This is a genomic window from Chloroflexota bacterium (genome assembly GCA_013152435.1).
GTDB lineage: Bacteria > Chloroflexota > Anaerolineae > DUEN01 > DUEN01 > DUEN01.
The window spans coordinates 1-57,671 of record JAADGJ010000119.1; the positions used below are offsets into that span (position 1 = coordinate 1).

Here is a 57,671-nt window from a genome sequence, read left to right on the forward strand (position 1 = left end):
GACATCCCCGTATTCTGCCTCCAAAACGGGGTGCGAAACGAGGAGCTGGCCGCGGAGCACTTCCCGCGCGTGTACGGGGTGATGGTCCGTGTGGGAGGCGTCTACCTGACCGATGGCGAGGTGATCGCCCGCCGCGACCCGCCGGGGTGGCTCATCATCGGACGATACCCCTCCGGCATCGATGAGATCGCGGAGCGCGTGGCCCTGAGCCTGCGATCGGCCGGGTTCTTCACGATGCTCACCCCCGACGTCATGCCCTACAAATGGGGCAAGCTCATGGGCAACCTGGCCAACGCGATCGGCGCCATCACCAACGCACACAGCCCCACGAACCAGCAGATCGCCGAGGCGGCGCGAGCGGAGGCCCGAGAGCTCCTGGCCCAGGCGGGCATCCGCTGGATCCCCCATGAGGAGCTGGAGCGAGAGTGGCCGGAGATCACTCTGCCCCCGCGCCATCGGCTGGACGTCGAGGCGCAGAGCTCGACCTGGCAGAGCCTGGCCCGACGTCAGGGCTCCGTCGAGACCGACTTTCTGAACGGCGAGATCGTGCGCCTGGCGAAGCGCCTGGGGCGCCAGGCCCCCATCAACGAGGCGCTTCTACGCATCACCCAGGAGATGGCGGCCCACCAGGAACCGCCGGGCAAGTACAGTCCCGACGAGCTCCGCTCGCTCCTGGGGCTAGAGGGGGATCCGGAGGGATCAAGACCGTGGAAAGCCTGACCGTCACCACTCACACCCGAGAGGAGCTTCTGGATATCACCGAGGATGTCCAGGACGTCCTCAGCCGCAGCGACGTTCGCGAGGGGATCTGCTACCTCTTCATCCCCCACACCACCGCGGGGATCACGTTGAACGAGAACTGGGATCCGGACGTACGGGGCGATATCCTGATCTCGCTGGCCGATATGGTGCCGCCCAATCCCCGACATCGCCACGCGGAGGGGAACTCGCCCGCCCACGTGAAAGCCAGCCTATGCGGGTCCAGCGCCGTCGTCTTCATCCGCGATGGCCGCCTCCAGCTGGGCTCCTGGCAGGGCATCTATCTGGCCGAGTTCGATGGTCCTCGCCGCCGTCAGGTGTGGATACAGATCATCCCGGCGTAGCCCACCGTCACACAACCCGCGGCCGATCCCGGCACCTGTTGCTGGTCCTTTACGATCTGCATGCTCCGGATTCCTGGCGGGGCACCGAAGAGGCCCCACAGAGCGCGTCTGAGAAATGCCGTTGCCTCTGCTATGGGGAGGCCCGGAGGGGCTCCGCCCCACCGGAAAAAGCCTTTCTCCCACCTTCGACCTGCCCGGCCTCGGCCCAAACCCCTACGGAAAGGGCCGAGAAAGGCAGGTGCAGGCCGGAAAAGTGGGATTTCCGTGGAGGGGATCTCCCCTCCACACCTCCTCCTGTGGAGCTGGTAGCTGAGGGAGACCCTCAGACACCTTACCGGTAAATTTTCAGATACGCTCTCAGGAGCGCACGAAGGCGGTCCCCCCGCCAGGAGCCATCCTCCGGCCACCGCCAGGGAGATGAGACGATGCCCGAGATCCGCCAGAACATGGCCACAAAGGAATGGGTCATCATCGCGACGGAGCGAGCGCACCGACCTCACGAGTTCACCCAGCAGGAGCGGGAGCTGACGGAATCCCGCCCCGAATGGGATCCCAACTGCCCGTTCTGTCCGGGGAACGAAGAACCCGAACCTATGGAACAGATGCGCATCCCGGCAGAGGGCCCCTGGCAGCTGCGCGTCGTGCTGAACAAGTACCCCGCGCTCAGCCTGGAAGGCGAGCGCGTGCGAAGCTTCGACGGGATCTATCGCAGGCTGACGGGCGTGGGCCGCCATGAGGTGCTCATCGAAACTCCCCGACACAACACCTGCCCCGCGCTGGAAAGCCCCGAGGAGGTCGCCCGCACCATCTGGGCGTTTCAGGCGCGCGGCCTGGACTTCGCCCAGGACCCTCGCATCGAGCACATCGTCTATTTCAAGAATCATGGCCCCCGGGCAGGCACCTCACTGGCCCACCCGCACACGCAGATCGTCGGCCTGCCCATGGTGCCCTACTACATCCGTTGCCGCGCCGAGGAGGCCCGCCGCTACTTCGACGACACCGGCAACTGCGTCTTCTGCGAGATCTGGCGGGAGGAGCTGGACGCGGGCGAGCGCATCATCACCCAGAACGAGCACTTCATCGCCTTCATCCCGTATGCGGCCTTCTCGCCATTCCACACCTGGATCTTCCCCCGACGCCATAATCCCAATTTCCTCGACGCCACCGGGGAGGAGGTCGAGGCGCTGGGGCATATCCTGCGCGATGTGTTGCGACGGCTCTACATCGGGCTGCACGATCCCGACTACAACTACGTGATCCGATCGGCTCCGTTGTACGACATCGGCCGGGAGTACCTGCACTGGTACGTCACGATCATCCCCCGGGTAACCCAGACGGCCGGCTTTGAGATGGGGAGCGGCATGTTCATCAACACCGCCCTGCCCGAGGAGAGCGCTGCCTTCCTGCGCGAGGTGGATCCCGAGGGCGCCACCGCTGTGCAGGACCGCCAGAGATCCTGAGAATGTGTCTGCAAAACACACCACGAAGCCATAAAGACACCAAGAAGAGCATAAAAAGGAATATATCGAGGCTGCTTTTTACACTCGTGGGCTCTCCATAGTGCACTTCCGCCTTCTCTATCTTAGTGCCTTAGTGGTTCCCATCGTACTTTTCAGGCACACTCTGAAGGCGCATCTGAACAGGCGTCCGAGGGCCTCCCTCAGCTACATGTCCCGCAGGGGAGGCGTGGAGGGGATCCCCCTCCAGCGGCGATGTGGAAACCGTCGCGGGTAGAGCATGGGGGCTCCACCCGATCGGAGGAATGCATCATTTGCCTGTTGATCGAACAAATGTACAATATGGGAAAGAAAGCGGGACATCATCCGATCCTCTATCCCCGATCATCACAGGGAGGCGCAGGACCATGCAAAAAACCCTAGGCGTCGTCACGGATGGCGCGTTCAACGCAACGCTCACGGTGCGATTGAACCCAGGGGTGTCCACAGAGGGGTTGCGCATCGGCGATTTCGTCATCATCGAGGGGAGGGATCATCTCTTCTTCAGCACCATCGCCGATATCCAGCTGCGCGCCACGAACAATGGCGTCCTCAGCCAGCCTCCCGGGGGCACCTCCTCCTTCATCGCCCGGGCGCTGACCGGCACGACGACCTACGCGGCCGTCCAGGTCAAACCCATGCTCATGATCGACAAGCCCAAAGAGGGCGAGTTCGTCGACACCACGGTCCGTCCGCAGCCGGTCCGCACCATCCCCATGCACTTCGCCATCTTGCGTGAGGCCGGGGAGTCAGACTTCCGCGACGTGTTCGGCGAGGACCACGGCCGCTTCTTCGCCATGGGCTACCCGCTCACCATGGACATCCCCGTCTGCCTGGATCTACGCCGATTGATGGAGCGCTCCAACGGCGTGTTCGGCCAGTCCGGCACGGGGAAGTCCTTCCTGGTGCGATTGCTCCTGTGCGGCATCATCGACCGCAGGGTGGGCGTCAACCTGATCTTCGACATGCACGATGAGTACGCGTTCGGCAAGCAATCGGAGGATGGCCAGTGGGTGCGCGGCCTCAAGGACCTGTTCGGGAGCCGCGTGCTCGTCTACTCGCTGGACGACCGGGCCGCCCGCCGCCAGGGCCGTCAGGTGGACGTCGTCCTCCGGATCGGGCTGAACCAGATCGAGCCCGAGGATGTGCTGCTCCTGGCGGAGGAGCTGAACCTCCGCGGCACGGCGGAGGCCACCATCGGCCTGCTGGAGGATCGCTACGGAAGCGAGTGGTTCCCCAGGCTGCTGGAGATGTCGCCGGAGGATCTGAACGGCTTCTGCGAGGAGAGCGGCGCGCACCCGGCCTCGCTGGCCGCGCTGCAACGCCAGCTCCGGCTGATCGGGCGCCGCCCCTACATCGTGCCCGAGGCGCAGTACGCGGCCATCGACGATATGGTGAACGCGCTGGATCGCCAGCGACACGTGATCCTGCACTTCGGCCCCAACAGCACCGTGCTCGACCACATGCTGGTGGCCAACATCGTCACGCGCCGGGTCCGCCACCTCTACCAGCAGAAGGTGGAGCGCTACGAGGAATCCCGCAACGAGGCCGATCGCCCCCATCCCCTCATGATCACCATCGAGGAGGCGCACAAGTTCCTCAACCCGGCCATCGCCCGCCAGACGATCTTCGGCACCATCGCCCGGGAACTGCGCAAGTATTATGTCACGTTGATGGTGGTGGATCAGCGGCCGTCGGGCATCGACGCCGAGGTGCTCTCCCAGCTGGGGACCCGGATCACGGGCAAGCTGACCGAGGAACGCGACATCGACGCCGTGCTCACCGGCGTCGGCAACCGGTCCGTCCTGCGCGGCGCGCTGGAGAGCCTGGACACCCGGCAGCAGATCCTGATGATGGGGCACGCGGTCCCCATGCCCATCGTCCTGCGCACCCGGCGGTACGACGAGGAGTTCTATCGGTCGCTGGGGGTGGAGGCGGAGCCGGAAGACCCGGTCGCACGGGCGGCCGCCGCCCGGTCCCGGGTGGAGCAGGACATCGCGGATCTCTTCGGCGAGGAGCAATGATCGCTACGACGCACGTCTCCCCACCACGGCTGTGGGATATCTTCTTCTCTTGGGCCAGCGTGGGAGTCCAATCCTTCGGAGGCGGGGCGTCCACGCTCTACCTGATCCACCGGATGTGCATCGCCCGCGGCTGGTTGAGCGAGGCCGAGTTCGCCCGGGCATGGGCGCTCGTGCGGGTGGCCCCGGGGATCAACCTGATCAAACTGACGATCCTGATCGGCCATCAACTCCGCGGGGCGGCCGGCATCCTGGCGGCGGTGGCAGGGTTGCTGCTTCCCAGCGCCTCCATCACCGTGCTCATGACGGCGGGGTTCGCCGTCGTGCGCGAATGGCCGCTTGTGCGGACGGCATTACGCGGCGTGATGCCCGCGACCGTGGGGTTGAGCCTGGCGCTAGGCGTGGAGATGGCGCGCCCGCTTCTGGGGCACGCCCATCGAGAGGGACGGACCAGCCTCCTGATCCATATGGGGATTTTGATCGGGGCAACTCTGGCGCTGGCCGTGGGGCAGCTATCCCCGATCGTGGTTCTCGTGCTCTCCGGGGCGCTGGGCGCATGGCTGCTCAGAAGCCCATCCGCCCACGTCCCCCCCGCATCGGACCGCACACAACGATGAACCCGGCCGTCTACTTCTGGCTGTTCCTCAAGGCGTCCCTGTTCTCAACCAGTGGGCTGGGAAACCTGCCCATCTTGCACCAGGACCTGCTGGCCCGCGGGTGGGCCACGGAGGCCGATTTCGTTCAGGCCATCGCGGTGGGACGGCTCAGCCCGGGCCCGTCCGGGTTGTGGGCGATCAGCCTGGGTTATCTGACCTACGGGTGGCCGGGAGCCCTCCTCGCGCTGATGGCCATCACGTTGCCCCCTCTGCTGATCCTGGGCGTGGCCGCGCTACATCGCCGATTCGAAGAGAAGCCGGTCGTGCAACACTTCACCCAGGGGCTGGGGATGGGCGTGGTGGGCCTGATCCTGGCCGTCACCTGGACGCTCCTCAACACCACCGTATCCGACTGGCGCGGCCTGGCCATCGTCGCAGGGGCCTTTGGGCTGACGCTCAGTCGGCGCGTCCCGGTGATCGTGCTATTGGGCATAGCCGCCCTGGCCGGTTGGCTCCTGTACGGCCTGCCCGGCTAAGAGCGCGTCTGAGAAATGCCACGGCATTCGCTATGGGGAGGCCCGGAGGGGTTCCGCTCCCCAGCAAAAGCCCTTCTCCCGCCTTCGACCTGCGCGGCCTCGGCCCGGATCCTTCGGGAGGGGCCGAGAAAGGCAGGTACAGGCCGGAAAAGTGGGATCTCCGTGGAGGGGAGACCCCCTCCACACCTCCCCCTGTGGAGCCGGTAGCTGAGGGAGATCCCCAGACACCTTACCGGCAAATTCCCAAACACGCTCTAAGTTATCCCTGTCCCCGCTGCCGAGACTCCAGCATCTCGCGCAGCATGGCGATGTCCTGCTCCAAACGACGCTGGCGCTGCACCAGCGAGAGGAGATATGCAAACGTCAACAGCCAGGCGACAGCGAATGCGCCAGCCAGATATGCCATGGATGATTCCTCCCCTGAGGTACGCTCTCGTGTATGCCCCTGCCAGGCAGCGGGCGATGCATCGCTTCACAGGCCAGGCTCACCGGGCGTCGCCCCAGGAGATCCGGGCAACCGGTGAGCGTAGGGCCGATAGCGCCTAAACCAGCTGCTCCTTCAACTGCTCCACCTCTTCCGCATCCTGCTCCAGCCGCACCCGGTGCGCCAGGAAGGCCGTGTAGACGATGGCGAAGGCGATCATGGAGATGAACATGGCCAGGCGGATACGCGGGCTCAAAGCGAAGGCGCCCTGCCCTCCCGTCTCCCCCCCGCCGATGACCGTCGGGTGGATGGTGCGCCACCAGCGAATGGACATGAAGGTGAGCGGGACGCTGAGGAAGGCGAAGATCCCATACACGGCCGAGAAGCGAGCCCGCCGGGCGGGATCCTCCAGCGCCCCACGGAGCATCAGGTAAGCGATATAGATCAGCCAGACGAGGGCCGCCGTCGTCAGGCGGGGATCCCAGGTCCACCACGTGTTCCACGTCGGCCTCGCCCAAAGCGATCCCGTCATCAGAACCGCCGTCCCGAAGACCACACCCAGCTCCACCGAGGAAACGGCCACCATATCCCAGAAACGCCGTCGGGTGAGAAGGTAGAGGATGCTGGCCAGAAAGGTCACCAGGAAGCCCAGGCCGGAGCCGATGTTCATCCCCATATGGAGATAGAAGATGCGCTGCGCCGTCCGCTCAACCGGCGTGACCAGATTCGCCGCCTCTGGAGCCCAGATCAAGGAGACATAGATCATCACGAGCACGGCCAGAAGGGCGACCACATCCAGCACCATGATCCCGATATCACGCGCTTTCACTCTCTCATCCTCCCCAGGTAGCTGCGAGCAAGAACCGAGGGTCCTCACTCCTCCACGACGTAGTCGAAGGTCATCAAAGCCACAGCTAGAAAGATGACGTCGAACCCGACGAGCAACTGAGCCCAGTTGCGCATCTCACTCAACGGCGTGCCGTCCAGGAAGCCAGCAGTCATGCGCACGCCAGCGATGAGCACGGGGACGACGATGGGGAACAGCAAAATGGGCAACATGACCTCCCGGGCCCGGGTGTTCACCGCCATCGCGGAGAGGAGCGTGCCCACCGCTGAGAACCCCAGCGTGCCCAGGACGATCACCGCCAGGATCCCGGGATGCCACAAAGGCAGGTTGAACAGGATCATGAAGACGGGCAGCACCGCCGCCTCCATGACCACCATGAAGATGACGTTGCCCAGCATCTTCCCGAAGTAGATCGCGCTGCGATCCACGGGGGTCAGGAGAAGCCCCTCCAGACACCCCTTGTCGCTTTCCAGCACAAAGGAGCGATTCAGGCCGAGAACGCCCGAGAAGGCGATGGTGACCCACAGCACACCGGGGGCGACCACCCGCACATTGTCCACCCGCAGGTCGAACGCGAACTGGAAGATCAGGATCGCCAGCAGGGCGAACACGAACATGGAGCTGAAGATGTCCCGGGTCCGAAGCTCACCGACGATGTCCTTCCAGACGATGGCCCACACCTTGCCCAGGTAACCACCTGCCGCGGCCATCCAGCCGACCTCAGCGCTCGCTGGCCGAGAGGGCACCGCCACATCCGTCTTGCCTTCCAGTGGCGTGGTCACAGCGCAACCCCCTCCACCTGCTCATGATAGACATCCCGAAGCTCGTCCGCCGTGATGGCGGCGCGAGGCATATCCAACGTGATACGCCCACCGATGAGCAGCGCCACCCGATCCGCCCACTCCACTCCCCGCTCCAGGTTGTGCGTGGTGAAGATCACCGTGCGCTGCTCCCCGCCCAGCTGACGGATCAGGCGATGTAACATCTCCGCGGCCTGCTGGTCCAGGCCCGTATCCGGCTCGTCCAACAGCAAGACCGGGGGGTCATGCAAGATCGCCCGGGCGATCGCCAGGCGCTGCACCATCCCACGGGAGTACGTGCGCACCGGATCGTGCCGCCGATGCACCAGCCCAACCCGCTCCAGGACGTGCCTGATGCGCCGATCGGCGTCGCCCAAATCATACATCCGGGCGAAGAAGCGCAGATTCTCCTCCCCCGTCAGGCTGTCATACACCAATGGGGCGTGGGAAACCAGCCCGATGTACCGACGCAGCTCGGAGCCAGCGCGGCTGAGCTCGACCCCGCCAATGCATACCTCGCCGGCGGTGGCCTTGCTCAACGTCGCCAGGATGCGAATGAACGTGGTCTTGCCCGCACCGTTGGGCCCGAACAGCGCCAGCGTCTGCCCGGCTGGCATATCCAGATCGATGCCGCGCAGGACCACCTTGCGTCCGAAGGATTTGACCAGCCCCCGCACCTGGATCATCGGCCGGTCCCCTGTACCGTTCATGCCCCGCCCAACTCCTCGATCTCCTGGATCACCTGCAACAGCTGAGCCTTCCGCCGGGCGCGCTCCTGCTGATATACGTCCTCGGCGATATTGCCGGCTTCGTACTCATCGTCCAGGCGAGCGATGAGCATGATCAGACGCTCCCGCTCCGTCTCCAGATCCGAGACATCCTTGCGGCGGCGCTTGCGTCGTGGCCTGGGCGGCCGCGGCGCGGCGGGCTGCTCACGCTGCCGGCCCGGGTAGAAGAAGAGGAGGAACACGCCGGCCAGGATCACCACCACCACGCTCACCACCACCGGCACGGTCAGAGCGGAAGAGGAAGCGCCCGCCCCCTCCCCGCCGAGAGGCAATTTCTTGAAGGAGAGCGTGATCATCTCCCCGGCGGCCAGGTTGCTGCCGACGAAGTTGAGGTACTGCTGCCCGGACATGCCCTGTCGATCCTGAAAGACGACCTGCGGGCTGGACACCTCAACGCCGATATCGCTGATCAACACGTTGAGAAACACCGTCGGGTAGGCCAGGGTGTGCTGCAGATCCAGGCTCTTCTCCTGATAGGGGTAAACATAGCGGATCAGCACCTGGCGAATGGCCTCTCCGGGCGGGACCGGCAGCGTGTCCACCACGCTGCCCTCCACCTCGAAGAACCGCTGCCCCAACGGCCCGGGCTCGACGATCAGCCCATGATAGCCCGAGGGCAATGGGAAACGCAACGTCACCCGGCGGCCGGGCGCGACCTCCTCCCCGCCCACGTAGACCCGATCGCCGTCCATGCTGATGATGTACATTTCCCCCACGATCAGGTTCTGGCCCTCGAAGTCGATGAACCAGTGGGCCCGCTCGATGCGGATGCCGCTGCCGTCCTCCGTGGGCTCGTAAACCGGGACAGGGAGATCCAGCTCCGTCTCGCCCTCGGGGAATCCCTTGATCTCCGAGGCGTAGGGCACCCCCTTGTAATCCAGGGTGACCCGATATACCCAATCGCTGGAGGTGGAAAGCTCCTCGAAGCGGAAGACCCCCTGCTCGTCCGTGACGGACTCGAAGTCCCGTACATCATCGAACGTCTCAGCGTCAAACACGTGGAGCGTCACCGTGATGCCCGCGGGGATCTCACCGGAGGGGGTATTGTTGGACACCGTGCCCGTGATAACACCATCACCGGGCTCGAACGTGGGGGGTTGCATCGGGGCAAAGGAAAAGGAGCGCACATACTCCAGCACCGCCCAGCGCTGCTCCTCACTCAGCGTGTCCGCAAATCCCGGCATCGCATCCTGCCCGGCCGTCACCAGATCGAACCACTCGGCCAGGCTATGGTTCAACATCTCCGGGATGGTCAAGTCAGGCGTATCGGGCGGGGCCTCCGGGCCGTCTCCCTTGCCCGCATCGCCGTGGCACTCCGCACACGAGCTCTGGTAGATCTCCGCTCCCCGCTCCAGCTCCCCTTCCTCTAGGTGCAATGTCCAGGCGTAGGTCACCACATCCCAGATCTCCTGCTCGCTCAGCCGGGAACCCCAGGGCGGCATCATATGCTCCATGCGCCCATCTTTGGCCACCTGGAACCATTGGACCAGGGACGCCTGCCGGGCAACGGCCGCATCTGCGAACTGGACCGGTGGGACCTCCAGCCCCGCCGCGGACGGGCCCTCCCCCAAACCCTGATCCCCATGACAGGTGGCGCAATTCGCCTGGTAGATGATCCGCCCCCGTCGAGCGGAGGGCGGCTCCGGGGGGAGGGTGGAAGGCGACGAGCCTTGAGCCACGACGTCGACCTGCGCCACAACGGCCAGGCCCAACAGGAAGATGACCAGCACCGCCAAAGCCAACAGGGCCCGACGGTATCGCATCCGGACGAATAGATTCAGGTTCATGCGCGACCGCTCTCCAGATTCGACCTGTGGGACATGAAAACGGCCGCCCGTCGCCGCGGGCGACCGTCACGCAATCGCAGACGGGCCAAGGGTCAAGCGGATCATTCCACCGCCTGAACCTTGGTCTCCTCGGGCGCCTCCTCATATCGTGAAGGGCACTTCAGCAGAAGCGTTTTGGCCTCAAACACGCCATCCTCTCGCAGCTTGCCCTCCAGAATCGCCGTGGAGCCCGGACGGGTGAAGTTGTCGGGCATCACGCCGTGGAAGTGAACGGGCAGTGTGTCGCCCGTGCCCGTCTGATCCAAAATCGAGAAGGACAGGGAGAGGTTTGGGGCATCCCAATCCACCGACTCCTGAACGATTTCTCCGCTGATCCGGAGCTGTTTGCCTACCAGCTCCGCCTCGCGGCCGCGGACCTCGTGCACTTCCATATAGTACGCGCCCGTGGTCTGCACCGCATTCACGATCAGGTAAACGATGACGGCGAAGATCACCACTCCGCCGATGATGAACTTCAGTCGCTTGTTAGCCGTCGCCGACCGACCCACGGTTCGGGGAATCGCCGTTGATGAATCCATGCGTCAATCTCCTACGGATGCTACACCACTCTGTTTACTCCAGTAAGGAGGGGTCGCTCCTCCGCCGATTCATTACTTATGAAAGCGATGAGAGTATAACATTTCTCAGAAAGGCTGTCAACGGAATCGACTTACACTTTGCTTTCGTGAGCATTTTATCACATTTCCCTCTATCCACAAGTAGTACCTGGTAGCGATCCAAAATGGCGGGAATCCAGCGAGACGACCCACGACGCCCAGCGCAAGCCCTCAGGGACCGTACGGTTGGAAACGCGCTAGGGCCGCAACAGCCGCCAATACCCCTCCGAGGGTGGCAGGGGCAACCCCTTCATCACTGCATAGAACGGGTCCACCCCGTGAGCGATTGCATCCTCCCACGTGAAGCGATTCTCCGTCTGGCTGGGGTCCAGGACCTGACGCATCAACGGGTACCACTGCTGCCCATCACGGCGCTCGTAGTGCCAGTACTCGACCGCCTTGAAATTCGTACGCCAGTTGAACCCGTCCTCCTCATAGCTCCCGATGCGTCGCCAGCCGTATTCCCGCGCCAACGCGGTGAAGTCCACGAAATACTCGCCGTACAGCCTTCCCGGGAGCCCCCCTCGCCCCCAACCCTCGTTGGCCCTCGCCTCATAACTCAAGTCCCAGGTCCGATCCGTCAGGGGGCGCCCACATGAGCCATCCTGCTCCCTGCAACGAAGATACAACCGCCAAAACGTCTCGCCCCCCATGCTCTCCCGCACCCGCTCCAATACCCGCCGGCCGTCCTCATCGTAGAAATCGAGGAGCAGATCGACCGCCCGCCCCGTCTTGTGCCAGCTCAGATAATCCGAGGCCTCGCTATAGAACGATGGGGACCGCCAGGCCTCGCTGAGCTCGCCCAGGAAATCATACCCCACCTCCTCCCGGACGCGCTCCCGCAGGCGCAAAAAGCTATCCGCCACGCGGCTGGAGAGGGAGGCGGGCCCTCCCTGGACCTCCACCCCCGGCAGCTGGACGAATCGTGCCGCCCCCTCCGCCCCATCGGGTATGGGGGCGTCATCCAGCGCGGCAGCGGCCACCGCCTCGCCTACCGTCAGCGGCGCAGGATGAAAGGCCAATCGCCCCGTCAGCGGCGCCCTCCACACCGGATACAAGGGCAGTCCATCATCGTCGGGTAGCCACAAGAGCCCCTCGCCGTCCGCCCTGCGGTAGATGACGGCCAGACCATCCCCCGCCTCAACCGCCGCCTGCACCCGCGTGAGCCAGGTGCGTCGGCGGGGCCTCGCCCCAGGGTCTCCGAGATCCAGCGACCAGACCTCCCGGCGATCGTCCTCATCTCGGAAGAAGTAGATGGTGCGACCGTCGGCCGACCAGCCCGCCAGCTCCTCATCCGCCTCGTCGTGGGTGATCTGCCGGATCTCCCCGGTCTCTGGATGGAGGAGGAACACGTCCTTGTCGGCGAAGCGCCAGGATGTAAAGGCCAGCCAGCCGCGATAAGGCCCGTCCGGCGCCCAAGCGGGGCCGAAGTCGCCCGCGGGGCTGTCCTCCGTCAGATTGATCCTCTCCCCATCCGTGGAGGAAATCAGCCACACGTCCAGGTCGCCCGCCGCCATGGACTCATAGGCGATCCACCGGCCGTCCGGCGACCACGCGGGCGCGCCATCGTAGGCCGGGTCCGCCGTGACCTGCCGCTCCCGGCCCGTAGCCAGATCCAGCACATAGATGTCCCACTGCCGATCGCGCCGGGCGCTGTAGGCCAGCGATCGGCCGTCCGGCGACCACGCGGGGTCCTGCTCCCGGCCTGGATCCGAGGTGACGCGACGAAGCTCCCCGCTGCTCAGGTCAACGATGTAGATATCCCAGTTTCTGCCCTGTCGAGCGGAAAACGCCAAGGTCCCGGACGCCTCATCCTGAGCGAGCGCCGGGCGCGCGGGCCACAGGCCGGCGAGCAACAGGACGCAGGCGAGGAGCCAGGAGCCAAGCCTCACGGCTGCTCATCCTCCGCCTCGTCCAGGATGCGACGCGCCTGCTCGGCCAGCAGGGCCGGCACCAGCACGCGCACCTCGGCCAGGGCGCCCACGGCCAGGCCGAACACGGGGCCGGCCGCCTCGTAGCGCAGCATCACCGGGATGCCCTCGCTCTCCAGGCGTCCCTTGACCACCTGTGCCTCCATCTCGTTCGCGGCGCGATACACCTCAACCGGAGGCATGGGGACCCGCCGCCCTCCAGTGCGCGTGGCGACATGGGCGATCCCCCGACGCAGCGTCCCTAGCAGACCCAATACCAATGCGCTCATGATCCCTCACTTCGCGACGAGGCGTAAGCCCTCTCAACGGCCGCCGCCAGCCGGGCGTTGGCAGACCGCAAAGCGCTCTCCGCGTCCAGGCCATGCCGCCGCGCCCAATCCACCAACATCATCAGGACTTTCCCCAGCTGCTCCTCCGGGTCAGACGACTCCTCCAATTCCATAAGCGCCTCCCGGATAGCGGGCAGATCGGCCGGCTGCTCGATCCCCACCCGCTCTGAGCGATCCAGGTAAGCCCGGGCCTGGGTCAGGGCGGGCAGGCCCCGAGGCAGGCCGGCCAGCGGGCCGTTGTCGCCCGGCTTCCCCCGACGCTCCGCCTCCTTGATGGCCTCCCAGTTACGGATCACATCTCCCACCCCGCTGATGGCCACATCGCCGAAGACGTGCGGATGGCGTCGCCACAGCTTCGTCACGATCCCCCGGGCCACATCGGTCATGCGAAACTCGCCTTCCTCCGTCGCGATCTGGGTGTGGAAGACGATCTGCATCAACAGATCCCCCAGCTCCTCCCGCAGCTCCTCGATGTCCTCGCGATCCAACGCGTCCAGGACCTCGTAGGTCTCCTCCAGCAAGTTGGTGCGCAAACTCGCGTGCGTCTGCTGGCGGTCCCAGGGGCAGCCATCAGGGGCCCGCAGGCGGGCGATCACCTCCAACAGCTCGGTCACAGACCCGCCCGGGGCGACGGGCGGCACATACAACGTCGTCAGGTAATCGAAGCGCGAATCCCGATCAAGCTCCATCAGCGGGACCTCCCGAACGAAGGCCGCCTCGGTCCCCGCGCCGGAGAGCACGACCACGGGGTGATCGTCGGGATAGGCACTCAGCAGCGTCAGCTTCACATCACTGGCCACAAAGCGATTATAGCACTGGGCGATCAGCGCGGGCACGGCGGGGTCCAGGGGGGGATAATGCCTCTGGGCGACGATCATGGCGTCCACGATCTGCAATCCGGACTCCTCCAGGGGATCCAGACGCAGGAGATCGAACACCACCTCCAGGAAGCTCACGCCGGCCACCAGGCGCACCTCCACGCCGGCCTCGCCCGCCATCCTCTCAACGAGCGGCGTCGTCCGTTCGCCCACGCGGGGATGGCCGGGCACGGCGTAAACGACCCCCTCTGGGCGCTGTCCCAGCTCCACCACGCGCCGGGCGATCGCCTCGTAGACGGCCGCGAACTCCTCCTCGCGGGCGTATATCGCATCAAAGGAGCGCACTCGATCGGCCGGCAGCGCCTCCACGGTGGGATGCTCCCGGGTGCGCACGTAGATCTCGGGCGCCCGCTCCAGGACGTCCCAGGCCTCCCGGGTAAGATGACCCGGATCCCCCGGCCCCAACCCCACAATGACGATCGTCATCCCTCATCCCCTCTCCATAGAATCCCCGCTTTTCCAGCCTGCACCCGCCTTTCCCGGCCCTTTCGGGGGATCTGAGCCGAGGCCCGGCAGGTCGAAGGCGAAGGAATGGCAACTCCCAGCCCCTCCGAGTCTCCCCACAACAGGAGCAACGGCATCTCTCAGACACACTCTCAGACACGCGTCAAGGTCATGCGCGACCACTGGATTATACGACCGGGGGTCAGAAATACAAAAAGGGAGGCTGTACGCCTCCCTTGTGGGTTGTGGAGGGAGATAGCCCATATCCTCTGGTAACACGCCTTCTTCCACGTGCCACCGATTCAGATCACCGTCCGGCTATCTCGCTATCGCCCCAAAATCTATGCGGGAATTTCCCTTGTCCGCCCAGGTTTTACGCAGCCTGGCTTTCCCGCTCCCGATCGAGAACCTCTACCTCCCTATGCTCCGGGCGCTGCTCTGTCTCAAGCGGCAGCAGTTCGTCCCCGCTAACCGCTTCCGTCACCCGGCTCTCGTACTCGCTGACGCCGGACCGGAGGATCTGCCGAATCGTCTCGGCGCTGATGCTGTCCACGACGCCCGTCGCCATCACATACTTTCGCAAGCGCTGCAACGACCAACGCTTGAAAGGCAGACCAAGATCCTGGGGATTGGCCTGGGCCAGCTTGATGATCGCCAGGCGTTGCTCCTCCGTGAAGCGAGGCGGCCGTCCGGGGGATTTACCGGATTGAAGGCCGGACACTCCATGTGCGTTGAATCGGTGGATCCACTTGCGTACGTTGATCGGATGGAGTCCAACCCGGGCGCTGATCTGCGGCACCGTGTAGCCTTGTGCGGAGAGTAGGATAATGCGAGCACGCTTGCTCATATGAATGTCGTCACGACGCTGCGCCAACTCTCGCAAACGCTTCTGTTCGTTGTCTCGCAGAAGGCGTACATAGATGGCCATATTCTATCCCCTCCACGATATGCAGTGATGGTCTGAGCTTCCTGCTGTGGGCCCACTCCCGGCAAAGGGTTCTGTGATGAACCCGGCTTCCTCACCGGGATGGGGCACACTGCCCACTTGGTCTGTTTGGTAATGTAGACGTCGAAGCCCCCAAAAGGACGCGCTCAATTTTGGAAAAAACGCCAAAATCAGCGCTTCCTTGAACGGCCCGACGCTACACCCGGGCATGACGCATGCCTTCAGGAAGCGTCAGACATGAAATGCAATTAGCAGGGAAACGCTCGCTGCCGTGGTGGGGATGGGTAGCAGCGCGTGAGCGGATCAAGCTGTGCGGAGAAAAGCCAAGAAGCAGGTCAGAATCGTACGAGTGCTCCGTCGGCTGGGAAGCATGGACGCGATCAGCGATGTTCGTCCGTCCCTCGGCCCCAAGTGGGCACGAACCCCCTACTCGGAAGGTCGAGCCGCACCGGCTACATCAGGCTGATTTCCGGACCATCCCGCTGCCCGACGCACCAAAGCCTCAGCGCGTACCAAAAGCTCTCGCATGTTAAACGGCTCTACGACATATGCATCCGCTCCCTTATCCAGTCCCTGGACGATGTCCTTTCTGGCCGCATTGGATACAAGCAGCAGCAGAGGGATCCGAGAGCGGCGACGCAATTCCTCACACAGGGCATATCCTCCGGGACCAGGATGGGTGATCTCCATGATGACCAGATCATAGGCCTGTCTTTCCAATGAGGTTAATGATTCCTCACAGGGTGCCAGAATGGAGACATCCCATCCACGCTCACGAAAGGCAGGAACCACCCCTTCCGAGCCCGTGGTCTCGTTCCTGGAGAGGAAAAGCAATCGCCGTCGCATCCCTAGGGTGTCTCCCAAAGCCGCTGCTGTAGCCCTACGGCTTTCCGCATCATGCTCTATCCCCACCCTAGAGCAGACGTGTACATGCGGACTGACTGTCATCTGAGATCCACTTCCAACATATTACACCGCCCGAAAGTCCCTGCTTGTACGGATTCACATCCGCCGTCATTATACCCCTCGCCCCTCTGGGTTCCAATAGACAATGCTTACGAGAAGCTTACAATATTGTTACATCACTTACTGGATGGGAGCGGTGTGCAACCCGGCGTTTCCCCAGTCAGCAGACACGATTCCGCGCGGCGCTATCATATATATAGAAAACGATGGCGGACTGCGGAAAGATACGCCACACAGGCTGCATTCGGCCGGGCCTCCCCCCGCCTCAGCCACAATCTCCTTCTGCCGGTCGAGGCCCATCCTCCGCCCACATCCTCCCGGCCCTTTCATGCTATCGCGGAACCACCATTCCGCAATAGCGCCGCCGGACTATCGTCCGGCGCCCCGTCCCAGCCCTCATCGCCAACCACAGCAACCCAATCAAGAAACCGCCCAGCTTCAGTCCCTGACCTGCCCCGCCCAACCCCGCCCACCCGAATCAGGCCGGGAAGGGGTGGGGCCAGGATTGAAAAGGGGCTATTGGGACGAAGGGAGGCCCCTCCGTACCATCCCCTCGCTTTGTCATTTCCCCGCCCTTGCGTATAATGACAAGTGCGCCGACGAGGATCTCGCGCGGAGGTGAGGCAGATGCCGTTATATGAATATGAGTGTGAGGCCTGTGGAGTGCGATTCGAGCGAGTACAGCATTTCTCCGATCCCCCACTGAGCGTCTGCCCGGATTGCGGGGGCAAGGTGCACCGGGTGATCCATCCGGTGGGCATCATCTTCAAGGGATCAGGCTTCTATGTGACGGATAACCGAAGCAAGTCGCCTACGCTGAGCAGCAACGGGGGAGGGAAAGAGGAGAAGAAGAGCGAGGGATCGAAGGAGTCGTCTTCCACTGATAAGCAGTCCGACTGAGCGGAACTCGTATGAAGGTCTAGGGATGCAAAACCCCATGGTTTGACCATGGGGTTCTTGTTTCGCCGATCTTTGGCAGACGGCCTGCGATGATCCGTTATAATTGAAAGCCGCGGCCGGCCGGCACCACCTTCTGCTTGTAATTCGTCACGTACGTCATCAGCTTGGCGTGGAGCTCCTTCCACTCCTCGCTGGCCAGGATCTGGCGCATCGTCTCCAGATCCTCTGTGACGGCGCCCGTCAACATCTGGGGCCCATCGCCAAAGAGGGTGTACCATTGCTCTGTCGGCTGCAGTCCTAAGCGCATCAGGCCCGGGGCGAATTCTCGGACCACGAATTCGAAATAAGACTGTTCGCGGCCAGGTTTAATATCCCAGCTCATGAGCAACTTCATCATATGAAGTGCAACCTCCCATGGGCCTCGCTCTCATACATCTCCCGCACGCATTCCCAATATATCCACCCATTTGCAAAATCGCTTGTAATCCGTTATGAAGTCGCTGACAGGTCAATGACACACCACGAGATAGGATACCAGAAGCAACGCTTTTGTGCAAATGCTTAAAAGAGTCCCTTACCGATCCTTGGTCCTTTTCTGGCTGCTTTGCGCCCTTTTGGGGCTGTATCTGCCCATCCCGGCGCGGGCGCAATCCCCGCGCCCGGAAGGCGAGCTGACTATCATTCCGGCGGAGAGGTCCCCCGCGCAGCTGCGCACCCAGATCGTCGACGTCCGGATGGAGCAGACGGGAGCGGAGATCATCGCCTATGTGGACGTCCGCCTCACCCTCCAAAATCCGGAGAGGAGCCAGCTCTCCATCGGCCTCCTGATCCAGGGTTCAGATGCCATCCCGGCCGAGGCGATCCAACTGTTCGCGAACGACAGCCCCCTATCGTTGAAGCCGACGGAGCCCCCGGCGCGTTTCTTCTCCAGGGTGCTCCTGCCCCCCAACCGCCGGGTGGAGCTGAGCCTGCAATACGCCTACTCCCTGGGCACGGGCCCCCTGGTCTCCTTCTCCTATCCCCTGCACGCCGCCTGGCCCTCCCCGGACGGCAGCACCCGGGTCCGACTGCAACTGCCCCCGGGTACCCCGCGTGAGGCATGGGTATCCACCATCCCCGCCCCCACATCGTTCGATGGCCAAGCGATCGAGTGGCACTTTGAAGAGGCGGCACCGGACATCCGGCTGCAGATGCAATTCGTCCATCCCCACGCTTGGGCTCAGATCAGCCCGGCAGGCCAGGACGCGACGGATCTCCAGGACATGACCGCCCGGATGGAGACGCTGGTGGCCCTGGCCTCCGCGGACGCCCCCGACGGCCCCGCTTTCGAGCGCTTCTACCCGATGGCCCTGGCCCAGATCGACCGCTTGCTCCGAGCTGATCCGGATTACCCTCAGGCGCACCTGGCGTTGGCCCGGCTGTACGCGCTCCATCAGGACGAGAGCGGACAGCTCTCCCTCGCCTACGCGGCGCTGGTGGCCGCGGAGGCCCAGACGGCGGCTCAGGCCGGCGCCCCGGCCGAACAGGTCACCCCGCTGCTCCGGCGTGCCTACCAACGCCTGCTGGATGACGCCCGCGCGGCCGGCCGCTGGGAGGAGGCCCTCGCCTACCTCGACAAGCTGGCCTCCCTGGGCGACCGCACCGAGCCAGCGGACGAGACGAGGGAAAGATTGCTCATCGACGTGGCGCGCAAACACCTCCAGGACGGCAACTGGGCGGAGGCTGCCAGGATCGTACGCGACACCTGGGACATCCCCGAGGTCGATCGCATGGCGCCGCCCTGGCTGCAATCGATGGTCATCACGGTGGAGACGGATCCGATGCAACGGGTGATCACCGCCTGGTTCTTCCCCGCGCCCGGCCGCCAACAGGAGGCTGCTCCCCAGATACGCCGCGCCATGGAGTCCCTGCAGGCCATCACGGAGGCGCAGGCCACCGCCTCCACGACCGAGGAGCGGATCGAGCTACGACTCGTCATCCCGCGAGGAAACGATACCTACTTCGTGACACTGAACCGGGCGCTGGCGAACACCCTGCCCCCCTACCCGGAGTGGGCCTTCCTGGCCCAGCTCCTGCGCCCCGAGACGTTCCGCTGGCGGCAAACCGAGAATTGGTGGCGTCAGCGCGTCTCCTACGAGGAGGTCATCAACCTGCGCCCTCCCGGTGATGTGTGGCGCTCCTACGCCAGCCAGGTTGAGCAGACGGCGGAGCGCATCGCGGCGGAACAGCCAGAGCCCGTCGCCAACCTCATCCGGGAGATGGGACGGTTCAGCGCGTCCTCCTGGCGCGCCCTGAACCTCCACGCCCAGGCCCGCTATCAGGTTTACCTCGTTCCAGGGGACCACGCCGAGCCCCGGCAGTGGCTGCTGCTGCCCGACGAGCGGCGCCACCTGTCGGCATCGGCGGAGAGGCTCCTGCCCTGGCTGCCGCACAGGCTGCGGCCTTAGCCTCCGGTGGAGCACGGCAGCGCGCTACCCAACATAGGGTTGTACCTCACGAGAAGGCAATCTCTAAGCGGTCCTCATCCCCAGCCGTGCTCTCTACCCTCCGCCCATTCTGGCAAGGCAAGACATGCTTTGCCCCCACGGGCGTCACGTATGCCCATTATGAGCGTTGGACCTTGCAAACGCCCTGGAGGGGAGGCAAGGCTTTTCAAAGCTCAAACACCTGCCCCTGAAATCTTACTATAGGGGCGCCCCCCGTGGGCGCCTGAGGCAGCCACAAGGGCTGCCTCTACAAGATTCGTTAGAGTGTATCTGAAAAATGTCGTTGCTTCTGCTGTGGGGAGGCTCGGAGGAACGGAGCCACCCCGGAAAAAGCCCTTCTTTTGCCTTCGACCTGCCTGGCCTCGGCCTGAGTCCTTCGGGAAGGGCCGAGAAAGGCAGGTATAGGCCGGAAAAGTGGGATTTCCGTGGAGGGGAGGGTCCCTCCACACCTCCCCCTGTGGAGCTGGTCGTTGAGGGAGACCCGCACGCACATTGCCGATAAATTTTCAGACACATTCATAGAACGCTGAAAAGCCCGGGAGGGGAGGCGGGCTTACTTGACCCACAGGACCCCCGGCCGTACAATCCCCTTGGGACGATGACACCCGCTCCTGACCCCATGCCCATGGACGTGCGAGGTCAGGCCGACCAAGGACGTGAAAAATGACCAGCGAGCTGACGGAGAGGTGGAGGAGATACAGGATCTCATCGGCGGGGATCGCGCAAATCCAGGCCGAAGACGTGGGGGGATGGGCGACCGCGATCATCCTGAGCCTGCTGCTATTAAGCCTGGGGTGGTCCCTGAGCGCAGCTCGCTGGGCGGAGGGGCTGGACATCCTGCAGGTCATCATCTTGGGCGGCGTCACCGTGGGCATCCTCATGGCCCGCAGCCGATTCGATGGCCTGTTCCCCGTGCTCCACAGCCTGATCACCGGAAGCGCCTGGATATTCTATTGGGTCAGCACACTGATCGAGGGCGACTTCACGTCGCGAGAACGGGTGTACGAGCTGTTCATCCGATGGTACACCTGGTTCCAACAGGCCATCAGCGGCGGCTCCTCCAATGATAACCTGATCTTCATCCTGGAGCTGGCCTTCCTGGCATGGTGGCTCTCCTTTTTGGCCGGGTGGGCGGTCTTCCGTGAACAGCGGGTGTGGCGAGTCATCGTCCCCGTGGGCATCGCCCTGATCATCAACGCCTACTACGCCGGCGGGCTCACCGGATACCTGCTCTTCTACTTCCTCATGGCCCTGCTCCTGCTGATCCGCGTCAACCTCGGCCGGTACGAGGCATGGTGGCGTGCGGCGGACATCCGCTACGCCCCGGACGTTCACTTCGACTTCATGCGCAACGGGTTCATCTTCGCCGTCCTCGTCATCGCCCTGGCCTGGGGGCTGCCCAACGTCCACGCCAACCGATGGATCGAGCAACTGCTACGCCCGCTGGAAGGCCCCTGGAGCTCCGTACAGGAGGAGTGGCGCCGGCTGTTCACCTCCCTGAACTACCAGCCCACAACGGCGGTCGGGGGGTTCAGCAAGACGCTGACGCTCTCCGGATACCGCAACGTGGGGGATCGGGTCGTCATGGAGGTGCAGGCCCAGGGAGCCGACCGCTGGTACTGGCGAGGGATCGGCTATGACACCTACACCGGCCGGGGGTGGGTGAACACCGACGAGGAGCTCATCGTCCTGCCGCCATCCCGCCTGCCGGATCTCCCCTCATACGGGATGCGCCGGACCGTCACGCAGACGATCACCATCCTCGTGCCGGAGGGGAACATGCTGTTCGCCGCCCCGCTGCCCGCGGGGGCCTCCATCCCCGCCCGAGCCGAGGTGAGCCTGCTCCCACCCGAGACGTACAATCCCGGCCTCCCCCCGGAGGAGGTCCAGGGTGCGGAGAACGTGCGGCCGGTGGACATCTCCATCATGCTCAGCCGGGAGCCGCTATACGAGGGGGACAGCTACACCACGCGCTCCTACATCAGCGTGGTGGACATCGAGAGCCTGCGCAACGCGGGCGACGCGTACCCGACCTACATCGCGGAGCGCTACCTCCAGCTCCCGGATACGCTGCCCGAGCGCGTGCGGGCGCTGGCGGAGGAGATCACCGCCGGATACGACAACGCATACGACAAGGCGACCGCCCTGGAGTCCTACCTGCGGCAGATCGAGTACAACGACGATATCCCGCCCCCGCCCCCGGGCATGGATGGCGTGGACTACTTCCTGTTCGACATCCGGGCGGGGTACTGCGATTATTACGCCTCCGCTATGGCGGTCATGGCCCGAGCGGTGGGGATCCCGGCCCGGGTAGCCTCCGGCTACGCCCAGGGGGAATGGGACGAGGAGGCACAGGTCTATCGCGTGCGAGAGCTGGACGCGCACACGTGGGTGGAGGTCTACTTCCCGGGGTACGGCTGGATCGAGTTCGAGCCGACGGCATCACAGCCCCCGATCGAGCGACCGGAGCGCCCCCCGGAGGCGCCCTACGCGAACTACACGGCGCCGCCGGATAACTCAGTGGACCAGGAGCCGCCGCCCGACGACCTGGGGCTCCCACGAGACGAAAATCAGGGGCCCATCAACGCCCCCCTATCCTCGAGGATGGCTCCACCCTGGCTCGGCGCGATCCTCGCCGCGATCGTGCTCCTGGTGGCCGCGATCGCGGGCGTCGGGCTGCGCGCTCGATCGCAAGCCCGGGGGCCGCGCATGGCCGGTCGCCTGTACGCGAGCCTGCTGCGGTGGGCCGCACGGCTGGGCATCGCCTTATCGCCCGCATACACCCCCTACGAGCAGGCTTCCGTGATCGAGGCCTCGCTACCCGGAAGTCGCCCGCACGCCTCCCGCATCACCGACGCGTACGTGCGGGATCAGTTCAGCCCCCATCCGCTGCCGCCTGAGGAACAGCACGACGTGTGGCAGAGCTGGAAGACGCTGCGGCCACTGCTGTGGAAGCGCTGGATCAGACGACGGCTGGGGCTCCACCAGCCCGAGGCATAAACCTGTCAGCCCGGAAAACGAATCCCCCCGCAGCCCGATCCCTCACGGCTGATGGGGGGATTTCCATTTCGCTCCCGATCGGGAAGCACCCGTCCCATACCCTCGTTCTATGGAGGAAGGACCCTCACCGCTCCGATGGACGCTCCGCGATGATCCAGGAACGAAAGGCCTCATCCGCCTCATACCACGCCCGGACCCCCAATCCCGAGAAGAGGTCCACGAGGGCGGCGGGAGGCAGGAACCGGCTGCGCATGAGCATCAACCGCTCCGCCAGCGCGACGAGCTTCACCGGCCAGCGCCGGATGTCCGGCTCCTCGATGACCAGACGTCCCCCCGGGGCGAGCACGCGCACCAGCTCGCGGGCGGCGGCCTGCTGATCCCCCAGGTGATGGAAGGCATCCACCACCAGAACCCGGGCGAATGTCCCATCGGGAAAGGGCAGGCGCTCCACGTTCGTGTTCACCAGGGCCAGTCCCGGCTTCCCACGCGCCTGCCGCAACATCCCCCAGGACAGGTCTATGACCACGACTCCATCGGCGCCATCGCGCAACGCCTGGGCCACGCGGCCGGTTCCCCCCGCCGCGTCCAGAATCCACCCCGAGGTCGGCAACTGCAGGAGCTCTCGCAGCCGGGACGCCCCCTGTCCCTGGAACACCCGATCGTACAAAGGGGCAATGAGGTCGAAATGATCCAACGGCATCCCACCCTCTCCAGAAAGCACTGCGCCGGACCGCGCGGTCCGGCGCAAGAGATCACAAACTCTTGAAACCCCGACCGTACCCTATCGGGCACGAGCCCGACGACGACGGGGCACTCGCTTCCTGCGAACCGGGCTCAGGGCCAACCACGCGGCCAGGCCCGGCTGCCACACCAACCATAACAGCGCCGTCATGATGATCGCCGACGCCAGGCACCACACGCATGTGGCCCCGATGACGAAGGGCTCCAGAAAGGTCAGATAGATGGAGAACAGAACGCCCAACGCCGTGAAGGCCAGCAGGGCCACCCTCCCTCGCTCCGCCATCCGCCCTTGCCCCCAACGGCTCACCCCCCAGGCGGCAAGGATCGCCGCGTAGCCGGCCACCCCCAAAATCCCGATGGGGATCACGCCGAACAGATGGGCATAGGGGCTCTGCTGCACGGTGTTGCAGTTGCCGACGGGGCCGCAGACGGCGGATGCGTGGGCGATCTCCACATAGCTGAGGTAGAGGGCGATGGCCAGCCCGGCGATCGACAGAGCCGGCACCACCCACTCACGTTCGCCCGCGCTCGCCACAGGGTGCCACTGGCCCCGTCGTCCCCGACCAACCTGGACGCCCACCCACACGAAGACGAGCACCATGGCCACCAGGACCACGATGGCGATCGCGTTGGCGGGCATGTCCTGGCCGATCCGCTCCGCTAAGGAGACCTTCCCGCCCGACGAGCCCACGAACTTCTCAGGAACGAAGCCGGGGATATCCGGCCAATCGATCCCCCCAGCCGCCAGCCCCTCCTCGATGATCCGTGGGAACCGCTCCGGGATCTCCATGGACCCCACGAGCACCTGATCTCCCACGATCAGGGTGGGCACGCCGCGACGATTGGGAGGGATGCCGAAGCGGTGAATGGCGGCGTTGTACAGCTCCTGCCCCTCGCTCTCCAACACGTTCACCTCGGCGATCTGCAACTGATCGCCGAACCGCTCCTGCAGCGGCGGCAGATCCTCCGTCATCACCTTGTGGCAGTGTGGGCACGTCGGGGAGAAGAACAGCACCGCGCGCACCACCGGCTCCGCCGCAGCGCCGGGGATCACAGCCCACAGGCTCAACCATATCGCGAATACCAGACCCATCACCCGCATAACCGAGCGTCCCCTCCCTGGGCCGTTGAAAGGCCCGAGGGTTAAGATTCGCAGCATCCCCGTGCACACGCGCCGCCTCCCAGGCGGCCGTGATCTTCACCCTACTGAGCGCCCAGCTCCTGCAGCAGCTGCCTCGCCTTATCCATGGCCCGCTCGTCCTGCCCCGGGCCGATCTCCAGGAAATGCTGGAAGTTGGCGATGGCCTCCTCGCGCCGTCCCTCCAGCTTATCCACCATCCCCAGCCCAAAGTAGACCTCGGGCAGGTCGGGATCCAGGGCCTTGGCCTTTTCAAACGACGCCCGGGCCGACACCAGGTCCCCCTGTTGCACCTGGGCCGCCCCCAATAGATAGTGAAGCGCCGCATCCCCCGGAGCGATGGCCAAGCCCGCCTGGAACTGGGCGATCGCCTCGTCTATGCGTCCCAACTGGTAGTAGACCACCCCCAGGTTCGAGTGTGCGCCCACATCGTCCGGAGCCAACTCCAGGACCTTCCGGTACGCCGTCATCGCCTGTTCCAGCTTGCCCGCACGCGTGTACGCGTTGCCCAACAGGAAGTGGGCATCTCGATTATCGGGGGCGATCTCGACGGCCTTCTCCAACTGCTCGATCGCCTTGGCGACATCGCCCGTCTGCAACGCCTCACGGCCGGCCGTGATATACGCCTGGGGATCGCCAGCCGGGGCCGACTCCTCGTCGGAACATCCCACAGCGATCGCCAGGACCAGGAGCAGGCTCAGCCCCACCATCGCCAGGACAAAGGCCCCCCTCCACCGCATGCGGACGGGAGCGGCAGCCGGCGGAAGGCCTTCGCGATCATAGACTCCAGACATGGGATCCGCCTTTGCCAATAGCTCTTATTGCTTGTAATCCAAGAGGACCACCTGCGTCTCATCGGGGAGGCTGGAGGAGGAGATCTTGAGCACCTCCTGGGGCTCCACGCTGCTCACCCCCATCGCCCGCAGGAATTTGTCGATCTTGTCCAGATTCCGAGTGCAGGCAGGCGTCTTATAGTGCATGGGGATGACGATGCGCGGCTCCAGCTGGCTCACCACCTCGGCCGCCCGGCTGGCGTCCAGCGTGCGCCCGCCGCCGACGGGGATCAACAAGATCCCCACCTCGCCGATCGCCTCGGCCTGCTCCTCGGAAAGCAGGTGCCCCAGGTCGCCCAGATGACACACGCTGATGCCGTTGAAGTCGAACAGGAAGACCGTGTTCCGCTCATCGGGCTGCCCACGCTTGCGAGCATGCCAGGTGGGAATCCCGGTGATGAACACGCCACGGATCTCGTACTCGCCCGGACCGCTCAGCACCTTGGGATCGCCTTTGATGGCACGAACATGGGAGTGACCGGGCGCCGCGTGACTGCTCGTCACCACATCCGCCCGTAGCCGCGGGAGCGTATACCCCAGATCCTTATCATAAGGGTCCGTTACGATGGAAATTCCCCTCTCTCGCAGGCGGAAACAGGCATGCCCATACCAGGTGATCTCCAATGAAGCCTCCTTTCCACCATAATCGAGCGCATTATACTCGAAAGAAAAAGGCGGGGCAACCTTCTTCGCCCCGCTCCGGCATATATATCCTGCTCTGATCTTCCACAGCTTCCCACTATTATCCGCGCCCGCCTACCTCCTGCGAGCACCCGCAAGCGCTCGTCCGCGCTGCTTGCCGAAAAGTTCCACCCGCCAACGCAGCTCGGCATCTCGGGTCAGCTTGTACGCCTGTCCCCCGTCATGTCCCTCGGCTTCCAACAACCCCAGCAGCACCAGGTCATCCAACTCAGCACGCACAGCCTGAGGGCGATATCCCGTCTCGTGCGCGACCTCCGCCGCGGTCACCGGGATATCCATGCGCCGAGCGAAGAAGGCGATGATGTCTCGTCGGATCGGGTTGTTGGCGAAGTAGCGAATGAACGCCATCAAAGCCATATCCAGAGACGATCGGCCATCATCCTCGGCCGTTGGGAAGGAGGACCGTGACTGCAAAGCTGAAACTCCCAACATCTATGCCATCCCCTTTGCACAGAGTGATGCCGATTGGCAATGCCACCGAGAATACCTTAAGCCATGATACCGCCTCCGAACAATAGTACCCGCCAGCCAAGCCCCCTCTTCTACAACAGTACCTTGGTATGAGCGAACAGGGACGGGAAGCCCCCCGTGTGCCAGAACAGCACCCCTTCATCCCGATGGATCTCGCCGCGCCGCACCATATCCACCAGCGCGCTCATCACCCGAGCGGTGTAGACGGGATCCAGCAGTATCCCCTCCGTGCGGGCCACCAGCCGGATGGCCCGCACATCCTCCTCGGTCACAACGCCATATCCCTCCCCCAGATACTCGTCATGCACGACGAAGTCCTGGGATTGGAACGCATGGGGCACCCCCAGGCGCTGGAGGGCCTGGGTCGCGATCTCCGCCAGACACGGACGCAACGTGTTCGCCGAACGATCGTTGCTGATCCCGTGAATGACCCCATCAAAGCCGGTCAGGTACGCGCCGGCCATCAGACCCGCGTGCGTGCCTCCCGAGCTCGAGGAGACGAAGATATGCCGGATCGGCGCATCCAGGGCGCTGAGCTGGTCCTGCAACTCCCACATCGCCAGGGCATACCCCACCGCCCCCACCGCGTTCGATCCGCCGATGGGGATCACGTACGGACGATGTCCTTGCTCCCGTAGCTCCTCCGCGACATCCGCCATGACCTCCTCGCGCGAGCGGTCGCCCGCCCATCGGATCTGAGCCCCCAGCAGGTGATCCAACAGCAGATTGCCGGTCACCTCCGGCGGGGGGGATCCTCGCAGGACCAGCGTGCACTTGAGCCCGTTGCGAACGGCCGCGGCCGCCGTCTGCCGGCAGTGATTGGACTGCGCCGCGCCCGCCGTGATCAGCCAGTCCGCGCCCTGCTCCAGCGCCTCACCCACCAAGAACTCCAGTTTGCGGGCCTTGTTGCCACCACCCGCCAGCCCGGTCTGGTCATCCCGCTTCACCCACAACGATGGGCCGCCCAGCATCTGAGCGAGCCGGGGCATCTCCTCCAGCGGCGTCGGGAGATGCGCCAGATCCACGCGCGGTAACCGATCCCATCGATCCGTCGACATGCCAACCTCCTCATCCGTGGACATCCGCAGCAGCGATCCCAGCTCCCCCATCATAAGGCGCTTTGTCCTCCCAGACCATCCGGATCGAAAGCGTTCCGAATGCGGATCGACGCCTGATAGGCGACGGCATCCGGGCTCTCCCCCACCCGGGGGAGGCATCCATCGCGGCCCGTTTTCCCCACACAGAGGATATACAATCAAATGGCATAGCAATTTGACGTGCCACCGGGCCCCGTTTATACTGAGGTCGAGTCCTGATTCCCCTCTTTCGCAATACAAGTGTGAGCCGCGTCGATCTCGCAATCGGCCGAGCTGGCACGACTCTGGCAATTGGAGATCGGAAATACATGCGTGTACTGATCACCGGTGGCGCTGGATTTCTCGGCTCTGCACTGGCACGACGCCTGGTCGCCGATGGACATCAGGTGCGCGTGCTGGACGACCTCAGCGCCGGCGATTCGACTCGACTTCCCCCTGAGGTGCTCTTCACCCGCGGCGACGTCCGCGATCGCCCGAAGCTTTGGACCGTGCTCCAGGGTGTGCAATGCGTGTTCCATCTGGCCGCGCGGGTCTCCGTGGCGGAATCGGTCGCGTACCCCCGCGAGTACAACGACGTGAACGTGGGCGGGACCGTGGCCCTGATGGAGGCCATGCGTGACGTGGGAGTACGCCGGGTGGTCCTGGCCTCATCGGGGACCGTCTACGGCGATCAGCCCCGCCAGCCCGTAGACGAGGACATGCGCCCCAATCCGCTGGCGCCTTACGCGGTGAGCAAGATCGCGGCGGAATATTACGTGTTCACGCTGGGGGCGCTCTACGGGATCGAGACCGTCGCCCTGCGGATCTTCAACGCGTATGGCCCCGGCCAACCCCTGCCGCCGGTCCACGCCCCGGTCATCCCGCAGTTCCTCAAGCAAACCCTGAACGGGGGCTCCCTGGTGATCTTCGGGGATGGGATGCAGACGCGAGATTTCGTCTACGTGGACGACGTCGTGGAGGCGCTCGTGGCGGCGGCGACGGCCCCGGGTGTCGATCGGCAGATCATCAACGTGGGCTCCGGGGAAGAGGTGAGCATCAACACCCTGGTACGCACCATCGCGGAGATCACCCATCGCCGTCCATCGGTGTTATACAATGAGAAGCAGTCAGGGGGCGTGTCCCGACTGGTGGCCAGCCTGGAGAAGGCACGAGCCCTGTTGAACTACCGCCCGCGGGTCGATCTGCGCACCGGTCTACAGCGATTCCTGGCGGAGGACGATCGCCTTCGCGCCTACATGGTCGAGTCCACCCAGTGAGGCCTCCTCCACCGGAAGGATCCCGCTTGGACTTTCCCCCCGCATCATCCCTCCCACGCCCATACGGACGAAGAAGCGCCCGGTTGCCCCGGGCGCTCCCAATTTCCGGACGGTTTGACGTTCGCGTCTAGCGATGCACCACGACCGGCGTGCCCAACGGCGCCCACTCATAGAGCCATTTCGCCTCCGAGGTGCGCATGTTCACACATCCGTGGCTCATCGGCTGCCCGAAGTTGTTGTGCCAGTACGTCCCATGAAGCGCATAGCCCGCATAGAAGTACATCACATAAGGGACATTGGGCAGGTAATAGCCGGGGCCGGACATCGTCTGGGCCCGGAGCTTCTGACGGATCCGGAAGCGTCCCAGGACCGTGGGCGTTGCGGGCAGTCCCGTGCTCACCTGGGTGGAGAAGATGAGCCGATCCCCCTCATACGCGTTGAGCGTCTGGGTCGTCACGTTGACCTCGATCCATTTCCCCTCTATGGATGTCTCGAATCTACTATCCGGGGGATGCCGGTCGGTCCACTGCGAGGGCCGCATCGTGGGCACAGGCCTGGCCTCCGAAGGTGCCTGGCCGTTCGGTATGACCAGCCGCTGTCCGGCGTATAGGAGATTGGGGTTTCTCACCCGGTTGGCGGACAGGATCGCCTGAACCGTCACGCCGTACTTCTGAGCGATGCTGGCCAGGAACTCCCCCCTTTGCACCACATGCACAATCGGCGTGGGCGAGGCGGGTGGGGAGGCGGGCTCCGCCGTCGAGGACGCGATAGGCGCCGCCGTGGTAGGAGGAGGTGTTGGCGTCGCCGTGGGCGTGGGTGACGAGGTCGGCGTCGGAGGTATGGGCGTAGGGGTCGGCGTCGGAGGCACCTGCGTTGGGGGCGGCGCGGGGGTCGGCGGTGCGGGCGTCGACGTGGATGCCGCCATCGCCACAACCATGGTCTCCGACACCGGGGGCAGCAGCTCCGGGTGAATGGGGTCCGGCAGCATCAGAGGGGTCGGCGTAGGGGATGGGGTGACCTGCGTGGCCACACTCACCGAGCCGGGGATCACGAGCCGCTGTCCCACGTAGAGCACGTTGCCGTTCGCCAGCCGGTTCGCTCGCATCAAAGCCTGGACCGTCGTTCCATACCGCTGCGCGATCAGGGCTAGGTATTCCCCCCGGCGCACGATGTGGATCCGCCTGTCGCCAGGCGGCGCGACGGAGAGCCCCGCGGCGGCCGAGCGCCCCGCGGTCGTCGAGACCGGGATGCGCAGCCGCTGTCCCACATACACGAAATTCGGGTTCCGCAGTCCGTTATAAGCAGCGATCTGAGCGACCGTGGTATGATAGCGGGCCGCGATGGTAGCCAGCGTCTCCCCGCGACGCACCCGGTGGACCACCTCATCCGCGTGCGGGGCGGGCGCCGGCTGCGCCCACACGACGGCCGGGGACATGAAGATCAAGAGGGAGATGAAGGCCACACAAAACCTGTACAGGATCGATCGATACCTACCAGTCATCCTCTGCTCCTTGTGACCAAGCGATGTTCGGGGGTTCTTACGGGCGCCTGTGCGTTGCGAGTGATGGTGCAACACGCCCAGAACGCAAGGAGTACAGGGGGATTCGGAAGCCCTACATCAGGGACAGGACGACCATGGATCATCGACACCTCCATTGCAGGTTCGCCCCACCCGTCATGCAGGCCGCCCCCAAGAGGTGGCCTTCAGGAAAATCCGTATGAAATCGTGGTTAGTATAGCAAAAATTTCGGACAATGGCAATAGGCAATATTGGAAGCTGGCGAGAGGTGGCCCTCAGCCGTGGGGGGCATGTTGCAATCTACTATTCCTATCCCCCTTTTGTGAAGGGACCACTATATGTGCTATAATTCATATAACACAGGTCTCCCAAGGGAATTTCACATAGTTCTTATGAACGTGAGACAGGCATGTAGGGAACTTTTACAAGGGGCTCCAGAGGGCTCATGCACGCCCGCTGACAATCAAGGGGGATCGAGGGTCTCGTTGCTGTCCCAGGACGACAACGATCCGCTCCGCTACCCCGAATCGGTGGAAGGGGATGTCAGAACAACCTAAAGTCCTTCTGGTCGACGACGAGCCCGACACACTTCACTTAGTGCAACGCTTCCTGTTGGCTGAAGGGTTTCGGGTGATTGAGGCCATCGACGGCAAGCAGGCCCTCGAACTATACGAACGAGAGCAGCCGGACCTGATCCTTCTTGACATCATCCTGCCGCACATTGACGGCGTGCGGGTGCTGAAGCAGATTCGCGAACAGGACCGCGTAACGGGCATCATCATGGTCAGCGCGTTGAGCTCGGAGCGGCTGACCATCGAGTGCATGCAGGCCGGCGCGGATGACTACGTCAGCAAGCCTTTTCCTCTAAAGGAGATTCGCTCCCGCGTCCAACAGGTGCTGGAGAAAACCCGGCTCCGCCGCAAGAACGCGGAGCTCCAGCAGCAAATCGATGAACTCAACGCGAAGATGAGCATCCTGATCCGGCGATATATACCCCGCCGGGTCGCGGAGCGCCTCCTGCAAGAGCCCGGCTTCCCCAGCCTGGGAGGCACGCGCCAGGAGGTCACCATCCTGTTCGTCGACCTGCGCGACTTCTCCCCGCTCGCGACATCGCTACCGCCCGACCGGCTGATCCACATCCTGAACACCTACCTGTCCGCGATCGCGGACGTGGTGCTGGCGCATGAGGGCACGCTGGACAAATTCATGGGCGACGGCGCGATGATCCTCTTCAACGCTCCCATGCCCCAGGAGGATCACATTGAGCGCGCCATCCGGACCGCGCTGGAGCTGAAGCGAGTGGTGGAAAAGCTCGACGTCCCCCTGGAGGACCATCGGCTCTCTATCAGCATGGGGATCCACACCGGCGATGCGGTGGTGGGCAACATAGGCAGCCAACATCTCATGAACTACACCGCCATCGGCGACGCGGTGGTCCTGGCCAAGCGCCTGCAGGAGATCGCGGAGACGGGCCAGATCCTGGTCAGCAAGGAGATCTACCAGCAGGTTCGCGACATCGCGATCGTGGAGGAGATCGGCATGGTCTCCGTGAAGGGCAGGACGGAGCCCGTCCAGGCGTACAACATCGTGGGGCTGAAGACGGAAACGGACGAGAGGCTTCCATTATCAGAGGAGTGAGGGAAATCCTATGCGCATCAGAGGATGGGTTGTATGGGCAGCACGCTGCCTTCTCATATCGATCATTCTGGGGAGTAGTGTGCTCGGAGCCGTGGCCCAGACGCCCACGCCGGAAGAGATCAACGCCATCGCGAAGGAGCTGTGGTGCCCGCTCTGTTCCGGCGTTCGTCTGGATGTCTGTGAACTGAAGGCATGCATACAGATGCGAGAGGTCATCGCCCTTAAACTGGCGGAAGGGGCCACTCCCGAGGAGATCAAAGCCTACTTCGTGGAACAGTACGGGCCACAGGTGCTGGGTGAGCCCCCTCGCAAGGGATTCTCCCTGTTCGCCTGGATCCTGCCGTTTGCGGCACTGGCCGGAGGCGCCGGCTGGCTCATCTATCAGGGTCGGCGCTGGTCCGCGCACAGGCGCATCGCACGCACCGCCGAGGTCACGCGCTCCCCCGACTTGTCCCAGGATGAGTATGCGAGAAGACTAGAGGAGGAGTTGAGGAACCTTGACTGAAACGATTGCAGAGGGGACAACCCAAGGCACTCAACGGCGGTCCAGCCTGGGCATGGGACTGATCCTGGTCATCATACTCGCCTTCCTGGCGCTTCTCACCTATGGGCAGATCCGGAAGGGGATCAGCCAACCCAAGAGCGGCCCCGCCCCGGATTTCACCCTTACGCTGTTCGACGGAGGGGAGATCACCCTGAGCGATCTGCGCGGCCGCCCCGTGATCCTAAACTTCTGGGCCAGCTGGTGCGATCCATGTAAGGACGAGGCGCCGCTGTTGGAAGCCGCCTGGCGTCGCTACAAGGACCAGGGACTGATGGTCATCGGCGTGGATTACCTGGACCAGGAGCCCCAGGCGCGAGCGTATCTGGAGGAGTTCCAGATCACATATCCTAATGGCCCCGATCTGGGCAGCAGGATCGCTCGCCGCTATTTCATCCGCGGCGTGCCGGAAACGTTCTTCATCGATCCTAACGGCGAGATCCGCAGCTTCAAGGAAGGGCCGTTCGTCGACATGGCCGAGCTGGAGGCCCGGATCCAGGAGATCATGCCCTAGTGCGTGTTTGAGAAACCCCGCTGCCCCCGCTACGGGGAGGCCCAGAGGGGCAGGGCTCCTCCGAAGGAACCTATGCTTCCGCCTCTGACCCGCCCGCTCTCGATCCAGAGCCTTGTGAAAAGGGCCGAGAAAGGCGGGTACAGGCCAGGAAGATGGGATCTCCTGCGGAGGGGAATCCCCTCCACACCCTCCCCTGTGGAACATACCGTTGGGGGACGGCCTCAGACGCCTGGCCGGTGAATTTTCAGACACGCGCTGAATAACGTGAGGATACGTGCTCCCCGATCAAGCGTGCAGGTGTCTTGAGCACGAAAGAACTCCAAGAGTTGGACAAAGGAACCGACTATGATACCGGATGTAGGATACATAGCGCTGGCGGTGGCGTTCGTGATCGCGCTGTTGGGGACCATCACCTCCGTGGTCGGAGCGCAGCGCCGCCGCCCGGAATGGGTGGAAAGCGGTCGAAACGCCGTCTTCGTGGTAGGAGGCCTCGTCATCATCGCCTCCCTGGCGCTGTGGTACGCGCTGATGACGGGAGACTTCAGTATCGAGTACGTCGCGGCACACACCGAGCGCAGCCTCCCGCCCTTCTACAAGTTCTCCAGCTTCTGGGGAGGGCAGGCCGGCTCGCTGCTCTTCTGGGCCCTCATCCTGAGCATCTACTCGATAGCCGCCGCGATCAGCTTCCGCGGACAACACCAACGCATGATGCCCTACGTGCACGCGACGCTGCTGGTGGTCAGCCTGCTCTTCCTGTCGCTTCTGCTGTTCGCCTCCAACCCCTTCAAGCGACTCTCCTTCGTCCCGCCCGACGGCTCAGGGCTGAACCCACTTCTGCAGAACTATTGGATGGTCTTGCACCCGGTCGGCCTGTACCTGGGATTCGTGGGATTCACCGTCCCGTTCGCGTTCGCCGTGGCGGCCCTGGTGACCAAGCAGCTGGGGAACACCTGGGTGCGCACGATCCGACGCTGGACGTTGATCTCGTGGCTGTTCCTCTCCATCGGCATCCTGATGGGCTCGCAATGGGCCTACGCCGAACTGGGCTGGGGCGGATATTGGGCCTGGGACCCCGTGGAGAACGCCTCCTTCCTGCCCTGGCTGACCGCCACCGCCTTTCTGCACTCGATCATGATCCAGGAACGCCGCGGGATGCTGAAGATCTGGAACATGACCCTGATCCTGCTCACGTTCGAGCTGACCCTGATCGGCACCTTCATCACCCGCAGCGGCATCATCGAGTCCGTACACGCCTTCGCGCTGTCCAACATCGGCCCCATCTTCCTGTCCTTCATCGCGGTCTCCACCATCGGCTTCCTGGCGCTGATGCGGGATCGCCTTCCCCTGCTGCGCGACGAACATGAGCTGGACGGGATGCTCTCACGAGAGGCGGGCTTCCTGCTGAACAACCTGGTCCTGGTGGGGATCATGTTCGCGACGCTGCTGGGTACCCTGTTCCCGATCATCACGGAGGCCGTGAGCAACACCAAGATCTCGGTCAGCGCGCCGTTCTTCAACAAGGTGAACGGGCCGATCTTCCTGGGGCTGCTCATCCTGATGGGGGTCTGTCCGCTGCTGGGTTGGCGCATCTCCACCTGGGACACGATCCGACGCCAGTTCACGTGGCCGGCGATCGCCACCCTCATCGGGGTGGCCATCCTGATCCTCGTCGGCGTGCGGAAGCCGCTTCCCCTCGCCGGGCTAGGGGTCTGCCTTCTGATCGTCTCCACCATCGGACAGGAGTTCATCTACGGGGTCATGGCCCGCCGCAGCGCGACCGGGGAAGGCTGGCTGCGAGCCATGGGGAACCTGATCCGTCGCAACCAGCGGCGCTACGGCGGCTACATCGTGCACCTGGGCGTCGTCCTCATGGCCGTCGGCATCATCGGGAACTCGTTCTACCAATCCGAGGCGCAGGCCAATCTGGCCGTGGGTGAGAGCCTCTCCATTCAGAATTACACGCTGGTTTACCGCGGCCTGGGACAGCGCACCACGGCAAACCACGAGGCGATCTTCGCCAACCTGGATATCTATCGCGACGGCAAGTATATCGGCACGCTCCGCCCACAGAAGAACCTCTACTTCAAGACGCCGGAGCAGCCCACCACCGAGGTGGGAATCCGCATCGGGCTGTGGGAGGACCTTTACACCGTGTTGGCTGGCTGGGAGGACGGCGGCGCGCGAGCATCGCTGAAGGTCTACGTGAACCCGATGATGAGCTGGCTATGGCTCGGCGGAGCGGTGTTGATGTTGGGGACCGTCATCGCCATGTGGCCCAACCGTCGCCAGCCGGCCCGGGTCTCCGCCCGCATGCCAGCGGGAGCCGCGCCCACGGCGTGACCTCGGCTCCCGTAACGGGCGGCGGGGACCATCGTCTTCTTTCAAAGATCAAGGGGGAGGCAGGATTCAGACATCATGATCATCGTGATAGCCATTCTCATGGCCGCCATCTCCGTCGCCATCGTCGCCTGGCCTATCGTGCAACAGAGGCGATCGAACCATGTGGATACCGAGGGATCCGACGCCCTCGCCGAGCTGATGGAGCGCCGGGACAGCCTGCTGGCCGCGATCAAGGATCTGGAGTTCGATTACGCGATGGGCAAGATGGCGGAAGAGGATTTTCAAGTCCTGAATGCCCAATTACGGTCGGAGGCGATCGAAGTCCTCAAGCAGATCGATCAGCGCCAGGGCGTCAAGCCTGGCAAAGCGGCAGCCCGCCTGGAGCGCGAGATCTCACGCCGACGACGCAAGGCCGCGGCCCCGGCCGAGGACCTCGAAGCCCAAATAGAGGCTGAGATCGCAGCGCTCCGCCGACGATCCGCCCGGCGGGCGCCCGCCTCCGATCAGGCAGCCGGATTCTGTACCCGGTGCGGGGCGCCGCTCGAGGAGGGGGACCGTTTCTGCGGGCGCTGTGGCACGCCCGTCGCCTCTCCGGACGCGGCATGAAGCTTCCGTCTGAACGACAAACGAAGCCCCGACCCATGGGTCGGGGCTCCTCATGTTTCACGCTCAGTCACGGAAGGGTCCCAAGCAACCTACTGAGCCGCCCTCGGTCGGGTTGGCCGAACCCAGCCCCCTCAGGGCCGACCGACATCGGTCGAGGATGCTGCCCCGACCGTGTCCCCAAAATGGACCCTCACCACGACCAGCGCTCTGCCGTTCAATTGCTCGGGACTCGCTTCCGTATATAATTTAGCACGTCGGATGGACGGTGTCAATAGGGCCAAGCTTACCAATCGTGTTCCCCGGGGCCTTCCCCGCCCTCCCTACGTTTTTGCAACTCAGAGCACAGCCCCGCCCGGTCGCCGCGCTCAAACGAGAGGCCAGGGGTGACTACGCCCGGGGCCCGGCCCGGGGAAACGCGGAACCCGCAACACCCGCTCCACACGCAGGACGAACGCGCGGATCTCCTCCTCTGAGAGAAGGTGTCCCAACGCCTCTCGCAACTCGCCGGACTCCATCAGATGCTGACGCAACTCCCTCAGATCGTCCAGATATCGACGGGGAACCGGCTTGCCCTGAAAATCCCAGATCACCGTGCGCAGCTTGCGCTGGACGTGAAAGGTCAGCCCATGGTCCACCGCCCAGATCCGCCCATCGCGCCCCAGCAGGCAGTGCCCTCCTTTGCGATCCGCGTTGTTGGTGATGAGATCGAAGAGGGCGATGGGAAGCAGATCCCGCAGGCGCTCCTCACGAAAGGTGAAATAGTGAACCTCTGGGTCGTGATCGATGTAAAGCTGGAGCGATCCCAACCCATGCGGCCCCTCACGCAACACCGTGGGAGGAATCCACGGCCATCCCAACGCCTGGCTGACCAGATACGACGCCATCTCCCGCAGGCACAACGTCCCCGCCGGGAAATCCCATAACGGCGTCTCACCCCGCTGGGGCTTGTAGACGGCCAGCGCAGCCAGCGTATCATCCCGGACCGTAACCAGGAAGGTATAGTTGGAGCTCCACGGGATCAGCCCTTGCGGCTCGATCTCGCCCTCGCTCAGCAGCTTCAGGATCCGACCGACATCAACCGCTACCGCCTGTTCCAGGTCAACCTGCGATCTCTCCTCAGCTGACTCGTCCCGCGCCATCTCGCACCCTGCACCCGATCTCTTGATACCTGCCCTTCCGCTCATACCACAAAGAGCCGTCGACCGACTCAATAAGCGAGCCCGCCACCCCGGCCCGCCGCCTAGTATAGCATGAAAGCATCGCCCGCGACAACGATCGCATCAACAGATCAGGAAGCTTCTTCTGAGAATGTGCCTGAAAAATGCCGTTGCTTCTGCTATGGGGAGGCCCAGAGGGGCTCCGCCCCTCCGGAAAAAGCCCTTCTTTTGCCTTCGACCTGCCTGGCCTCGGCCTGGGTCCTGCGGGAAGGGCCGAGAAAGGCAGATGCAGGCCGAAAAAGTGGGGTTTTCCGTGGAGGGGAGGCCCCCTCCACACCTCCCCCTGTGGAGCTAGTCGTTGAGGGAGATCCCTCGGACATCTTGCCGGTAAATTTTCAGACACGCTCTGAGCCCCCTCGAGCTCCCCGCCGCATTTCCATACGAAACAGATATCCCCCCCCTCAATAGAGGTAGCGCGTTCTTTTCATGGAGGCCATCCCGCCAGATGCAAACTTCCTTGCGCGTTCTGGCGATGCAGCCCCTTCCATGCTATCATAGCCCGGCCGAAGGGCTCCGCCTCTACGATCAAGCGGCGAGAGCCTCTCACGACACCGGGGGAATCCGCCGGACAGAGCATAGAGGGAAACGGTGACGCATACAGAGAAACGGAAGCTGGTGGGACTGACGTACGCCGCAATGGCGCAGCACGGCATCGCCCTGGTGCTGATGGGCCCCGTACTGCCATCGATCATGGAGACGTTCAAGGTTCATGAGTCCGCGGCCGGGCTCATGCTGGGCCTCGGCTCTTTGGGATTCGCTTTGGGCCCGATGGTCGCCGGGACGATCACCGATCGAGCCGGGGTCAAGCGGGCGCTGCTCCTGGGGCTGTGGATCGAGGCGCTCATGCTCGGCCTGTTGGGATTCGCCCCGGCCTTCCGCTGGATCATCATCACCAACATGCTGTTGCACTTCTTCGCCGCCTTCGTGGAGACGTCCGTGAACGTGATGCCGACGCTCATCGAGCGCCGCAACGCCGGCTCCCTGATGAACATCGTGCACCTCTTCTTCAGCGTGGGAGCACTGGTCTCCCCGATCCTGGCCGGGATGATCCTGAAGACCACGGGAAGCTGGAGGCTGGTCTTCTGGTTCGTCGCCCTGCCCACGATCCTGCTGGCTCTGATCGCCTGGCGTACCCCCTTCCCGGACCAGCGCGCGGGGGCGGCCAAGACGAAGCGCCCTGTGCCCCTGGGGACCCTTCTGCGCGATCGCTCGATCTTGCTGGGAGCGCTGGCTCTCTTCCTCTACGTCGGCGCCGAGGTGGGCGTCTCCAACTGGATCGTCCTCTACCTGAAGCGCCGGCTGGGATTCGCTACCCTGGCCTCGACCTCCGGGCTATCCGTGCTGTGGGTGGGGATCATGGTGGGCCGGTATCTGAACTCCCGGCTGGCCCGAACCCGCTCCAGCCGAGAGCTGGTGCTGTGGGCGGGCGTAGGCGGGCTGTTCACCGGCCTCGGGCTGCTCACGGCCCGCACCCCGCTGATGGCGTACGTCTGGCTGGGGGCGATCGGCTTGTGCATGTCCGGCGTGTTCCCCAACATCATGGCCGAACTGAACGGACGAGATCCGGCGCGAGCGGGCGCCGTGACGGGCATCCTGACGGTGGGGGCAGCCGCCGGCGCCATGGTCTCACAGCCGCTGCTGGGCGTGGTCGCCGAGCGAATGGGGCTGCCAGTGGCCATGGCGCTGCCAGGGATCATGATGGGTCTTTTGACCGTCGCGTACCTGGGGGCGGTCGACATCAAGCCCGGGGAACGGGAGATGGAGGCGGCCAATCCGTGAACTGTCCTCAGCCGGTGGGCAAAAACAATCGCCCGGCCGATTTCCGGTCGGGCGACGTCTTTGTGAGAATGGTACCCTCGGCAGGATTTGAACCTGCGGCCTCAGCGTCCGCAGCGCTGCGCTCTATCCCCTGAGCTACGAGGGCACATGCACGCCAGACGGCGATTCACCGTCCAGCATCAGGCGGGGAGGAAGGGATTCGAACCCTTGGTGGAGGTTTTAGCCCCCACAACCGCTTAGCAGGCGGCCCCAATCGTCCACTCTGGCACCTCCCCAGACTGACGCTATAAGGTTGTTCATTCAGGCGGAGGGAGAGGGATTCGAACCCCCGGTGAGGTTGCCCCCACAGCGGTTTTCAAGACCGCCGCCTTCGTCCACTCGGCCATCCCTCCTCGAGGTTGGGGCCCTCCCCCTATGACGGTGCCAGTATACACAAGAGGGGACGAATTGTCAAAAGCGAGCGTTTTTGGAACCATCCCCTGGATAAGCCAAATGCCGGGGCCGCGGGGACCCCGGCATCCGGCAGAAGGGCTCAGAACGATCCCGTCGGGCGGCCGGGATCACCGGATCACCTCCACGCCGCCCATGTAAGGCCGCAACACCTCCGGCACGATCACGGAGCCATCCTTCTGCTGATAGTTCTCCAGGATGGCGATCATCACTCGCGGCAGCGCCAGCCCCGACCCGTTCAACGTGTGCACGAACTCCGGCCTGGCACCCGGCTCCGGCCGATATCGGATGTTCGCCCGCCGCGCCTGGAAATCCATGAAGTTCGAGCAGGAGCTGACCTCCAGCCACTCCCGGCAGCCCGGCGCCCACATCTCCACATCGTACTTGATGGCCGCCGTGAAGCTCAGGTCACCCGTGCACATCTGCACCACGCGATGCGGGATGCCCAAGCGGCGGCACACCTCCTCTGCGTTGTCCACCAGCTTCTCCAGCTCCTCGTCCGAGGTGTGCGGCTCCACGAACTTCACCATCTCCACCTTGTCGAACTGATGCCCCCGCTTGATGCCGCGCACATCCCGCCCGGCCGACATCTTCTCACGCCGCCAACAGGGCGTGTATGCCACGTGATAGATGGGCAGGCTGCCGGGCGGCAGGATCTCGTCCCGATAGAGGTTCGTGACCGGGACCTCCGCCGTGGGGACCCACCAGAGATCGTCCTCCACGTCGTGATAGAGATTGTCCTCGAACTTGGGGAGCTGGCCCGTCCCCACCAGGCACTCCCGCTTGACCACGAAGGGCGGATAGACCTCCGTGTAGCCATGCTCGCTGACGTGCAGGTCGATCATCCAGGTGATCAGAGCGCGCTGCAGGCGGGCGCCCAGCCCCCTGAGCACGTAAAACCGGCTGCCGGAGATCTTCACGCCCCGCTCAAAGTCGATGATCCCCAGGGCCGGCCCCAGGTCCCAGTGAGGGAGGGGCTCAAAGTCGAAGTCCCTCGGCTCCCCCTCCGTGCGGACCACCACGTTGTCGCGCTCGTCCCTGCCCACGGGCACCTTGGGATGTGGCAGGTTGGGGATCTGCAACATGGCATCGTGCAGCTCAGCCTCCACCTGTCGCAGGCGCTGATCCAACTCATTGATCCGCTGGCCGATCTCGCTCATCTCCGCCTTGATGGCCTCGGCCTCCTCCCGCTTTCCCTCTCGCATCAACTGCCCAATCCGCTTGCTGCCGGCGTTACGACGCGCGCGCAGCTCCTCCACCTCCGCCAGCAGGGACCGACGCTCCGCATCCAGCTCCAACACTCGATCGATCGGCGCGTCCTCCGCGCCCAGCTTGCGCATGGCATCTCGAACCATATCCGTCTGTTCCCGGATGATGCGGATGTCCAACATATCGAGACCTCCTCTGCCCTCCGAATGAAAAGCGCCCCTCATCCGACCAGGACGAGAGGCGCTCTCGTGGTGCCACCTGGATTCGCCCCGCGCTCACGCCACGGGACCTCCGCGGGTCTATCCGACCCCATCCGCTAACGGGGATGAACCGGCTCACCATACTGAGCACGCCGCCGTTCCGGTGAGCGACTCGGGAGGGGATTCGAGACGCCTGTGCTACCGCCTTGCACCACCCGGCGGCTCTCTGAAAGCACTACGACGCCCTACTCGTCTCCGTCGTCGTCGTTCTATACTATCCCTTTCTTACGAGCTTCAGTATAGCACGGCGCCGTAGCCATGTCAATCTCGCATCGGCCCTACGGTTGGGAGTATCCATCCCGTTATGTTATAATTTGGTCGGTTTCGCGTTCACCGACACGCACATCAGGTCCTGAGTATGATTCAGACCGGACACGGGTCTTCCACACATCCTATCTGGGGCGTTCTTCTCTGGCTCGTAGTCGGCTGGCTGCTCGCCGGCTGCGGCCAGGTCATCACCCGACCCACCCCCACGCCGACGCCGAAGGTCGCGGTGCCACCGCGAGCCACCCCCCGGCCGACGGCCACCCCGGCTCCTTACACGCCGGAGCCCACCCCCACACCGACGGTCACCCCTACGCCGGTGATCTACGTCGTGCAGCGGGGGGACAACCTGCTTCGCATCGCCGGGCTCTACGGGATCAGCGTGGAGGCCTTACAGGAGGCCAACGGCATCACCGACCCGCGACGACTGCAGATCGGGCAAGAACTGATCATCCCCCAGGAGGAGATCGCGTCGGGCGAGGCCACCCCCACCCCCACACCCACCCCGATGCCCATCGAGATCGAAAACCTGACCTTCCACCGGGCCCCCACAGGGGAGTTGTGGTGTCTGGGTGAGGTGCGCAACATCAATCAGGTGCCTCTGGAGCAGGTGCAGATCGAGATCGTCCTGGTGGATGAGGCGCAGAAGGAGCTGGCGCGGGCCACGACCTTCGTGCAGGCGGACCTGATCGAAGCGGGCAAGCGGGCCCCCTTCGTGGTCCAGTTCGATGGCACCCCGCCGCCGTTCGCCAGCTATCGGATCGGGCCGCTCAGCGCGGTGCCCGCCTACATCGGAAGCTACTACCGCGATCTGGAGGTGCGAGACACGAACGGCCAGGGGGAGCGCTACGCGGCCTATCGGGTGACCGGACGCATCGTCAACGTGGGGCCGGAGGAGGCGGTCGGGGTCAACGTGGTCGTCACCGTTTACGACGCATTGGGGCGCGTGATCGGCGTGCGTCGGGGCGTCCCCAAGCACAACGTGATCCCTCGCGGCGGGGACACCACATTCCGGATCGAGGTCGTGCCCATCGGTGGGCCGGTCGCCACCTATACGGTGCTGGCCCAGGGGCGCCGGCTTCCCACACCAACTCCCATCCTCGGAGACTGAGTGATGGCCATACAGCTCGTTCGTCTGCCGGATACGACGGAGGCGGTGGCCGCGCGGGCGCTGGAGACCCCGTGGCTTTACCGCTTCCTGCGCAAAGTGATCCGCGTGCTCCTGACGCTGCTCTTTCGCGTCGAGATCATCGGGGCCGAACACCTCAACCAGCCGGGGGGGCCGCTGCTGGTCGTCACCAACCATCTGCACTGGCTGGACCCACCCATCGTCTTCGCCATCTTCCCCCTGCGCACCACGGTGTTCGCCGCGGAGAAGTGGAGCACGCATCCCATCATCGGCGACCTATTCCGGCTGGTCGGGAACGCGATCTTCGTCCAGCGGGGCGAGGTGGATCGCCGGGCGCTCGGGAAGGCGCTGGCCGTGCTGAAGGCGGGCGGGGTTCTGGGCATCGCGCCGGAGGGGACCCGCAGCAGAACGGGGAAGCTGCAACGCGGGAAAGGCGGGGCCGCGTATCTGGCCTCCCGGACCGGCGCGCCGATCCTTCCCATCGGCCTCAGCGGCCAGGAGAAGGCGTTTCGAACGCTCCTGTGCCGTCTGCGCCGCCCTACCATCCGAGTCGTCGTGGGAGAGCCCTTCACACTGCCCGGCACGCCCAACCGGGCCAAAGGAGACGAGCTGGACGCGTACACGGACATGATCATGCGCCGCCTGGCGGCGCTTCTCCCCCCGGAGTACCGCGGGGTTTATGGATAGGGACGCCATGCACCCTCGCGTCTGTCCCCTATTGAGGGGGAAAAACCGGCGAAGTGCGCCATTGCTCCGCCCCCATCCCTTCAACCGCTGCCTGATGATGCAGGCGAGGATGGCGCCGCGCCAGGACACCCAGACCCGTTACTGTCTGGGCGGGCGACACGCGCTCTGCCCCCTATACGTCGCCCATGCCCATGGCTCAGCGCCCTCCCCACCCACGCGATCGTGGCCACACCGGATCCTGGCAGCGATCCTCGTCACCATCCTCGTCCTCAGCTCGCTCGCCTGGTATGGATGGAGCCACATGGGAGTGCCTTCCTTCCCCACCCCGGGCACGACGTCCGCGCACCGCATGGCGCTCGCCACCGCCATCGCGCCGATCGCGCTGGCGGCGCCCCCGCGGGTGACCATCCTGCCCGCCTCGTCCCAAACGCCCCCTCCCCAGCGCACACCCTGGCTGACGCCGACGCCTCAGAGGGCGGAGGAGACGGGCGAAGCAGACGCCCTCCCCCCATTTCACCCGGAGACGGCCGAAACCTCAGGGCCTCTCACGGACACACCGCCCACGGACCCGCCCTCCGCAGCACGCGGGACTCCGACCGGCACCCTCACCCCCACCTATACCCCAACGCCAACTCCCCGGGGGCCGGAGCAGGAGGCCACGCCGGTGGCGACGGCGGAGATCAGCTTCATCGCCTTGAATCCCTCGGCCACGCCGACCTCCGTCCACCTCCCCAACGGGGCCGCGCTCCAGCCGGAGGCCACCGCGACGGCCTCTCCCTCTCGCCTTCAGCCCACGGCCTCTCGCCGAGTTCAGGTCGCCACGCCGACGCCTCTGCCGCCTGATCGGATCGTCGCCACGAGCATCGGGCTGGACGCGCCGGTGGTGCCGGTCGGCCAGAGGATGGTGCAGGTGGGCGGGCAAACGGCGGTAATCTGGGACGTGGCCGACTACGCGGCGGGCTGGCACAAGGATTCGGCCCGGCCGGGGCAGCGCGGCAACATCGTCATCTCCGGGCATCACAACATTAAGGGGGAGGTCTTCCGTTACGTGGTGCAGCTGGAGGAGGGCGACGAGATCGTGCTATACGCAGGGGGCCGCCCTTACCGATACGTCGTCCAGCGCAAGATGATCCTGAAGGAGAAGGGAGAGCCCCTGGAGGTGAGGCAGAGGAACGCCCGCTGGATCGCCCCCTCCTCCGACGAGCGGCTGACGCTGGTGACCTGTTGGCCCTACACCAGCAACACCCATCGCGTCATCGTGGTCGCCAAGCCCGTGAGGACCCCGGCGGCCCACCCAACGTCCTCGCTCGACCACCTGACGCCATGAGCACATGACGGGAAACATCCCGCGAGTTTCCCAACGCGGTGGCCCTTTCTCTGGCCCCATAGCGAAGCGCGAGGCTGCCCGCGATCACATCTCCCCGCTGCGATCGCCCGGACGCACCGTCAGCGCCCAGCCGGCGGCGACGAGCCCGAGCAAGATCCAGAGGAACAGCCCGGGCTTGGCTCCCAGGGCGACCGCGTCCGTGAGGCCGTACACGTCATGGGCTACCAACCCCGCCAACGCGCCGGCGGCTGTCCAGCGCATCACCGGCGAGCCCGCGGTGCGGAAGGTCTGGTAAGCCAGCACGATCCCCAGGATCTGAATCGCCAGGAACGCGACCAGGCCGGGTATGCCCAGATCCACCCCCGTCTGCAGAAGCTCATTATGCGCATGGCCGATGTCCTGATCCGGCGGGACCAGGAAAAGCGGATATAAAATGGGAACCACGTATCGGAAGGTCCCCATCCCCATCCCCGTGAACGCGAAATCCTGGATCCCGTAGAGCGCCCGTGACCAGATCTCCACGCGCCCCTTCAAACTGATGCTGGTCACCGTTCCCAACTCAAGGGCATCCTCCCCGCCGCCATCCAGGAGCGCCGTCAGCTCATGGGGACGAACCACGAGGAAGAGGGATAGGATGGCCACACCTCCCAGAACCAGTGCCAGCCTTCCCCACCGCCCGGAGGCCGCGAACAGGAGCGTCCCCACGCCGACCGCGACGCCTATCCACGCGCTGCGGGACTGGGTGAGCAGCAGCACCAGAGCCATGGCCGCCGTCAATGCGGCGAGCAGCAGGCCGGCTGCCACGGTCGAGGGCGCACGGCGACGAGACCACAGCCCTATGGCGACCATCGGCGGGAGGAAGAAGACCCATGTCAGCGCGCCGCCGACCTCGTTCGGGTGAAACCCGCCCTCAGCGCCGGGAAGGCTGTGGATCAGCCGAGGAATCCTGCTCCCGATCTGCTGGAGGGCCGGGACCTTACTCCCCCACTGCGTGCCCACCAACACGAGCCCGGTGAACGCCGCGATCACGGCCAGCAGCCCGAACACGGTGATCTGGAACCGCCCGGAGGTATAGGCGAACCCGACCACGACGTAGAGAGCGGTCACCCCCAGCAGCACGCCGGAGATCTTGGGCAGGCTGACCGTGATATCATACGTGGCGTACAGGCTGACCAACACCATCAGCAGGAGCAGGGCGATGGCGACATCATAGGGGGTACGGCGGAAGAACCGCCCGGTGAACCACCGATTCCCCAGCAGGATAAGGGGCAAAACCAGCAGGGCAAGCGTTCGCCACCCCCCCGGGAACAGGAGGCACGGGGCCGCCAGCCCCAGCAGGAATACAGCAACCCAGGTCCACCAACGCTCACGTCGCATATGACCGCCTGTCTCGCATCGCCCACTCCGGGAGGGGATCCCCCTAGAGCGCGTCTGAAAAACCACCGGTAAGGCGCCTGGAGGGCTCCCTCAACGACCAGCTCCACAGGGGGAGGTGTGAAGGAGGCCTCCCCTCCACGGAAACCCCACTTTTCCGGCCAGCACCTGCCTAGCCTCGACCCATTCCGAAGGACCCAGGCCGAGGCCAGGCAGGTCGAAGGCAGAAGAAGAGCTTTTTCCGGAGAGGCAAATCCCCTCCGGGCCTCCCCATAGCAGAAGCAACGGCGTCTCTCAGACCCGCTCTCAGGCCAAAACCTCTATCGCCGCTTCAACGAACGCTGTGCTATAATTTAAGCGGAGGCCATCTTTTCGTCAACATCCCGTTCACCCAGACCCATCAGACACCCGGGAGGCCACTTTGCGGAGACGTCATGGGTAAAGGCCAGATCGTATTGTCCCACCTCCAGGCGGAGCGAATCCTGCAGGCCAGAGAAAAGGGCCTGCAAGAGATCGAGGTCTCCCCTGACCTGGGCTTGAGCACGGTAACCGCCGTCCTCACCTCCGACGGCGCACGATTCCCACAAGGCGTCCTCCTCACCTGGGACGCGCTCCGGAAGATCCGGAAGACCCCGCAAAGCTGCTTCCAGATCGAGAGCGATGGGATCCGCAAGATCCAGGCCTTCTCCGAGATGACCAACCGTTTCTACAGCCTGATGCCCACCTCAGGCGCGCCCACGCTGCTGATCTCCGGGACCCCCATGCACCGCATCAAAGGGACGGATCCTCACAGGGACACGCTCGCGAAGATCCGGACGATCGCGCCCATCACCGGCCGCGTCCTGGACACGGCCACCGGGCTCGGCTACACGGCCATCGAGGCGGCCAAGACGGCCGAGCACGTCATCACCATCGAGCTCGACCCGACCGTCCTGGAGATCGCCCGGCAGAATCCCTGGTCTCAGGCGCTCTTCGACCATCCCCGGATCACGCAGATCATCGGCGACAGCTTCCAGGAGGTCCAACGATTTGAGGATGCGACGTTCACCCGGATCATCCATGATCCCCCGATGTTCAGCCTGGCCGGGGATCTCTACTCCGCGGAGTTCTATCGACAGCTCTTCCGGATACTCAGACCCGGTGGGCGCCTGTTCCATTACATCGGGGATCTGAACAGCCGTTCGGGGCGCAACGTAGCCAGAGGCGTCATCCGGCGGCTACAAGAGGCCGGATTCCGGCGCGTCACGCGTCGCCCCGAGGCGTTCGGCGTGGTCGCCTATCGGTGACCCGCCGCCAGCGCCGACGACGCCGGACACGGGGCCACCGGAGGCTCCGCACGGGAGGCGGCGGGAAGGGCCGCTCCCCCGCAGCCCTCATGAGGTCAAGCCGTCCGGCAGCCAGGACGCAATACAGGAGGAGAACCAGATGATCATCCACACACGTACACCTGCCCGAGCCGGACTGATCGGCAACCCATCAGACGGGTTCAACGGGGTCACCATCTCCTTCACCTTCGACGCCTTCTGGGCCGAGGTCGCGCTCTGGGAGTCGCCGGAGCTGGAGATCCGCCCCTCGCCCCGCGATGCTACCTGCTTCGCGTCCGTAGAGGACCTGGTACGCAACGTGACCAATTACGGGTACTATGGCGGCATCCGCCTGATCAAGGCGATCATCAAGGTCTTTGTCGACTACTGCCAGTCGCTGGGCATCGACCTGGACAACAAGAACTTCACCATCAGCTATCGATCCAACATCCCCCTGCGCGTGGGGCTGGCGGGCTCCAGCGCCATCATCGCTTCCACGCTCAGGGCGCTCATGCGCTTCTACGGCGTCTCCATCCCCAAGCAGATCATGCCCAACCTGATCCTCAGGGCGGAGACGGAGGAGCTCAAGATCGGGGCCGGCCTCCAGGACCGGGTGGTGCAAACGTACGGCGGCGTCGTCTACATGGACTTCGATCGGGAGCTGATGAGCCGGGGCTTCGGCCACTACGAGAACCTGGACCCGGCACTGCTGCCGCCGCTGTTCATCGCCTATGATGACTCCGCCACCGAGGGGACCGAGGTGTTCCATAACGATGTGCGGGAGCGATACGCCCGGGGCGAGAAGCTGGTGGTGGAGACCATGGAGGCCATCGCGGAGGGGGCGCGACGCTTCCGGGAGGCCATGGAGGCGGGCGATCTCGACGAGATGGAGCGCCTCATCGACCGCAATTTCGCCCTGCGCTCGCAGATCTACCGCATCAGCGAGCTCAATCAGCGGCTCATCCAGGCGGCCCGGGACGCGGGGGCCCGTGCGAAGTTCTGCGGCTCCGGCGGGGCGGTCATCGGCATCTGCCGGGACGATGAGATGTTTCGCCGGTTGCAGAAGAACTACCAGGCCATCGGCGCCACCGTGCTGCGCCCCCGGGTGGTGACCTACGACGAGGAGCCGTGCTGCTGATCTTCTCGCCCACGCCCGAGCGTTTGTCACCCCTTCATCACTGTGCTAGAATATTTTGCTGCTCTCACGCAAAGCGCCGTGTGCAAGGCGCCAGCGAGAGAGGCGGACCTGTCCTACCGCCCCGATCGCGACGTCCATCCCCCATCTTTCGGAGAGGAACCAGGGGCGGGATCATGCGAAGGACGGGCCCGGCGGATCATGGAGCATCCGACGAGGCACAGGCGCACCGGGTTTCCCCGGCGCAGGCGGACCCCGCCTGGGGCATGCCACGGCAGGACGAGAGGCGGATCTCACCCCAGGGTGTACATCCATGGCCCGCAGCCTGGTAACCCATATATCCGAAGGGACGGTCTTTCATCTTCATGCGAGCGCTGAGGTACATAGCCAGCATCATCATCGTTGCGCTCATCCCGTTGCTCACCTTCGCGGCCGGGTTCGGCGCTCATTGGTACCTGACGCGGGATCGAAGCCCAGAGGCGACCGAGGACTTTCAGGTCTTCTGGGAGGCCTGGCACATCCTGGAACAGTCCTATCTGGGTGAGGACCCGCCGGTCAAGCAGCGCGTCTACGGCGCCATCCGCGGCCTGGTGGACGCCTATCAAGACCCTTACACGGTCTTCGTCGAGCCACAGCCCCGCCAGAGGGAACGAGAGGAGCTGCGGGGCGAGTTCGGGGGCATTGGCGCCTGGATCATCCGGGAGGACGACGGCACATACACGCTGCGCCCCATGCAGGACAAGCCGGCCCAGCGCGCCGGGATCCAAGAGGGGGACGTCCTCGTCGCCGTGGACGGGCACGAGATCACCCCCGATATGTCCCTGGACGACGTGGTCAGCCTGATCCGTGGGCCGGTCGGAACCATCGTGCGCATCCAGGTGCGCCGCGCCGGGGTGGACGACGTGCTCACGTTCGAGGTCGAACGGGCCCGCATTGAAACGCCCAGCGTGGAGTGGCGCATCTTGGACGCGCCGCCCCACACGGGGTATATCCGGCTCTCCATCTTCAGCGAGCGCACGGCCGATGAGCTGACCGACGCCCTGGAGGATCTGACAGGACAGGGCGTCACCCAACTGGTGCTGGATCTGCGACACAACAGCGGTGGCCTGCTGGATGCCGCGATCGACGTCGCCAGCACGTTCCTGCGAGATGGCGTAGTGCTCTACGAGCAACGCGCCGGGAACGAGGAGAAGACGTACGAGGTGCGCAGCCGACCGATCGTATTCGACGGCCCGATGGTCGTCCTGGTGAACGGGGCCACCGCCAGCGCGTCGGAGATCGTGGCCGGAGCGCTGCAAGATCACGGCCGGGCGAAGCTGTTTGGAGAGAAGACATTCGGGAAGGGATCGGTACAGCTGGTGCACGATCTATCGGACGGCTCCTCGCTGCATGTGACCTCGGCCCGGTGGCTGACGCCCAAGCGGCGCCAGATCGATGGGCAGGGGTTGGAGCCGGACTTCCCGGTGGAGATCACGGAGGAGGATCAACAGGCAGGACGTGACCCCGTGCTGCAACGAGCGCTCAAGTGGTTAAGCGCTCTCCCTCAGGCGCAAAAGTAAGCGGAAGGCAGGGACACGGCCGCTATATCTTGATATGAGAGGATACGAGATGGACGCTTCTGGATCAAATCGCATACTGAAATGGCTGATCGCATCCGTCCTGGCGCTCAGCCTGACGGGCTCCGCCTTTATCGTGGGCTTTGGCGTGGGATTTGGCACGGGACGGTGGACAGCCCCCGCCCCTGCGGAGGCCAGCGTCTCATTGGCCACGCCGGTCTGGCACGTGACGCCGCTGCCCACGGCGACCCCGCGCCCACAGGTCAAGGAACCGGATACGGAAGGGTTGTGTCCATCCCCCGACGGGGAAGAGGGAAGGCTGGATCGCCTGCCCGAAGAGCCGAAGGAGTTTCGGGTCTTCTGGGAGGCTATGCAGGCGCTTCAAGAGGATTACTACGGCGAGCTGCCGGACAATCAGGAGATGACCTACGGCGCTATCCGCGGGGTGCTGGAGCTCCTGGATGACGAGAACACCTCTCTGCTCGATCCCCAATCGGCTCAGTTCTTCAGCTCGGACCTGTCCGGCAGCTTCGAGGGGATCGGGGCCCGGGTCGACCTGGCCCCCGGGGGCGGCGTGCGCGTCGTGGAGCCATTCGAGGGCCAACCCGCCTACAAGGCCGGCATCCGGCGGGGAGACATCATCATCAAGGTGGATGGCAAGGACGTGACCAACATGTCGCTCAGCGACGCCATCCAGCTCATTCGCGGCCCCAAGGGCACGACGGTTCGGCTGCTCATCAAACGGCCGGGCGAGCCGGACCTCATCGAGGTGAAGGTGGTCCGTGATCGCATCGAGATCCCCGTCATCGAGTATAAGATGCGGGACGATGGGATCGCCTACCTGAAGCTGAGCGAGTTCAACAGCCGGGCCCCGGATCTGGTACGCCAGGCGTTGCGGGAGCTGTTGCGGCAAAAACCCAAGGGGCTGATCCTGGATCTGCGCGGCAACCCGGGCGGCCTGCTGGATTCCGCCGTGGAGATCGGCAGCCAGTTCGTCGGCGAGGGTGACATCCTCATCGAGCGCTTCAAGGACGGACGCGAGCGCGCCTACCCGGCCCGCCGGGGCGGCCTGGCGACCGAGATCCCGCTGGTCGTGCTGGTGAACGACGGCAGCGCCAGCGCGTCGGAGATCGTGGCGGGCGCCATCCAGGACGCCGGCCGCGGGCCTCTGATCGGCGTCACCACCTTTGGGAAGGGGTCGGTGCAGGTGCCCCACTACCTGAGCGATGGCTCGCTGCTCCGCGTGACCACGGCCCGCTGGTTCACCCCTAAGGGACGCGGCATCGACGGCAAGGGGCTGAAGCCGGACATCGAGGTGGAGCGCACGCTGGAGGATCGGGCGGCCGGGCGTGACCCCCAGCTCGACCGGGCTGTGGAATACCTGCTCACGGGCAAGTGAGGAAACCGCCCTACCGGAGAAACGATGGCAGCGATTAAGACGATCGCCACGAACCGCAAAGCCTATCACGATTACCACATCGAGGAGACCATCGAGGCGGGCATCGTGCTCACCGGCACGGAGATCAAATCCATCCGCCAGGGGAAGGTGAACCTGCGCGATGGGTTCGCCATCATCCGTGACGGCGAGGTATGGCTGCTCAACGTGCACATCGCGCCCTACGAGGGTGGCAACCGGATGAATCACGAGCCCCGGCGGGAGCGAAAGCTGCTCCTGCATCGGCGGGAGATCAACCGGCTGGCCAGTCGCGTGCAGGAGAGGGGGTGGACGCTGGTGCCGCTGCGGCTATACCTGAAGGACAACATCGCCAAGGTGGAGCTGGCGTTGGTGCGTGGGAAGCGACAATACGATAAGCGCCAGGCCATCGCCAAGCGGGAGGCGGAGCGCGAGATACGCCGAACGGCGAAGCAGATGGCTCGCGAATACTGACCGGCGCGTGAGCGCAGATCGCAACGATCGTGAACGGGAAAGGCCGGGCTCGTCGCCCGGCCTTTTCGCGTCCATATCCCCGGCCCATCACCCATCGGGGAGTCGATTCTCCTGAGCGATGCGCCCGGGTCCGCTCACCTCGCCCATCGTTCCCGCAGGAAGTGAGCCGCCATCTTGGGGCGGCGATCACGGGTGAAGACCCCCTTCAGGTTCAACCCGCCCGCCCGCCGCGTCGATTGGGGCGTCTTGAAATCGGCGAAATTCCAGATGTGCATCCCCACGACGAAGGGGCGCTCGGCGGCCACGTCCAGGTAACGCCGGAGCATCTCCACCTGATATTCCTCGCTCCACATCTCCGGCGGGTCGCTGTGCAGGCCGGCGATGGTGTCGGCCCCGAACTCGGTGAGGATGATGGGCTTGCCCAACTTCCCATGGAGGCCATCCAGCGTCTGTCTCAATACCTCGGCCGCCTCGTCCAGCCTTCCTCCCTGCGCGTACCACCCCCAGTACAGATTGATGCACACCACATCGGAGAGGGCCATCCACTCCGCCGGTCCCCCCATGAGGCTGGCGAACACGGCCGGGCGCGTGGGGTCGAGCTCTCGCGCCAGGCTCAACAGCTCGGACAGGAAGGCGGCTCCCAAGGCGTCCTTCTCCCGATCCACATCCCCGCCCAGGAACCGCCGGATCATGTCCGACGGCATGGGCTCATTGGCCACGCTCCACATGATCACGCTGGGATGATTCTTATCCCGCGCGATCAACTCCCGGAGCTGCTGTCGGCACACAGCCAACCTCTCTTGAACGTTCCCCCCGCCATCCTCAAAGAACAAGCCCACGCCGGGCGTCTCGTCGATGACGAGGATGCCCTCCCGGTCGGCCATGAACATGGCCTCCTCCGAGTAAGGGTAATGGGACGTGCGATAGGAATTGGCCCCCACCCACTTGAGTAGCGCGTAGTCCTTGACGATGAGCGGCATGTTCAGCCCGCGGCCGTGGATGGGGAAGTCCTCATGTTTGCCAAACCCCTTCAGAAAGATCGGCCGACCGTTCAGCAGGAGTTGGTCGCCCTCCACCCGGATCGTGCGGATGCCGATGTCCAGACGGTAACGGTCCACAACCTGCTCTCCCCGGGTGAGGAGGACGGTCAGATCGTGGAGATAGGGATCGTCCGGGCTCCACAGGCGGGCACGGGGGACGCGTAGCGTCGTTTGGGCCGCCCCCGCGGTGAAAACGAGCGGGATCTCGAGATCTCCCTCCGCCCCGCGCAGGATCACCCTCCCCTCGCCATCCTCGCCATCGCCCCGGGTCACGGCGACGTGCACCAGCCCATCCTCCCCCTCGATCTCGGTCACCACGGTTACGTCCTCGATGTGGGCCGACGGCACGGTGTACAGGACCACGGGCCGGTGCAGCCCGGCGTAAGGGAAGAAGTCGAAGTGCGTGCTGGGGTATCCCCCCAAGAACTCGCCGATGGGGCCGCTCGCCACGTTGCCCGGCGGCACCCGGGTGGGCATCAGTTTGCCCTCCACAGCGACGGCGATCACGTTGGGCTCGCCCCACCGGACCTGCTCGGTGATCTCGAAGGCGAAGGGAAGATGGCCGCCTTGATGCTCGCCCAGAAACTCTCCATTGATCCAGACCCGGGCCGCGTAATTGGCCGAGCCCACGCGCAGGAAAATGCGCTGTCCCTTCCACTCGCGGGGGATGTAGGTCTCACGCAGGTACCAGGCCAGTCCCAGATAGTCTCGCGTGTCCTGGAACTGCTCGTTCCAGCTTCCGGGGACGGCGATCACGCGCGGGGCGGGCAACCCATGGAACCATCCCTCCCGCTCGCCCACCCCCTCCGGGTCCAGCTTGAACGCCCAGAGGCCGGACAGATCGAGTACGTTGCGAACGTCGTTCTGTTGAGGATACAGCATGTACCTATCTCCTTCGCCGGTCTTGTCCGTGAAACAGCTTGGACGCACAGGGCCTTCGCATGGCCCCGCGCGTCCAAGGCCATCATCCCGATATACAGGCATCCCCTCCTACGCCTGGACAGCCGATCGCTCCACCTCCTCCGCGGCGATCCTCGCCCACTCCCACAACCGCTGCGGCTCGTACCGCACGGTGGAGATGTCCTTCATGATCACCTCCACGGCACAGCCGCGCATTTTCTCCAGCGCCTGGCGCAACTCCCGGCGGGCCAGATCGGGATCCCACACGTCCGAGGCCAGCACCGCGGGGTTCGGTTTGTAGGACAGGACGTAATCACGGCCGATCTCTCGCACGGCCGTCTCCACATCGGCCCAAGGGCTGATGGAGATCTTGCGCAGGTTCGGGATGCTCCTGAGGATGTGGATCTTGTGGTGCAGTGGCTCGCAACAGCCGTAGTAGGCCAGGCCGAACCGCTCTAGCCAGCGCCGCTCGTACCTGAGGGCGAACTCCTCATGCATCTCCGGCGAGACGCCCACGAAGATCTGCGCCGTGGCGCACCCCCAAAGGTCTGCGGCCCGCACGTGTCCCGGATCGAAGTCGGCCTGGGGCAGCTCGGCCGTATACCCGTACCCTCCGGAGCCGACGCGAACGTTCGTGTTGTTCAACGACAGGAGCCCCTGCCGCTCCAACTGCTCCAGCCGCTCGAGATGTGCGCTGACCAGGCGGTCCATCGCCGCATGAACGAGCTCCGGCCGCTCGACCAGGTCCATGAGCGCCTCGTGCACGCCCCACCAGGTGACCAACTGATCCCACGGGGCGAACCACATCCCGGGCACGCCACGCTTCTCCACCTCCAGGATCCCATCGAAGATATCCATCATCGCCTGGTAGCGGCATTCGCTGGCCTCGGCATCGTGCGTGACCACAGGCGCCTGGATCTTCTCCAGATCCCCCTCGTCTCGGATCTGGGGATGGAATCGACGGGAGGCGACCCCCTCAGCGTCCGCATAGATCCGGTCGGACTCCTCTTGGATCCCAAAGCCGCTCTCGTGGATGACAAGGGGAGCGTAGAGCTTTCGCTCGACGACCATATCGCCGGGCATGTGCTCCCACTGGTAGATCGTCCGACGGAGCTGAACCTCCAGCTCCCGCGCCCAGGGATGGCTCGTCTCCGGCCGCAGCTCCCCGTCCACATCCATCTCGTGCCATGGGATCTCGTTGATCCAGACCACGGGCCTGACCGGATCCAGATCGTTGACGCGACGCCACAGCTCCACCCGCTCCTGCTGAACGGGCAGCTCGGCGATCTCGGCGATCCGCCCCGCGAGCCGACGCAAGACCGCTCTATCCGTTTCCGGAACGTCTAGGGCATACATGTGTCCCCCCATCTCCAGCTCCCCTCACCCTCGATCAGCCAAGGGCCCAGCCCACCGAGCCCACACATGATGTCCATTTCGCCTCACCGCCGGACGGGGTCAGAACGCCCCTCAGGAGACGTCTCGGCCATCCCTTTTGGCTCCCCCGCCCCATCCAGGCGATCCACGCGCCCGGCCCCGCAGATCCTCCGCGTGACCCGGGGATCGCCATAGTAGGCGACGTTCCCCCCACCGGACACGAGCACGTCCATCTCCTCACGCGCCCGGACGACCGCCCGCCCCGGGCCGTGCACCCGGACCTCGGCGACCCGGCTGTCCAACCCGGCCCCATCGCAGCGGCCCGCCCCGCTGACGCGCACCTCCAGGCGATCGACCCGGCCCGAGAGGCGCGCCACCCCCGGCCCGTTCACCCGCACCACCAGGCGCTCCACGTCGATGCCCTCCAGGTCCACCGTCTCCGCCCCGTTGACCACGATTTCCAGCCGCGCCTCATCGGCATCCGGGGCCTCGCCCGCCGCCGAACGGCCCCCATCGGCAGGTTCATCCGAGGCCAGGGCGGGCACGGCCGCGGCGGGACGCGCCACCTCCGGGATCTCCTCGTCCGGGAACTGCTTGCGATACATCTCGTAATAGGCGCCGCGACGCGCCAGCAGCTCCTCATGCGTGCCGCGCTCCACGATGCGGCCGTCCACGATCATCAGCACCTGGTCGGCGTTGCGAATGGTGCTCAGCCGGTGGGCGATGACGAAGCTGGTCCGCCCGCGCAACAGGCGGTCCAACGCCCGCTGGATCAGCATCTCCGTGCGGGTGTCCACGTTGGAAGTCGCCTCGTCCAGGATGAGGATACGGGGGTCGGCCAGTACCGCGCGAGCGAAAGCGATGAGCTGTCGCTGTCCCTGGGAGAAGTTGGAGCCCCGCTCCTGCACGCGAGTCTGATACCCATCCGGCAGCCGGGAGATGAAGTCGTGGGCGTTGACCAGCCGGGCGGCCGCCTCCACCTCCTCATCCGTCGCGTCCAGCCGCCCATAGCGGATATTATCCGCCACCGTGCCCGAGAAGAGGAACGTATCCTGGAGGACGATCCCCATCTGGCGACGCATGCTGGCCTGCCTCACCCGACGTACATCCATGCCATCGATGAGCACCGCGCCGTCCCACACGTCATAGAAGCGCATGAGCAGGTTGACGATGCTGGTCTTGCCCGCGCCCGTCGGCCCGACCAACGCCAACGTCTGCCCGGGCCTGGCCTCCAGGCAGATATCGTGCAGCACCTCCTCGCCGGGCTTGTAGCCGAAGTACACGTGATCGAACACCACATGCCCTCGGATCGGGGGCATCTCGATGGCATCCGGCGCGTCCTGGATCTCGGGACGCTCATCCAGCAGGTGGAAGATGCGCTCCGCCCCGGCCAGGGCCGACTGCATCGTGGTGTAAAGCTGGGAGATCGATCGGATCGGCATGAAGAAGCGCTGCACGTATCCCAGAAAGGCCACGATCAGGCCGACGGAAGCCTGCCCCTGCACGGCCAGATAGCCCCCATATCCGGCCACGATGGCCATCGCGATGGCGCTCAGCAGGTCCACCGCGGGCGTGAAGGCGGCCGTGATGGTCCGGGCGTAGATGTTGGCATCCCGGTTGGCCGCGTTCAGCTCGTAGAACCGCCGGAGGTTGGCCTGCTCCCGGGCGAACGCCTGCACCTCCCGCACGCCGGAGATGTTCTCCTCCAGCTCCGCGGAGACGGCCCCGATCCTCTCCCGCGTGCGACGAAACGCCACCCGCGCCCGGCGGGCGAAGTAGAGTGTCGTCACGACCATGAAGGGGATGACCGAAAAGGAGACCAGGGCCAGCCGGGTCTGCATGCGCAACATCACCACGATGATCCCCACCAGGGACAGCGAGTTGATCACCGTGCGGTTCAGCCCATTGCTCAGGAACTGGTTGATGGTGTCCGTATCATTGACCAAACGGCTCATCAGATCGCCGGCGTCATGGGTGTCGAAGTAGCGGATCGAGAGCCGCTGAATCTGCTCGAAGATATCATCCCGCAGACGCTGCAGGGTGCGCTGGGCCACCACCGCCATGGTGTAGTTGCTCAACGCGTTGAAGACATACCCGGCCAGGATCGTCCCGGCGAGCATCCCCATGGTCACCGCCAGCCCGTGGCGATCCCCCCGGGCGATGAACTGATCGATAGCCCTGCCGACCAGATAGGGGGCGGCCAGAGGCGTTAACGAGGCGCCTACCGTGGCGATGGTCACCAGCAGCAACGTCAGCCGATGCGGCCACAGATAAGCGAAAAGCCGCCGCGCCGCCTGGCGACGATTCCTGGCCTTCTCCGGCGTGCGGGCCAGCCCCCGCAAACCACCATGAAACATCAATCCACCCCTCTGAACCGCGCTGCATCGGCCGCGGTCTGGGCCTCCCGAAGGGCGCCGTTGCCATCCCCGGGAACGGTCACCCCGGTGA

Annotated in this window: 50 protein-coding genes, 3 tRNA genes and 1 other annotated feature (1 of these 54 running past the window's edge); of the genes, 24 read left to right on the top strand and 29 right to left on the bottom strand. The window is 64.7% G+C overall.

Annotated features, from left to right (window positions below; genetic code table 11):
• The 6 genes from GXP39_16855 to GXP39_16880 form a co-directional block, all read left to right on the top strand.
• The coding region (locus tag GXP39_16855; GenBank protein NOZ29701.1) for a 2-dehydropantoate 2-reductase at positions 1-720 on the top strand (720 nt) is incomplete at its 5' end.
• Positions 708-1,103 carry a YjbQ family protein gene (locus tag GXP39_16860; protein ID NOZ29702.1) on the top strand — a complete coding sequence of 132 codons (396 nt, stop codon included), beginning with the start codon at positions 708-710 and terminating at the stop codon, positions 1,101-1,103. The genes GXP39_16855 and GXP39_16860, both read left to right, overlap by 13 nt.
• 425 nt (positions 1,104-1,528) lie before the next feature.
• Positions 1,529-2,563, top strand: a complete 1,035-nt coding sequence (galT, locus tag GXP39_16865; GenBank protein ID NOZ29703.1) for a galactose-1-phosphate uridylyltransferase — start codon at positions 1,529-1,531, stop codon at positions 2,561-2,563.
• A 404-nt stretch (positions 2,564-2,967) separates the two neighbouring features.
• A complete protein-coding gene (locus GXP39_16870) occupies positions 2,968-4,623 on the top strand; it encodes a DUF87 domain-containing protein (GenBank protein ID NOZ29704.1) in 1,656 nt (551 codons plus the stop codon).
• A complete protein-coding gene (locus GXP39_16875; protein NOZ29705.1) occupies positions 4,620-5,237 on the top strand; it encodes a chromate transporter in 618 nt (205 codons plus the stop codon). Before GXP39_16870 ends, GXP39_16875 begins: the two co-directional genes overlap by 4 nt.
• Complete coding sequence (locus GXP39_16880; GenBank protein ID NOZ29706.1) at positions 5,234-5,752, top strand: chromate transporter; 519 nt, start codon at positions 5,234-5,236, stop codon at positions 5,750-5,752. Before GXP39_16875 ends, GXP39_16880 begins: the two co-directional genes overlap by 4 nt.
• A 259-nt stretch (positions 5,753-6,011) precedes the next feature.
• Here GXP39_16880 and GXP39_16885 read toward each other — a convergent pair whose 3' ends face one another.
• The 11 genes from GXP39_16885 to GXP39_16935 form a co-directional block, all read right to left on the bottom strand.
• Positions 6,012-6,158: a CcmD family protein gene (locus GXP39_16885; GenBank protein ID NOZ29707.1), complete on the bottom strand. Its 147-nt coding sequence runs from the start codon at positions 6,156-6,158 to the stop codon at positions 6,012-6,014.
• Positions 6,159-6,294: 136 nt separating this feature from the next.
• Positions 6,295-7,005: a cytochrome c biogenesis protein CcsA gene (ccsA, locus tag GXP39_16890; protein NOZ29708.1), complete on the bottom strand. Its 711-nt coding sequence runs from the start codon at positions 7,003-7,005 to the stop codon at positions 6,295-6,297.
• A 44-nt stretch (positions 7,006-7,049) separates the two neighbouring features.
• A complete protein-coding gene (locus GXP39_16895) occupies positions 7,050-7,733 on the bottom strand; it encodes an ABC transporter permease (GenBank protein NOZ29709.1) in 684 nt (227 codons plus the stop codon).
• A gap of 68 nt (positions 7,734-7,801) precedes the next feature.
• A complete protein-coding gene (gene ccmA, locus GXP39_16900) occupies positions 7,802-8,533 on the bottom strand; it encodes a heme ABC exporter ATP-binding protein CcmA (GenBank protein NOZ29710.1) in 732 nt (243 codons plus the stop codon).
• Positions 8,530-10,398 (bottom strand): c-type cytochrome, encoded by a 1,869-nt coding sequence (locus GXP39_16905; protein NOZ29711.1) that lies wholly within the window; start codon positions 10,396-10,398, stop codon positions 8,530-8,532. The genes ccmA and GXP39_16905 overlap by 4 nt, the downstream gene beginning before the upstream one ends.
• Positions 10,399-10,499: 101 nt before the next feature.
• Positions 10,500-10,976, bottom strand: coding sequence for a cytochrome c maturation protein CcmE (locus tag GXP39_16910; GenBank protein NOZ29712.1), 477 nt, complete (start codon positions 10,974-10,976; stop codon positions 10,500-10,502).
• A gap of 275 nt (positions 10,977-11,251) precedes the next feature.
• The gene (locus GXP39_16915) at positions 11,252-12,946 is read right to left on the bottom strand and encodes a hypothetical protein (protein ID NOZ29713.1); all 1,695 of its coding nucleotides are present in this window, start codon (positions 12,944-12,946) and stop codon (positions 11,252-11,254) included.
• Positions 12,943-13,254, bottom strand: a complete 312-nt coding sequence (locus GXP39_16920) for a DUF2007 domain-containing protein (GenBank protein ID NOZ29714.1) — start codon at positions 13,252-13,254, stop codon at positions 12,943-12,945. The genes GXP39_16915 and GXP39_16920 overlap by 4 nt, the downstream gene beginning before the upstream one ends.
• A complete protein-coding gene (gene mazG, locus GXP39_16925) occupies positions 13,251-14,618 on the bottom strand; it encodes a nucleoside triphosphate pyrophosphohydrolase (GenBank protein NOZ29715.1) in 1,368 nt (455 codons plus the stop codon). The genes GXP39_16920 and mazG overlap by 4 nt, the downstream gene beginning before the upstream one ends.
• A gap of 391 nt (positions 14,619-15,009) precedes the next feature.
• The gene (locus tag GXP39_16930; protein NOZ29716.1) at positions 15,010-15,564 is read right to left on the bottom strand and encodes a helix-turn-helix domain containing protein; all 555 of its coding nucleotides are present in this window, start codon (positions 15,562-15,564) and stop codon (positions 15,010-15,012) included.
• A 444-nt stretch (positions 15,565-16,008) separates the two neighbouring features.
• The gene (locus GXP39_16935) at positions 16,009-16,428 is read right to left on the bottom strand and encodes a response regulator transcription factor (GenBank protein ID NOZ29717.1); all 420 of its coding nucleotides are present in this window, start codon (positions 16,426-16,428) and stop codon (positions 16,009-16,011) included.
• A gap of 747 nt (positions 16,429-17,175) precedes the next feature.
• Between GXP39_16935 and GXP39_16940 the strand changes: the two genes are divergently transcribed.
• Positions 17,176-17,448, top strand: coding sequence for a zinc ribbon domain-containing protein (locus tag GXP39_16940; GenBank protein NOZ29718.1), 273 nt, complete (start codon positions 17,176-17,178; stop codon positions 17,446-17,448).
• Positions 17,449-17,545: 97 nt separating this feature from the next.
• On the opposite strand, the gene GXP39_16945 is transcribed toward GXP39_16940, so the two are convergent.
• Positions 17,546-17,845 (bottom strand): hypothetical protein, encoded by a 300-nt coding sequence (locus GXP39_16945; protein ID NOZ29719.1) that lies wholly within the window; start codon positions 17,843-17,845, stop codon positions 17,546-17,548.
• A 187-nt stretch (positions 17,846-18,032) separates the two neighbouring features.
• On the opposite strand from GXP39_16945, the gene GXP39_16950 reads away from it, so the two are divergent.
• Positions 18,033-19,895: a hypothetical protein gene (locus GXP39_16950; GenBank protein ID NOZ29720.1), complete on the top strand. Its 1,863-nt coding sequence runs from the start codon at positions 18,033-18,035 to the stop codon at positions 19,893-19,895.
• Positions 19,896-20,597: 702 nt separating this feature from the next.
• Positions 20,598-22,934 carry a transglutaminase domain-containing protein gene (locus tag GXP39_16955; GenBank protein ID NOZ29721.1) on the top strand — a complete coding sequence of 779 codons (2,337 nt, stop codon included), beginning with the start codon at positions 20,598-20,600 and terminating at the stop codon, positions 22,932-22,934.
• 124 nt (positions 22,935-23,058) lie between these two features.
• On the opposite strand, the gene GXP39_16960 is transcribed toward GXP39_16955, so the two are convergent.
• From GXP39_16960 to GXP39_16985, 6 genes are all read right to left on the bottom strand, one after another.
• Positions 23,059-23,634, bottom strand: a complete 576-nt coding sequence (locus tag GXP39_16960; GenBank protein NOZ29722.1) for a methyltransferase domain-containing protein — start codon at positions 23,632-23,634, stop codon at positions 23,059-23,061.
• Positions 23,635-23,715: 81 nt separating this feature from the next.
• Complete coding sequence (locus GXP39_16965) at positions 23,716-24,777, bottom strand: vitamin K epoxide reductase (protein ID NOZ29723.1); 1,062 nt, start codon at positions 24,775-24,777, stop codon at positions 23,716-23,718.
• Positions 24,778-24,878: 101 nt separating this feature from the next.
• A complete protein-coding gene (locus tag GXP39_16970) occupies positions 24,879-25,607 on the bottom strand; it encodes a tetratricopeptide repeat protein (GenBank protein NOZ29724.1) in 729 nt (242 codons plus the stop codon).
• A 24-nt stretch (positions 25,608-25,631) separates the two neighbouring features.
• Complete coding sequence (locus tag GXP39_16975) at positions 25,632-26,270, bottom strand: MBL fold metallo-hydrolase (GenBank protein NOZ29725.1); 639 nt, start codon at positions 26,268-26,270, stop codon at positions 25,632-25,634.
• Positions 26,271-26,402: 132 nt separating this feature from the next.
• Complete coding sequence (locus GXP39_16980; GenBank protein ID NOZ29726.1) at positions 26,403-26,780, bottom strand: hypothetical protein; 378 nt, start codon at positions 26,778-26,780, stop codon at positions 26,403-26,405.
• Between the two features lie 110 nt (positions 26,781-26,890).
• Entirely contained in the window at positions 26,891-27,877 is a 987-nt protein-coding gene (locus GXP39_16985) for a D-cysteine desulfhydrase family protein (protein NOZ29727.1), read from the bottom strand.
• A 347-nt stretch (positions 27,878-28,224) separates the two neighbouring features.
• Here GXP39_16985 and GXP39_16990 point away from each other — a divergent pair, with 347 nt between their 5' ends.
• Positions 28,225-29,172 carry an NAD-dependent epimerase/dehydratase family protein gene (locus GXP39_16990; GenBank protein ID NOZ29728.1) on the top strand — a complete coding sequence of 316 codons (948 nt, stop codon included), beginning with the start codon at positions 28,225-28,227 and terminating at the stop codon, positions 29,170-29,172.
• A gap of 127 nt (positions 29,173-29,299) precedes the next feature.
• Here the strand turns inward: GXP39_16990 and GXP39_16995 are convergent, their stop codons facing one another.
• Positions 29,300-30,673: a LysM peptidoglycan-binding domain-containing protein gene (locus tag GXP39_16995; protein NOZ29729.1), complete on the bottom strand. Its 1,374-nt coding sequence runs from the start codon at positions 30,671-30,673 to the stop codon at positions 29,300-29,302.
• Positions 30,674-31,231: 558 nt separating this feature from the next.
• Between GXP39_16995 and GXP39_17000 the strand changes: the two genes are divergently transcribed.
• The 5 genes from GXP39_17000 (at position 31,232) to GXP39_17020 (ending at position 36,330) form a co-directional block, all read left to right on the top strand.
• Complete coding sequence (locus tag GXP39_17000; GenBank protein ID NOZ29730.1) at positions 31,232-32,329, top strand: adenylate/guanylate cyclase domain-containing response regulator; 1,098 nt, start codon at positions 31,232-31,234, stop codon at positions 32,327-32,329.
• 79 nt (positions 32,330-32,408) lie between these two features.
• A complete protein-coding gene (locus GXP39_17005; GenBank protein NOZ29731.1) occupies positions 32,409-32,834 on the top strand; it encodes a cytochrome c-type biogenesis protein CcmH in 426 nt (141 codons plus the stop codon).
• A complete protein-coding gene (locus tag GXP39_17010; protein NOZ29732.1) occupies positions 32,827-33,384 on the top strand; it encodes a TlpA family protein disulfide reductase in 558 nt (185 codons plus the stop codon). The genes GXP39_17005 and GXP39_17010 overlap by 8 nt, the downstream gene beginning before the upstream one ends.
• Positions 33,385-33,729: 345 nt before the next feature.
• Positions 33,730-35,724, top strand: a complete 1,995-nt coding sequence (locus GXP39_17015) for a heme lyase CcmF/NrfE family subunit (protein ID NOZ29733.1) — start codon at positions 33,730-33,732, stop codon at positions 35,722-35,724.
• A 75-nt stretch (positions 35,725-35,799) separates the two neighbouring features.
• Positions 35,800-36,330, top strand: coding sequence for a zinc ribbon domain-containing protein (locus GXP39_17020; protein ID NOZ29734.1), 531 nt, complete (start codon positions 35,800-35,802; stop codon positions 36,328-36,330).
• A gap of 365 nt (positions 36,331-36,695) precedes the next feature.
• Here GXP39_17020 and GXP39_17025 read toward each other — a convergent pair whose 3' ends face one another.
• Positions 36,696-37,469, bottom strand: a complete 774-nt coding sequence (locus tag GXP39_17025) for an SCO1664 family protein (protein NOZ29735.1) — start codon at positions 37,467-37,469, stop codon at positions 36,696-36,698.
• Positions 37,470-38,135: 666 nt separating this feature from the next.
• Between GXP39_17025 and GXP39_17030 the strand changes: the two genes are divergently transcribed.
• Entirely contained in the window at positions 38,136-39,326 is a 1,191-nt protein-coding gene (locus GXP39_17030; protein ID NOZ29736.1) for an MFS transporter, read from the top strand.
• A gap of 69 nt (positions 39,327-39,395) precedes the next feature.
• On the opposite strand, the gene GXP39_17035 is transcribed toward GXP39_17030, so the two are convergent.
• The 4 genes from GXP39_17035 to serS form a co-directional block, all read right to left on the bottom strand.
• Positions 39,396-39,471, bottom strand: a tRNA-Arg gene (locus GXP39_17035).
• Between the two features lie 39 nt (positions 39,472-39,510).
• Positions 39,511-39,601: transfer RNA gene (locus GXP39_17040), tRNA-Ser, on the bottom strand.
• A 30-nt stretch (positions 39,602-39,631) separates the two neighbouring features.
• Positions 39,632-39,718, bottom strand: a tRNA-Ser gene (locus tag GXP39_17045).
• Positions 39,719-39,886: 168 nt separating this feature from the next.
• Entirely contained in the window at positions 39,887-41,167 is a 1,281-nt protein-coding gene (gene serS / locus GXP39_17050; GenBank protein ID NOZ29737.1) for a serine--tRNA ligase, read from the bottom strand.
• A gap of 44 nt (positions 41,168-41,211) precedes the next feature.
• Positions 41,212-41,456, bottom strand: a binding site (T-box leader).
• A gap of 147 nt (positions 41,457-41,603) precedes the next feature.
• Between serS and GXP39_17055 the strand changes: the two genes are divergently transcribed.
• The 3 genes from GXP39_17055 (at position 41,604) to GXP39_17065 (ending at position 44,652) form a co-directional block, all read left to right on the top strand.
• Positions 41,604-42,620, top strand: a complete 1,017-nt coding sequence (locus tag GXP39_17055; GenBank protein NOZ29738.1) for a LysM peptidoglycan-binding domain-containing protein — start codon at positions 41,604-41,606, stop codon at positions 42,618-42,620.
• A gap of 3 nt (positions 42,621-42,623) precedes the next feature.
• Positions 42,624-43,325, top strand: a complete 702-nt coding sequence (locus tag GXP39_17060) for a 1-acyl-sn-glycerol-3-phosphate acyltransferase (protein NOZ29739.1) — start codon at positions 42,624-42,626, stop codon at positions 43,323-43,325.
• A gap of 109 nt (positions 43,326-43,434) precedes the next feature.
• Entirely contained in the window at positions 43,435-44,652 is a 1,218-nt protein-coding gene (locus tag GXP39_17065; GenBank protein NOZ29740.1) for a sortase, read from the top strand.
• Positions 44,653-44,736: 84 nt separating this feature from the next.
• Here GXP39_17065 and GXP39_17070 read toward each other — a convergent pair whose 3' ends face one another.
• Positions 44,737-46,029, bottom strand: a complete 1,293-nt coding sequence (locus tag GXP39_17070; GenBank protein ID NOZ29741.1) for an O-antigen ligase family protein — start codon at positions 46,027-46,029, stop codon at positions 44,737-44,739.
• A gap of 431 nt (positions 46,030-46,460) precedes the next feature.
• On the opposite strand from GXP39_17070, the gene GXP39_17075 reads away from it, so the two are divergent.
• The 5 genes from GXP39_17075 (at position 46,461) to smpB (ending at position 51,909) form a co-directional block, all read left to right on the top strand.
• Positions 46,461-47,312, top strand: a complete 852-nt coding sequence (locus tag GXP39_17075) for a methyltransferase domain-containing protein (protein ID NOZ29742.1) — start codon at positions 46,461-46,463, stop codon at positions 47,310-47,312.
• 139 nt (positions 47,313-47,451) lie between these two features.
• Entirely contained in the window at positions 47,452-48,468 is a 1,017-nt protein-coding gene (locus tag GXP39_17080) for a GHMP kinase (protein ID NOZ29743.1), read from the top strand.
• 362 nt (positions 48,469-48,830) lie between these two features.
• Positions 48,831-50,024 (top strand): S41 family peptidase, encoded by a 1,194-nt coding sequence (locus tag GXP39_17085; GenBank protein NOZ29744.1) that lies wholly within the window; start codon positions 48,831-48,833, stop codon positions 50,022-50,024.
• 49 nt (positions 50,025-50,073) lie between these two features.
• Positions 50,074-51,420 (top strand): PDZ domain-containing protein, encoded by a 1,347-nt coding sequence (locus GXP39_17090; GenBank protein ID NOZ29745.1) that lies wholly within the window; start codon positions 50,074-50,076, stop codon positions 51,418-51,420.
• Between the two features lie 24 nt (positions 51,421-51,444).
• Positions 51,445-51,909: an SsrA-binding protein SmpB gene (gene smpB, locus GXP39_17095; GenBank protein NOZ29746.1), complete on the top strand. Its 465-nt coding sequence runs from the start codon at positions 51,445-51,447 to the stop codon at positions 51,907-51,909.
• A 134-nt stretch (positions 51,910-52,043) separates the two neighbouring features.
• Here the strand turns inward: smpB and uidA are convergent, their stop codons facing one another.
• The 4 genes from uidA to GXP39_17115 all read right to left on the bottom strand — a co-directional run.
• On the bottom strand, positions 52,044-53,831 hold the full coding sequence (gene uidA / locus GXP39_17100; protein ID NOZ29747.1) for a beta-glucuronidase: 1,788 nt from the start codon (positions 53,829-53,831) through the stop codon (positions 52,044-52,046).
• 108 nt (positions 53,832-53,939) lie between these two features.
• Positions 53,940-55,205 (bottom strand): hypothetical protein, encoded by a 1,266-nt coding sequence (locus GXP39_17105; GenBank protein NOZ29748.1) that lies wholly within the window; start codon positions 55,203-55,205, stop codon positions 53,940-53,942.
• A gap of 83 nt (positions 55,206-55,288) precedes the next feature.
• Entirely contained in the window at positions 55,289-57,580 is a 2,292-nt protein-coding gene (locus tag GXP39_17110; protein ID NOZ29749.1) for an ATP-binding cassette domain-containing protein, read from the bottom strand.
• Positions 57,580-57,671: the 3' portion of an ABC transporter ATP-binding protein gene (locus GXP39_17115; protein NOZ29750.1), read on the bottom strand. 1,768 nt of this gene lie beyond the right edge of the window; 92 of the gene's 1,860 nt are visible here — the last part of the coding sequence; its start codon lies off the right edge, out of view; the stop codon is at positions 57,580-57,582. The genes GXP39_17110 and GXP39_17115 overlap by 1 nt, the downstream gene beginning before the upstream one ends.

Excerpts from the sequence above, each read along its gene's own strand:
- galT (NOZ29703.1), top strand. The coding sequence starts at position 1,529 with ATGCCCGAGATCCGCCAGAACATGGCCACAAAGGAATGGGTCATCATC.
- GXP39_16870 (NOZ29704.1), top strand. The coding sequence starts at position 2,968 with ATGCAAAAAACCCTAGGCGTCGTCACGGATGGCGCGTTCAACGCAACG.
- GXP39_16875 (NOZ29705.1), top strand. The coding sequence starts at position 4,620 with ATGATCGCTACGACGCACGTCTCCCCACCACGGCTGTGGGATATCTTC.
- GXP39_16880 (NOZ29706.1), top strand. The coding sequence starts at position 5,234 with ATGAACCCGGCCGTCTACTTCTGGCTGTTCCTCAAGGCGTCCCTGTTC.
- GXP39_16885 (NOZ29707.1), bottom strand. The coding sequence starts at position 6,158 with ATGGCATATCTGGCTGGCGCATTCGCTGTCGCCTGGCTGTTGACGTTT.
- GXP39_16895 (NOZ29709.1), bottom strand. The coding sequence starts at position 7,733 with ATGGCCGCGGCAGGTGGTTACCTGGGCAAGGTGTGGGCCATCGTCTGG.
- ccmA (NOZ29710.1), bottom strand. The coding sequence starts at position 8,533 with ATGAACGGTACAGGGGACCGGCCGATGATCCAGGTGCGGGGGCTGGTC.
- GXP39_16905 (NOZ29711.1), bottom strand. The coding sequence starts at position 10,398 with ATGAACCTGAATCTATTCGTCCGGATGCGATACCGTCGGGCCCTGTTG.
- GXP39_16910 (NOZ29712.1), bottom strand. The coding sequence starts at position 10,976 with ATGGATTCATCAACGGCGATTCCCCGAACCGTGGGTCGGTCGGCGACG.
- GXP39_16920 (NOZ29714.1), bottom strand. The coding sequence starts at position 13,254 with ATGAGCGCATTGGTATTGGGTCTGCTAGGGACGCTGCGTCGGGGGATC.
- mazG (NOZ29715.1), bottom strand. The coding sequence starts at position 14,618 with ATGACGATCGTCATTGTGGGGTTGGGGCCGGGGGATCCGGGTCATCTT.
- GXP39_16930 (NOZ29716.1), bottom strand. The coding sequence starts at position 15,564 with ATGGCCATCTATGTACGCCTTCTGCGAGACAACGAACAGAAGCGTTTG.
- GXP39_16935 (NOZ29717.1), bottom strand. The coding sequence starts at position 16,428 with ATGCGACGGCGATTGCTTTTCCTCTCCAGGAACGAGACCACGGGCTCG.
- GXP39_16940 (NOZ29718.1), top strand. The coding sequence starts at position 17,176 with ATGCCGTTATATGAATATGAGTGTGAGGCCTGTGGAGTGCGATTCGAG.
- GXP39_16945 (NOZ29719.1), bottom strand. The coding sequence starts at position 17,845 with ATGATGAAGTTGCTCATGAGCTGGGATATTAAACCTGGCCGCGAACAG.
- GXP39_16955 (NOZ29721.1), top strand. The coding sequence starts at position 20,598 with ATGACCAGCGAGCTGACGGAGAGGTGGAGGAGATACAGGATCTCATCG.
- GXP39_16960 (NOZ29722.1), bottom strand. The coding sequence starts at position 23,634 with ATGCCGTTGGATCATTTCGACCTCATTGCCCCTTTGTACGATCGGGTG.
- GXP39_16965 (NOZ29723.1), bottom strand. The coding sequence starts at position 24,777 with ATGCGGGTGATGGGTCTGGTATTCGCGATATGGTTGAGCCTGTGGGCT.
- GXP39_16970 (NOZ29724.1), bottom strand. The coding sequence starts at position 25,607 with ATGTCTGGAGTCTATGATCGCGAAGGCCTTCCGCCGGCTGCCGCTCCC.
- GXP39_16980 (NOZ29726.1), bottom strand. The coding sequence starts at position 26,780 with ATGTTGGGAGTTTCAGCTTTGCAGTCACGGTCCTCCTTCCCAACGGCC.
- GXP39_16985 (NOZ29727.1), bottom strand. The coding sequence starts at position 27,877 with ATGTCGACGGATCGATGGGATCGGTTACCGCGCGTGGATCTGGCGCAT.
- GXP39_16990 (NOZ29728.1), top strand. The coding sequence starts at position 28,225 with ATGCGTGTACTGATCACCGGTGGCGCTGGATTTCTCGGCTCTGCACTG.
- GXP39_16995 (NOZ29729.1), bottom strand. The coding sequence starts at position 30,673 with ATGACTGGTAGGTATCGATCGATCCTGTACAGGTTTTGTGTGGCCTTC.
- GXP39_17000 (NOZ29730.1), top strand. The coding sequence starts at position 31,232 with ATGTCAGAACAACCTAAAGTCCTTCTGGTCGACGACGAGCCCGACACA.
- GXP39_17015 (NOZ29733.1), top strand. The coding sequence starts at position 33,730 with ATGATACCGGATGTAGGATACATAGCGCTGGCGGTGGCGTTCGTGATC.
- GXP39_17020 (NOZ29734.1), top strand. The coding sequence starts at position 35,800 with ATGATCATCGTGATAGCCATTCTCATGGCCGCCATCTCCGTCGCCATC.
- GXP39_17025 (NOZ29735.1), bottom strand. The coding sequence starts at position 37,469 with ATGGCGCGGGACGAGTCAGCTGAGGAGAGATCGCAGGTTGACCTGGAA.
- serS (NOZ29737.1), bottom strand. The coding sequence starts at position 41,167 with ATGTTGGACATCCGCATCATCCGGGAACAGACGGATATGGTTCGAGAT.
- GXP39_17055 (NOZ29738.1), top strand. The coding sequence starts at position 41,604 with ATGATTCAGACCGGACACGGGTCTTCCACACATCCTATCTGGGGCGTT.
- GXP39_17060 (NOZ29739.1), top strand. The coding sequence starts at position 42,624 with ATGGCCATACAGCTCGTTCGTCTGCCGGATACGACGGAGGCGGTGGCC.
- GXP39_17065 (NOZ29740.1), top strand. The coding sequence starts at position 43,435 with ATGGCGCCGCGCCAGGACACCCAGACCCGTTACTGTCTGGGCGGGCGA.
- GXP39_17070 (NOZ29741.1), bottom strand. The coding sequence starts at position 46,029 with ATGCGACGTGAGCGTTGGTGGACCTGGGTTGCTGTATTCCTGCTGGGG.
- GXP39_17075 (NOZ29742.1), top strand. The coding sequence starts at position 46,461 with ATGGGTAAAGGCCAGATCGTATTGTCCCACCTCCAGGCGGAGCGAATC.
- GXP39_17080 (NOZ29743.1), top strand. The coding sequence starts at position 47,452 with ATGATCATCCACACACGTACACCTGCCCGAGCCGGACTGATCGGCAAC.
- GXP39_17085 (NOZ29744.1), top strand. The coding sequence starts at position 48,831 with ATGCGAGCGCTGAGGTACATAGCCAGCATCATCATCGTTGCGCTCATC.
- GXP39_17090 (NOZ29745.1), top strand. The coding sequence starts at position 50,074 with ATGGACGCTTCTGGATCAAATCGCATACTGAAATGGCTGATCGCATCC.
- smpB (NOZ29746.1), top strand. The coding sequence starts at position 51,445 with ATGGCAGCGATTAAGACGATCGCCACGAACCGCAAAGCCTATCACGAT.
- uidA (NOZ29747.1), bottom strand. The coding sequence starts at position 53,831 with ATGCTGTATCCTCAACAGAACGACGTTCGCAACGTACTCGATCTGTCC.
- GXP39_17105 (NOZ29748.1), bottom strand. The coding sequence starts at position 55,205 with ATGTATGCCCTAGACGTTCCGGAAACGGATAGAGCGGTCTTGCGTCGG.
- GXP39_17110 (NOZ29749.1), bottom strand. The coding sequence starts at position 57,580 with ATGTTTCATGGTGGTTTGCGGGGGCTGGCCCGCACGCCGGAGAAGGCC.